The sequence below is a fragment of the Alloscardovia sp. HMSC034E08 genome, from assembly GCF_001813415.1.
Lineage (GTDB): Bacteria > Actinomycetota > Actinomycetes > Actinomycetales > Bifidobacteriaceae > Alloscardovia > Alloscardovia omnicolens.
The window spans coordinates 301,012-354,161 of record NZ_KV812468.1 but is presented as its reverse complement, the minus strand read 5'-3'; the positions used below and the strand labels follow the sequence as shown (position 1 = coordinate 354,161).

Genomic DNA, 53,150 nt, shown 5'->3' with positions numbered 1-53,150 from the left:
CCCCCCCCCCCCAGATAGTGTTTTGGAGTAATTAGGGTCAAAGAAGCCGTGTAAGAATAAGATGGGGTTGATCAAAGACGACTTCTTCTTTTCGCGGTTATTTTGGCGCTAGTCAATATCTCACATGAGAAAAGAGAAGAAAAATGAGTGACACTTTACAAGAGGCACCTGTAGCGCCAGCTCCAGATCAGACACCAAAATCTACCAGTGCATTGGCTATTACTAGTTTGATTTTAGGCGTTATCGCGCTTGTCCTTTCCTTTATCCCTATCATTAACAATTTCGCATTTGTTCTTGCCATCATTGGTGTTATTTTTGGCGTTATTGGCTTAGTAGCAACTGGCAAGAAAGGTAAGAAGAAGGGTCGCGGCCTCGCCATCGCTGGCGTTGTAACCACGGTTCTTGCTATGGTGATTACTTTTGCTATGCAGAGCGCTTTCTCAAAAGCAATTGATGACGCAACGAAGGAAGTAACTTCTTCAACTAGCACTAGTTCGAAGGCTGACAAGTCCGAAAAATCAGAAGCAAGCGCTGATGGATCCGTAAAAATTGATAACGGTAACTATACAGTCAAGATTCTCTCCGCTGCAAAATCTGGCGCCGATTATGAAGGAAAGCCAACTGTTCTCGTCACGTACGAAGTTACAAACAACAAGGACGAAAACTCTAACTTCATGGACATTAACGCAGCCGCTTTCCAGAACGGAAAATCTTTGGGGGCAGCCATCTATACGGAAAATCCAGAAGGTTATGATCCTAACAGCCTTATGGCAACTCTGCAGCCGGGCGCAACAAACACCGTTACTCAGGGATACGTTCTTAATGATGAAACAAGCGAAGTAACTGTTGAGATTAAGGGAACCTTGGATGTGGCTTCTGACGCAGCGGTTGCGAAGCAGAAATTCCCTCTTCAGTAAGACTGTCATAACACACTATTAATTAGAATAATTAGTCTCCTCACATTTTGGTGAGGAGACTAACACTTTTCCAACATCTGACTTGCCCGATTCTTGTTATCCCTCCTCAATTCTCTTTTGATGTTAGCGGGGGATCTTAAACGTCAGCTATTCTAATGTGGAAAAAATCATCGTTTTCCTCAGAATCTAAGGCCGTCCGGATTTTCGTTGTAACAAACACACGACCATTTACTCTACTCTTTAGATACTCGTAAACGTCTCCTTGATCAGGGAACCGATAAGCAACATCTCCGTCGTATAACAATGAAATCTTTTCTCTACCCAAAACCTCAGTCGCTTGCACTTCGCATACGCGAAAAACTCAAAATCATGTTTTTTAAAAAACGACCGCGTGCCGAATTCTTAAAAATGTTAACGATTATTCCTCCTGGCTTACATAACCTTTCTTGCGCAAAATCGTATCGCACAAATTTGCCATCTAAATAATCCTGCACATCGTTCTCAATTTCATTTTGAATTTCAGCTGCAGTTAGTCTAAATCAAAATAATGGATTACCCCAAAAAGGTTGGCCGCAAAAACGAACAGCATGCGAAGTATCATGCATATTCCAGATTGTTCCGGTTAGTTGTGAAACCATTTGCTTCGTTTCATAATCACTCTGTCCTAAGAACCTATCTCCAAATTCGAGTAACCGGAGAGGCTCGATATCGTATGTGTAAACAGGCTTGCGATAACGTCCAACGAGTATATAATCACGGCCATTAGAATGAGGCTTAAGAACATCAGAAATCTCGCGGTAAAATTTAATACTTCGTCTTCGGTATTCTTCTCCGCCGCGCCTCATTGCCATCAAAATTCGCCATCCATACAAGAAAAATTTGGTAGGGCCACAGGGACTTGAACCCTGGACACAACGATTATGAGTCGCTTGCTCTAACCGACTGAGCTATGGCCCCATCCTTGCAACTGTTTATCGCGAGCAGAGGGTCAAAGCCATGCGCGCGCAGTCACGTGTTTTAGTGTAGCGAGAGCGCTCGAAAAATCAAAACGTTTCGCCACGCGCCACAAAACAGCACCACAAAACAGCACCACGCGCATACACCAGCAACTTCCGAACCGCGCACCCCCCCCCGCACGAACTAAAGCAAGCGACTCAACTTCTACTGCACTACGGCTTCTACGCCCTACTCCGCCTTCTCCAGCTCATAATAAGAAGGCAATCCCATGTAGTTGAATTTCACGGTCTTCATCTTTTGAGCTGCTCCAGCCGACACATTGTCATACCATAGCGGAATCACAGGCAGATCCTTCAAAAGCAGCCCCTCAGACTTCTGATACGTTGCAATTGCATCGTCCAAATTCGTTTGAGCAGCGGCAGTATCCATAAACTGATCAAATTCAGCAGACTTGTAATCACCATTATTCAAGCCCTTACCATCAGCCGAAGCCGAATCATAAGCCTGGAAAAGGTACCCTTCCGGGTGAGGATAATCAGATTGCAATCCTGAGCGGAAAGCACCATGCGCCTCACGCTTATTCACCGCCGTAGCAAAATCCTTACTCGTGGCATAGGAGTCACCGCGCGCTTCAATACCCAAAGCATTGGAAATCGAGTTTGCCACAGCGTCAACCCATTCCTTGTAAGGACCGTCAGCATTGTATCCGATAGTAAAAGTGCCTTCCCAAGGCGAAATCTCATCAGCCTTCGCCCACAGTTCTTTCGCTTTCTTCGCGTTATACTTCAAAATCTCAGAGCCAGTCAAATCCTTAGAATATCCAGCGATAACAGGCGCCAAGAAATCGGTTGCAGGAGTTGCTGCGCCACTTAAAATTTTCTTCGTAACACTTGAACGGTCAATCGCATAAGAAATAGCCGCGCGACGCAAAGCGCCCTCTTCGCCACTAAAATGAGCTAAGTTCTGAGGAATGGTAATCGACTTAAAAGCAGACGAGCGATCAGAGAAAGTCTGAATACTGCGATCATTCTTATACTCACCCAGAGCAGATGTTGGAATGGAATCAAGAACGTCTAAATTACCGCCTTGCAAATCTGCGTAAGCGCTGTCGAGAGAATCGTAGACCACGAAATCAATACCCGCATTTTTAGGCTCGCGCACACCGGAATACTTCTTATTCACACGCAACTTAATATTCTCATTGATGTTCCATGCGTCCAATACATATGGACCGTTCGAAACAGTTGGGTTCTTACCGAAAGCGTGAATATCCTTATATGCCACAGATGGAATAGGCAAAAATGCCACGTCTCCTACTTTGTAAGAGAAAGAAGAGTCTGGAGCGTTCAGCGTAACTTGGAGAGTGCGATCATCAACTACCGACAAACCCGACAGCTGAGCATTTGGATCTACACCCTCAACCTGCAGCTCATCGTAACCCTTAATAGTTGCGAAAATAGAAGCACCCACCTGCGCGTTTGCAGCATTGGCAGCATAAGACCAAGCTCGCGCATAGGTTTGAGCAGTAATAGCTTCACCATTGGAGAACTGCAAGCCCTTCTTCAGCTTGATGGTATAGACAGACGCATCCTCGTTGGGAGTAATAGATTCCGCTTCGTCCAGAACTAGCTCACCTTTATTTGTGAAGGTTACCAGACCGTCGAAAAGCTGTGTAGCAATTTTCCAGCTGGCAGTATCAGATACATTTCCGGGGAGTAATTCACCAGTTGGTTCCACACTGTTAACAGTGATAATTGCGGAACTATCGACGCCTTTACTCTCGGTTTTTGTGTTACCTGTTGACGCGCATGCCGTTAAAGCAAAACTGACGAGAGCAGCAATACCAGCGATAGCAAGTTTTTTGAGTGCACTTTTGCGTGCGCTTACTTCCATTTTCTCTCCTGAAGATATATGAGATGATTATATTTTCTACCCTTAATCCTAAGGAATACACGCGTCCTACACCATGATTATGTCGGAAAATTGCCATCGGCATAATTTATAGCGCGCGTATGGGCGGGAAGTATTGAAATGATGAGAAATACGAGACGTGCAAGATGTAGAGGAACTCATTCCCCTCCACTTTTTAGACAATCTATTTGATTGTATATGATTGCATTTGTTTAACTCAGCTACAGATACCTTTAATAACTTTGTAATTTCGCTTGCTGATGCTTCCCTCCTGTCGCCCTTTTCTGAGAAAATATAAGAGATTATGTGCTTTTTTAGCTCTTACTTTCCTTGATTTTTCAAGGGGAATAAGGAGAGCACAGAGAAAGTACGCACTGTGATGGCATAACATAAACGATCAATGAATAGGACATAATGGCTGAGTTTATTTATCAGATGATTAACGCTCGCAAGGCTTACGGCGATCGCGTGATTCTGGATAACGTCACCTTGAACTTCTTGCCTGGCGCAAAGATTGGTGTGGTAGGACCTAACGGTATGGGTAAGTCCACACTGCTCAAGATTATGGCAGGCACCGAGAATCTTTCCAATGGTGAAGGCGGCATTACCCCTGGCTATACTGTGGGTATTTTGCAGCAGGAGCCACCTCTGGATGAAGATAAAACCGTTATTGAAAACGTACGTTTGGCATATGGCGATTTGTATGCAAAACTGAAGCGTTTTAACGATATTGGTATTGAAATGGCTGATCCAGACGCTGATTTCGACGCTTTGATGGCTGAGATGGGCGCTCTGCAGGAAGAGATTGACGCTAAGAACGCTTGGGATTTAGACAATCAGATTGAGCAGGCGATGGACGCTTTGCAGTGCCCTGACCCTGATTCGCCTGTAACTGTTCTGTCCGGTGGTGAGCGTCGCCGCGTTGCTTTGTGTAAGTTACTGCTCGAAGCTCCAGATTTGCTTCTGCTCGATGAGCCTACTAACCACTTGGACGCTGAGTCTATTTTGTGGCTGGAGCAGTTCCTCCACAACTATCAGGGTGCTGTTTTGGCTGTTACCCATGACCGCTACTTCCTCGATAATGTAGCTGAATGGATTTGCGAAGTTGATCGTGGTCAGCTCTTCCCTTACAAGGGAAATTACACCACGTACTTGGAAACTAAAGCTAAGCGTTTGGAAGTTCAGGGTCAGAAAGATGCTAAGCTTGCTAAGCGTTTGAAGAGCGAGTTGGAGTGGGTACGCACCTCTCCAAAGGGTCGTCAGGCGAAGAACAAGGCTCGTCTCGAACGTTACGACCAGATGGAGCAGGAAGCACGTAACTCTAAGAAGCTTGACTTCTCGGAGATTCAGATTCCACCAGGGCCTCGTTTAGGTTCTACTGTTTTGGAAGCAAACCACTTGCATAAGGCGTTTGGCGATCGTGTGCTTATTGATGATTTGAGCTTCACATTGCCTCGCAACGGCATTGTTGGCATTATTGGTCCTAACGGTGTGGGTAAGACCACACTGTTTAAGACGATTGTCGGCTTGGAAGAACTGACCAGCGGTGAGCTGAAGGTTGGCGAAACTGTGTCGATTTCTTATGTTGACCAGAACCGCGCCGGTTTGGATCCAAACAAGAACCTGTGGGAGGCTGTTTCTGATGGCCTCGACTATATCGAGGTGGGTGGCGTAGAGGTGCCAACGCGTGCATACGTGGCCAGCTTCGGTTTTAAGGGTTCTGACCAGCAAAAGCTCACCGGTGTTCTGTCTGGTGGTGAACGTAACCGTTTGAATTTGGCTTTGACTTTGAAGCAGGGCGGCAACTTGTTGCTTCTCGATGAGCCTACAAACGATTTGGATGTGGAAACTCTGGAAAGCTTGGAGAATGCTTTGGAATCATTCCCAGGTTGTGCAGTAGTTATTTCTCACGATCGTTGGTTCCTCGATCGCGTTGCTACCCACATTTTGGCATGGGAAGGCGATGATGATAATCCTGCCAAGTGGTTCTGGTTCGAAGGTAACTTCCAAGCTTATCAGGAGAATAAGGTGGCTCGTTTGGGTGAAGAAGCATCCAAGCCTCATCGCATTCATCGTAAACTGACGCGCGATTAATTTCGCGGTTTATGCATAAAAGAACGGCGTCTGGTGTTCATACATCAGGCGCCGTTGTTTTACTCTTGCGGCAACAAAATTGCCAGACTAAAAATATTGTCTTTCGTTGAGACGGTCATGCGCCCTTTGTATTCATTCACCACATAGCGAATCGATTTAAGACCGAAACCATGCTCGAATTTACCCCGCTTAGACGTTACTAATTCTCCAGATCCTACGAATTGGTTGGTTTGCCGGATTATCACCATACTGCCCTGGCGTTCAATATTCAGAGATATCGTCGTACTCAATCCTACTGAATTAATCTTTTCTACTGCTTCGATGGCATTGTCCATAATATTGCCCACGAGCGAGTAGATATCGGCATCTTCCATAAAATTCAAGGCGGAACCATCCACCAAACAATTCAGCGTTATATCTCGTTGAGCGCAATACAAGCTCTTATCGTTCAAGATGGCATCTACTGCAGTACTTCCCGTGTTAAAAAGCGCATCGTAGCTGTGCAGCGTTTCTTGAAGATTGGCCATCATGCGTGGAGAAGCGTGCATAAGAGCAGAATCATCTCCAGCCAGAAACTTCTTCATATCGTGCATTTTCATATTAATAACATCACGATATTCTTGACTCATCTCGTAGTGACGTTGCTGCCGGCGGTTCATTTCCTTCATAATTTCGACTTCATGAATAATCTGATTACGCGATGAAACAAGCAGTAAAACACTCAGCACCATCAGACTACAGATGAGATTGTATCCGTGCAGCAGAGCTACCAAAGATGATGTAAAAGCATTTCCGGAATGCAATGCTTTAGTATTGAAGACAACAAGATAGCCAATATTATTCGTAAAAATCACGAAGACGAAAACGCAGAAAATCGCCCCCAACCACCATTTACGATCTTTCAAAACATCATTATTAATCTCAACTTTGCGTGCGACGCTCCACCATGCAATCGCAGCACCAACACAGTACACACCAAAGATCCGCACCTGATGCCAAGGAATTCCACCATATCCGTAGGGGTAATCAAAATATATGAGACGCGGTATAAGCAGAACAACATCTGCCAGAATGTGTTCAAAGCTATAGCCTATAGCCACTGTTGCCAGAACCGTTAAAAACGGCGAATACGTAACCAGGTGAATAGAAAGAATAAGCAACACAAGTTGCACAATGAGTGGTGTACTCGTATACGCTAAACGGTCGTCTACGTACTCGAAAATAATAGGACCATTCAGAAAAAGACTCGATACTAAAACAACAGCAAAAAAGAGCCACCTCCACATGGAATCTCGAAAAGAACGCCACTGTAACGATCTTGAGAAAATGAGTATGCACCCCAACAGATACAACAGAAAAGTTGATGGTAGGGTCGGACTCACTAAAGGCCCCGGCCACAAAAAATCTAGAACAGTCCTCATCACAGCCCCGACTTCATAGCTAACAAAGCATCCAACACAGCAGCTTTCTTGCCACGGCTCATACTCACACGATTGACCTTATCCCCGCTTCCAATCAGCAGTTCTTTATCGGTAAAACCCGAAACATGCTGCAAATTCACGAGGCAGTAACGATGGCACTGCATAAAATGCACATCCTCCAACTGAGCGGCAAACTCCTTCAAGCTGCCCCACACAGTAAAAATACGCCCATCCTCTGTATGCACGTATACCAGGTGATCGCGCACTTCAATATAGGTAATCACGCGTGAGGAAATCCAAAACGTGCCCTCAGCAGAGGGAATCTTCACGTCCACAGCGTCCGCATTCAGTTCTACCTGAGCCAGCGCGCGCTTCATGGTCAGCGCAAAAGTCGCGTAATCAAAAGGCTTAATCAGGTATCCCACCGCGCTCACTTCGTAGCCTTTGGCATCCAGTTGCGCAACTTTCGTGGTAAAAATAATTGGTTTCGTGCCGTGTATCTCTATCCGAGAGCGGTACTGCTGCGCGGCAGTCATGCCATCCATACCCAAACCGTCTGCTCCTGGCATCTCGATGTCAAGAAAAATCATGTCGATCAAGCGAGCGCGGGCGTCAGTCAAGAAATCTTCTGCCGAGGTGTAGCGCGTAATCTCAAAGTGAAGACCTTCGTCGCCTGCGAGGTGAGCAGCGCGTCTGCGTCCGTATCTTCTACTAGCGCAATCTTTACCATGACTGGCCTCCCTTGCGAGGAATGGGCATAACAACGCGAATCTCGAAAACTTTCGCACGGTTATCCGCGCACACGTCCACGTTTCCCTCGTAATCGTTGGCTACGGCAGCGATCGACTTCATGCCGAAACCGTGAAAGCGCTTGTCTGTTTTGTTCGAGACGGGCAGATCCGTATCCTCAGAAATCTGCACATGCTCGGCAAAGAAATTCGAGGACTCGATAATCGCGTAACCGCCGCTAGCGCGCGCGGTCAGCTCGATCGCTCGGTTCGCAGGGTCAATCGCAGGGTTCTCTACCGCTTCTATAGCGTTATCGAGGATGTTTCCAAAAAGCGCCGAAATTTCTGATGGTTCGAGAAAGTCGAAAGCCGTGCCGTCTACCATGGCAGATAGCGCGATACCGTGCGCGGAACAATGTAGACTTTTTTCGGTAAGGACTGCGTCGATAAGATCGTTTCCGGTTTGATAAATCGAGTCGTACACGCGGATCGCGTTTTCGAGCTGATGCATGGATTCGGTTGACACGCCTTGCAATCCTTCGTGAGATCCGTCGAGGTTTTGGATTTGAGCGCGCACGCTGGCCAGACCTTTGCGCACGTCATGGAATTTCGCGTTGACCAGCTCCATATTTTCTCGGCTCATATTGTAATGCTTCATTTTTGACTCATTGAGCTGGCGCAGCAGATCGATGTCGTTAATGAGGCGATCTCGCGTTGACACCAAGAGTAAAACAGCCATACCGAGCAGAGTGCACAAAAAGTCGAGGATGCGGAAGGCAATATCGATTTGCCATGGCAGCACCACATACGACGGCTGCATAATCAGAACCATGTTAAATACAATTGCACAGACGAGCACGAAAACGCTGAGTGCTACCCAGCGCAGGGATTGTTTTACCGCTTCGATCTGCACATGGAAACGCTGTGCCAACCATTTGCCCGCGAAGGTGTACAGCACTGCGAGCACACACAAACGGAACGCCACATCCCACGGCGTTGGCATGGGAATAAACACCTGCACAGCAGAGGCAGCAGCAAAACCCAAATGCTGCAAACCGTAGCCCATAACGGTGTAGAGGAAAGCCTCAATAGCAGACACTTCGTAGAGTTCGCGCACAATCCCCGCGAGCAAACAGGCGTAGACCACGTAGAGCACGCAGCGCATAGGGAAAACAAGCGCATGCAGCGGCTGGTAGGCTAAAACCAAAGCGCCACCTAACAATGCCACAGCGAAATACGAGCCAACAATCGAAATAAATAACCCTGCCGCCAGCACTTTCGGACGCCACCCTATTTTAAGCAGTGAGCGCGAAGAGACGACTAAGACTGCCAGCAGTGTTTCTATGGGAAAGCTTAAGAACGAGTAGTCGATGGCAACGTTCATGCGGTCCTCGCATGGAATTCGAGAAGTTTATTCGAAATCTCTCGACGAGCAGAGCGCGACACGTGCAGTAAGGTATCGTGCACCATAATGTCGCCCGACACGGGATCGTACTTGTTCACATGTGCTAAATTCACCACATTGTAGCGGCTAATCAGCGCAAAATTCGAGTTCTCCACTTGCGCGAAAGCTGCTTTAAGGCTGTTCCATGAGGCAAGCACGCCGTGCGCCGTGTAGTGGTAGAGTTTATGCGATCGCACTTCCATATAGTAAATATCGGAGGTTTTTACATAGAGATTACCATCCGTGGTTTCGATAGCGATTTGCTCCACCACACGCGTAGAAACAATTCGCTCAATTTTTCGCCAAGCGAGCGCGAAACTTTCTGCAGAAATAGGCTTAACCAGGTAGCTGACCGCGTCCACTTCGTAGCCTGCTACCGCATACTGTGCCATGCGTGTGGTAAAGACGATAACCACGTCGAAATCGTAGGCACGGATAGCGCGAGCAGTTTCGAGACCATCGAGGCCAGGCATTTCGATGTCGAGGAAGATAACATCGAAGGTACCGCCGACGTCATCTGCCCCGTGTACGCTCACGAACTCCGTGCCCGAGTTAAAAGTAGTTATGCTCGCAGTGGCATCATGAGCTAACACCAGTGCCTTGGTGTCTTCTGCTTCTTGCATCACATCGTCGATGATGGCTATGCGCATATCCTCTCACCTCTATTCTCCACTTACTTTACACGAGGGGCTAGGTGAACCAAAGATAGAAACAGCCCATTCTTGCAATTCGCGAAATCCACAGAGCAAATCAAGGAAATCGCCTCTCCTCTGCCCGATCATCACGCGTACGATAAAGCTATCTCACTTCAGTGAAGATGTGAAGACACAAATACCAAGGAGAGATTATGACTAAGAAGGCGAAGAAACAGCGTTTACCAATGCGCAACGGCTTCTTCCTGACTATTTGGATTCCTATTACTCTTATTTGCGCATTATTTGCCACTATTTTGTATGCTGGTTTGAATTTTGCCAGCGGCGCAATAGATGTTGCTGTGGGTGGAGGAACGTATACACCGAAGAACGGAAAGAACACGAAAGGCGCAGACCTCAACTTTTACCCGAAAAAGTATAAGAATATTAACGAAGCGATGGAAGCTTCAGGAAAAGTTACTCAAAAAATTGCTGATGAGGGCATGGTTCTGCTAAAGAACGATGGCAGCTTGCCTATGACCTCGCTAGGAAAAATCACTTTGATGGGACGTGGTGCAGCAGACCCTCTCTACGGTGGTACTGGATCAGGTCATACGAATACCGATACGGCTATTAATATTAAAGCCGGTCTTGAAAAAGCTGGATTTACAGTCAATCCTACGGTTTATAAGCAGCTCGACGCCTACGCAAAATCCCATGCCGCTAAAGATGGCGGACGCATTAATATTAGCTTTACTTTTAGTGGTTCCACATATCGCATTGGCGAAATGCCAGTGTCTAAATATTCCGCTGCATCTACAAAGTCTTTTGCTCAATATAATGATGCCGCAGTTGTCGTTATTGGTCGTACAGGTGGCGAGGGCGAAGATTTAACCACCGATATGAGCAAATGGGATGATAACTACACTCCTGGTCAGCATTCTTTGGAACTGAACAAGGATGAAAAAGACCAGATTGCATTAGCAAAACAGAACTTTAAGAAGGTTATTGTTGTTGTAAATTCTTCTCAGCCAATTGAGATGGGCGAGCTGCAGGATGATCCTCAGATTAATGCAATTATTAACTCAGGAACTCCGGGCGCTACTGGTTTCTTATCTCTTGGAGAGATTATTGCGGGTGCGTTGAACCCATCTGGTCACACGGTTGACACGTGGGCGCGCGATTTCACGAAGGACCCTACTTTCGTCAATATCGGTTCGAATGAGTACACAAACGCAGGTAAAATACGTTCCTTCTTTGTGAACTATGAAGAAGGTATTTATTCTGGCTACCGCTATTACGAAACTGCGGCTGCTGAAAACTTTATTAAGTATGATGAGGCAGTTGTATATCCATTTGGTTATGGATTGTCTTATACCACTTTTGATTGGTCTAATCCTCGTTACACGGTAGATAGCAAGAAAGGTACTATTACTGCTGAGGTTACCGTTACTAATACCGGTTCTGTGGCTGGTAAAGACGTGGTTGAACTCTTCTATTCCGCTCCTTATACCCACGGAGGTATTGAAAAGTCTGCAGTAAATTTGGGCGAGTTCGCTAAGACAAAGATGCTCAAGCCAGGCGAAAGCGACACTGTGAAAGCTACGGTAAAGATTGAAGATATGGCTTCGTACGACTATAAGAACGCTAAAGCCTATGTTCTCGAAGCTGGTGACTACACCCTAAGCTTGCGCACAAACTCGCACACTATTAAAAACGGTGTAGATACCTTCACCTATAACGTTCCAGAAACGATTACGTACTCTGGCAACAATCATCGTTCTAGTGATAAGAAAGCTGTAACCAATCAGTTTGATGAACTAAGCGCAGCTTTTGAGTCTGGACAGAAAACTCTCTTGTCTCGCGCCGATTTCGCAGGTACCTTCCCGCAAGTTCCTGATGATGCAGATAAAACTGCATCTGAGGAATTACTCAAGAAATTAAATAATTTTGAAACGGATATTACGAATTCCGTAATGGCAAAGGCAGAGAAAGCAGACGGTAAAACAATCAGCATGCCAACAACGGGAGCAAAGAATAATATTCAGCTTTCCGAGCTGCGCGGTCTGCCATACGACGACCCAAAGTGGCAGAAGTTCCTTGACCAGCTCAAGGTGAGCGAGATGGTTGACATGATTGATGACGGAGCATATGCCACTGATGCCGTAACTCGCCTCGGCAAGCCTCGCGCTGTTGATTTTGATGGTCCTGCAGGTTTCAGCTCCTTTATTACCAGTATTCATGGTTCTGCTTTCCCAACCGAAACTTTGATTGCTTCTACCTGGAATCGCGATTTGGCAGCTCAGATGGGTGATGCCATTGGAGAAGAAGGTCTGCAGCTGGGTATTAATGGTTGGTATGCTCCAGCAGTAAATACTCACCGCAACCCATTTGCTGGCCGAAACTTCGAATACTATTCGGAAGATCCAGTTCTCTCCGGTAAACTCGCCTCTGCCGTAGCAAGTGCTGCTATGAACCGTGGTATTGTAGTCTTCCTTAAGCACTTTGCTTTGAATGATCAAGAACAAAACCGTCAGGCTAATGGTTTGGATACATGGGCAGATGAACAAACTATTCGCGAAATCTACCTCAAGCCTTTCGAAATTGCTGTGAAAGAATCTTCTGCTCAAGTCAAGTATCAAGCTGAAGATGGTTCTATTCAAACCAGCGCTATCGGCTTAAACGGTATTATGAGCTCCTACAACCGTATTGGCGGAGTATGGGCTGGCGGCGATTGGCGTGTTCAAACAGCAGTGTTGCGCAACGAGTGGGGCTTCCAAGGCGCTGTTATTACCGATTTCGCTACGATTGCTTCCCCATACATGGTTCCTATGCAGGGTGTGGCTGCTGGATCAGACATCCAACTAACATGGCGCATTTTCGAACAGTTTAAGAATACAGATAATCCAACGGCTGTATATTTCTTACGCAAAGCTGCTCACAATGTCATGTTTGCAACAGCCAACTCCAGCTCGCTTAATGGCTATGCATATGGAGCAGGCACAACATGGCATGCTCCTTGGTGGCGCTGGGTTCAGTGGATTGGTACTGCAGTATTTGTTGCACTCACCTTGTTCCTCATCTACTGGATGGTTAAACGAGTTCGTCGAGTAAGCCCTATTCGTAGAGCATGGCGCGAACAGCGCAAAGCACTCAAGGCTGCTCGCAAGAATCAATAGAAGAATGAACTAATGGTGTGGCTTTTACCCGTGCTGGCAAGAGCCACACCTCATTCTCAGGAATTTCTCAGCTTTCTTTGGGGGTGTTATTCAGGTTTATGCGGTTATATATGAACATCAAGCAAGGTTGAACAACACCAGCACTGAAGTTCTTCCCCAAGAAAATTGAACCCCTTCTTCTTTTCTCTCTTTCTCTTATGAGTTCCTGTTGACTCCCCATGGAAGTCAACAGGAATTTTCATATAGCGAAACTACTGCAGGAGCTCCTACAATGACGCGTATGACTGATTCTTCTCTTGATCACATTCTTTCTGTTCTATCTCTCGATACTGTTGAACGCGATGAGACGCATACCGTTTTACGCGGCGAATCGCTCTATTTTCCAACCGGTCGCGTTTATGGAGGTCAAGTTATTGCTCAGTCTGTAATGGCTGCCAGCGCAACTGTAGATAATCGTTTACCTCATTCTGTGCACGGCTACTTTATGAGTGCGGGAGATATTAAGCAAGACGTACGCTTTGATGTAGAAAATCTGCGTGATGGTCGCTCGTTTTCTAGCCGCCGCGTAAACGTTACTCAAGAACAAGGCGCGATTTTAACGGCTATTGCCAGCTTCCAAACTCCCGGTCAGGAGGGCGTGGATTTCGCTGACCCCATGCCGGCGGTCGTGCCAGATCCAGAAACTTTACCGAGCGCCAAACAGCTTATGGCTCCGTTTGCTGAACACTCTCCTTTTGCGCATTACTATGCCACGCAATCGCCTTTCGATATTCGTCATGTTACGCCAAGTGTTCTTTTAGGACGACCGAGTACCTCCTCCTCTGAACCGCATAATCGCTCAGGCTTTCAGATGGTATGGATGAAGATTGACGGTGAAGTTCAGGTGGATCAAACCACTCATCGTGCTTTACTTGCCCTTGGTTGCGATCAGCTTATGCTTGAACCGATTTTCCGTCGAGCAGATTTAAGCTTAACCACTCCTGGTATGCATTTTGCAAGCTTAGATCATTCCATGTGGTGGTATCGCAATGTAGATATGAACGAATGGCATTTATATGTGCAAGATACACCAACAGCAGCTCATGGACGTGGCTTAAGCCAAGCAAAAGTATACGATACACACGGCAATCTCGTAGCAGCAATGGTTCAAGAAGCTATGGTGCGCGTGCCAGAAAATAAATAACCTTATAGAAAAGGAGGTGAGTTTTTTCACCTCCTTATTTCTTAAGCTCGTTTATCTAAAACATTCGCTAAATGCAAAGCAGTTCCCGTGCTATGCGCTGGAATATAGCCTTCATCATCTTCGTCGAGATTATCTTGAGGAGTAATAAACGCTTCGACCAGTGTTTCACGTGCGACCTCGTCGGTTGTGCCCGCTACTTGACGAATCCACTGCACAAAATGCTCATCGTCTGGGAAAACAAGCATATTAGAATCGCCCATAAGAGCAGCAATATCGCCATAGCTTGGATAATCGCAGTTCGCCGTAGCAGCATTCTCCTGCTGCTCTACGAGGGCAATAATCGCTTCATCATCTGCATGAGTTTCACGCATAAAATCCCATAATGCTCGCACACCGTGAATAGCCGTAAACGGATCTTTGCGAGGGTTCGAGCGTGAGTATACGTTAAAAACGAACCAAGCCTGAGGATGAACCGTCACGTTTTTATATGCTTGGTTTTTCTTCCAATTATGACTTTTACGCACGTTGGTAATAGAGTCAGTTAGGGACTGCTCTAATAATTTTTCTGTACGTTCAGATAGAACTGACCATAAAGCTCGAGCATCCTTGAAACGTCGCGCATTACCCGAACCGTCTGCAGCTACGCGCGCGGCACGTTGAGCAAGATTTTTTACGCTCGTTACGGAATAATCAGCGTTCTCTTCAGACGTAGTATCGGTAACGCCCACTTCCTTGTGTGCGTTATCTGCGCTTGCATTTTCTTCTACAAGCGTCATTACATCAATAAAGAGGTTACGACGATTATTAACTAATCGGTCGGCTCCCAGAGGGTATTGCTCTTGCTGGGTGTAGCTGTGGAAAAGCTGCCACGTCGGATTGCGTTTACCGGCGGGCACTGTGCTTAACCACAGTTCAATATTCTTCGTGCCTGCTGGCACGCGCAACTCAAAATGCATTATTTACTATCCTTTTCCTCACCTGTTGGTGGCATAAGGCACCAGATTTCGCTTATTACTCCTAATCCTACGTCAATCAAGCATGCGATGGCAGCCATAGCAGTTTCCCAGGAAACGCTTGCGAAATACGATACATCAGCATGTTGAATAACCACAACAAAAATACCTACATACCAGCCAAGCAACGTGGCTGCTGTACATCCCACAGCTTGAGCCATAACGAGCGTATTAACGCTACGCTCAGGAGGCATTTTGGAAATCTTACCTTGAGCGAACTGATGAACTTGCCATGCTGACCACGCCACCACAGCTCCCACACCCATAATAGAAGCACTCACATACCACGGAGCACTCACCATAGAGGAGGCATGATGCGTCATAAGCGTGGCGACAATCAAGCCAAGGAGAAAGCCAATCAAGGCAAGAAGTGGATAATACCACCACGGAGTACGCCGTGCTTTCATGCGATGCCTCCTAAAATCCAATCCGTTGATTCTAACTCTAAACCATCAGCATCAGGTGTTGATTCAACCAGTTCAGCCACTACTCCACCGTGATTACCAGGAAGCACAGCGTTTGGATTCACATCCAGCCACGGACGTAATACGAAAGCGCGCTGCCATGCACGAGGGTGAGGCAAAGTTAAGCCTGGATTATCGCTTGTAAAACCATCAAAATCAATAATATCAAGGTCGAGTGGACGCGAATCCCAATGCACGTCGCGAGTTCGCCCATGGGCTGCTTCAATCATGTGCAAAGATTCGAGAAGCTGCTGAGCATCCAATGTTGTGCTTAGTTCCACTACTGCATTAAAAAAGTCGGGCACATCTCCAGGAACTCCCCACGGTTTTGTGCGATACAGTGCAGAAATCCCCGTTATTTGATTTCCAGCCACAGCATCCATTGCCACGATCGCGGTGCGGAAGGTTTGAGGAACATCCCCGAGATTACCACCCAAAGCAATAACCGCGGTATGCACACGTGGTTGCTGATCATCGTCAGCAGTGTGTGATCCCTGCTCACGCTGTTGCGCAGTATATAACGAGGCTGCTGTAGGAGTGCTCTGCTCCTCATAGTCACTTTGTGCGCGTTCAATCGTAACCGAAACATCGCCAAAATCTTGCTCAATAGGAGCCTGAGGCTTATGCACAGTTACTATCGTTTTCTTTACTCGCCACGAGAGCAAAATACTATCGGCAATACGCTGTGCTAAACGCTCAATCAAATCACAATGCTCACCGCGAATCACAGATACAATACGATCTGCAATCTGAGCGTAACTAACAGTATCAGCTAAATCATCACTACAAGAAGCATCAGATAAATCCATATACAACACAGCATCCACCACAAAAGGTTGTGGTTGAGCGTGTTCGAAGTTGAGAACACCGTGTGTTCCTTCTGCTCGCACGCCAGTAAGTGTTATATAGTCCATTGCTCCTCGCTTTTCTGCCTTGAGTCTGAGTACTTTTACTCGGCGTGCGCGCTCTCACGCACCACTTGCACTGCTAAACGGTTGCGCGGCACATCATGCACACGAACAGCCCATGCTCCCTGCTGAGCGGCAACAACAGTCAGGCTTGCTGTTACGCCATCGCGAGCGGCTTCGCTATCGCTCAATCCTGCCCGTTGCACAAGCTGAGCTACAAAACGCTTGCGTGAGGCTCCAATCAGCACTGGATACCCCATAGATGCAAAGACATGTGTCTGGTTAACAAGTGGCATATTATGCGCAATAGTTGGTTTAGAAAAGCCTAAGCCTGGATCAATAATAATGCGTTCAGAAGGCACACCTGATGCTTCTACAGCGCGAACTTGCTCAAGGAGTTCGTCATAAGTATCGCGCACAACGCCATGCTCATAATCTGTTGTTTTTGTCTCGCCCTCGCCATCGAGCCATGCGCGCCAATGTTGCACAATATACAAGCAATCGGAGTTAGCCACAACGCGCGCAATATCTGGGTCGAGCTGACCGCCGGATACATCGTTAATAATATGTGCACCCGCCTCTAAAGCTGCTTGAGCAACGCTTGCTCGGGTGGTATCTACACTGACTGCAATCTGAGGATAATGCTCAGTAACAGCGCGAACAGCCGTAACCACACGCTCTTTCTCTGTCTCTTCCGGCACGCGCACAGCTCCCGGACGAGTGGATTCAGCACCAATATCAATAATATCTGCGCCTTGCTCAATCATCAGCTGAGCATGAGCAAAAGCTTTATCTGCCTCAAGGTAACGCCCTCCATCAGAAAAGGAGTCCTCAGTAATATTCAAAACTCCCATAACCAAGGTTCGCTCAGCATGAAGTAGGTTATACAGTAATTCCTGACGATTCATAGTATCCCTTCTGTCATTTCCTTCTGCTTATCTTCTGCCGGCGTGCATACGGAGGCAATCTATGATTAAGGAGCCATAAGGCGTGTCTTTTACAATGCACTCTTAGCGCGTGAATATTTAACGCGCGTTTAAGATAAGACGCATAGCTTCAGCGCGTGTAGAGGAGTCACGCATAATACCGCGTACTGCTGAAGTAAGAGTATGTGCTTGACTTTTTTTGATACCGCGCATAGACATGCATAAATGCTCGCAATCCGTAACGACGATAACGCCTTGAGCATGTAACTCATTCACGAGAGCATCAGCCACCTGTTGGGTTAAACGCTCTTGCACTTGCGGACGACGCGCATACATGTCTACTAAGCGCGCAAGCTTAGACAAACCCACCACTTCCCCATTGCCTGGAATGTAGCCAATATGAGCTACACCATGGAAAGGAAGTAGATGATGTTCGCACACGGAGTAAATCTCAATATCGCGCACAAGAACCATTTCTTCTGTATCCACAGCAAAACGTTTGGCTAATACCTCGTCGGGATTAGAGTGCAGACCTGCAAAAAGCTCACGACCTGCACGGGCAATACGATCAGGAGTGTCAAGCAAGCCCTCACGTTCAGGATCTTCACCAATAGATTCGAGGAAAAGGCGTACGGCTTGACGTACGCCTTCCTCATTGTATTCGCCCTTACTCATCGAAGCCTTGCGCCTCATTCTGTTCAGCGTTCTGCTCAACAGTGTCCGAGGCAGTGTGCGCAGTTGCATCTGTATCCGCTGCAGTTTCTGACACGTGTGTTTCGCCAGTTTCTGCTGATGCGTCTCGTTCTGCTGATGAGTCTCGCGCGCCCGCCGTGGCATCCACCGCGACAGAACTGCGCAAATTCTCTGGAATAGCTACCGGCGCAATCTCAGAAACCACGCGGTTAGACGCCGACAGCCATTGTTCGCGCTGCGGTGCCTTCTTGAGTGGAGCGAAAATAGCCGCAAGCTCGTTCGCATCCAAGGTTTCTTTCTCCAAAAGCTGGCGTACCAGTTCGTCCAACACGTCGCGATTGTTCATAACAATCTCGTAGGCCTCGTCATGAGCAGTCTCAACGAGCTTTAATACCTCATCATCAATAATCTGTGCTGTATGCTCGGAGTACGTGCGTGGTTGCAACGAATCTAAACCACCTTGGTTCGACTCATCGCTCCACTTAATGGCACCCAACTTGTCGGAGAAACCGAATTCCACCACCATACGGCGAGCAATATTCGTGGCTTTCTCAATATCATTAGATGCACCCGTGGTTGGATCGTGGAAAACCACTTCCTCAGCCACGCGACCACCCATAGCATAAGCCATCTGATCGAGAAGCTGATTACGAGACTGGCTGAATCGGTCTTCTGTTGGCATCACAGCTGTGTATCCCAAAGCGCGGCCACGAGGCAGAATCGTAACCTTCGTTACAGGATCGGTGTGATGCAAAGCAGCAGCCACCATAGCATGACCACCCTCATGGTAGGCGGTATTGCGCAGTTCTTCCAAAGCCATACCATTGCTGCGACGACGAGGACCACTCATCACACGGTCAATAGCCTCATCAATAGCACGCGCATCAATCAAATCAGCGTTTTCGCGTGCTGTCAGCAAAGCAGCCTCATTGAGAACGTTTGCCAAGTCAGCACCGGTAAATCCAGGAGTCAGCACTGCCACACGATGCAAATCAACACCAGGAGCAAAAGGCTTGCCCTTAGCATGAACCTTCAAAATATCTTCGCGCCCCTTCAAATCAGGAGCTTCTACAGCCACCTGACGGTCAAAACGACCAGGACGAGTCAGGGCGGAATCCAACACATCTGGACGGTTCGTCGCGGCAATAATAATAATATTGTCTTCTTTATCGAAACCATCCATCTCAACTAACAGAGCGTTCAAGGTCTGCTCACCAGCGCCGCTACCATTAGCAGAAGCGGACGAACGGCGGCGACCCATCGCATCAATTTCATCAATAAAGATAATTGCTGGAGCGTTCTTCTTTGCCTCTTCAAAGAGTTCACGCACACGAGAAGCACCCAAACCAACGAAAACTTCTTCGAAGTCGGAACCCGCCATCGAGTAGAACGGCACGCCAGCTTCACCAGCAATAGCGCGAGCAATCAAGGTTTTACCCGTTCCTGGAGGACCGTAGAGCAGCAAACCGTGAGGAATGCGCGCGCCCAGCTTGCGATACTTGGTTGGATCCTTGAGGAAGTCTTTAATTTCTTCTACTTCAGTTACGGCAGCCTCTTCGCCCGCAACATCGGCAAACTTCGTCTTAGGAATATCTGCTTCCTGCAAACGCTTATTTTTATTGCCTCCCAGAGGGCCGAGCATACCGCCGCCCGCACCGTCTCCCAGGCGCGACATAATCCACCACATCATGCCGAAGAGCAGAAGGATTGGCAGCAAAGACGACAAAATGCCCATCCACGGATTACTAAACTGAATGTTTACATTGTATCCGTCTTTAATCTTGGACTTCTGAACGAGTTTGTTGAGCTCCTCGGCCTGTGCGGACGAGAAGTAGAACTGCACCTTCTTACCGTAGTTCTTTTCTGTTGGACCGAAAGCCTGCTGCTGAGACTTTGGCAATTTCTTCTTAAAGTCCTTCTTTAAGGTCAGCTTAACGGACTGATAGTTATCCGTAATTTCGACGCGCTCAGCTTGACCTTCTTTAATCAGAGAGAAACCGTCTTTTGTATCGATGCTTTGCACATCTGATTGATTGACAAAGAAAAAGACGCTGATTAAGAGAGCGCATACCAACGCCATCCACAGCCATGGACGCTGCCACCACTTTGAGTTATCGTCACCGTTACCGTTAGGTAAAGGAGGACCTAATGGCGAACCAGAATTATTATTCTTGTTATTCTTGTCGCCCGGGTTGCGTGGATCGCGTGGACCGCGTGGGGCAAACGGATTATTATTATCTGCCATATTCTGCCTTACTTCATGAGCACACTGTTCACTATACTCAACACTTTATGGTTTATACACTGGGCGTTCTAGTTGTTGCGCTGTATGTTGCGCAGGGCTTTTTGATGCTTCGCTCCACCTGCTAATCGACGATTTCGTAGCACAAGCGCTAACGCAACCTCTCGCGCAGTTACGCTTCGTATACCTCTGGTTTGAGCACAGCAATAGAATCAAGATTGCGATATTTCTCATCGTAGTCAAGACCGAAGCCTACAACGAACTCATCAGGAATAGTAAATCCCTTATATTTCACATCAACCTGAGCAATATGACGAGCAGGCTTTTCCAAAAGCGCAAAAACTTCTACAGAAGCTGCACCTCGGCGCTTGAGTTCGTCAATCAGCCACTCCAAAGTTAGTCCGGAGTCAATAATATCTTCCACAATCAGCACGTCACGACCAGCTACATCACAGCCTAAATCTTGACGCACTGTTATTGTGCCGGAACTTTGCGTACCTGAACCATAAGAAGACAGCGACATAAAATCAATCTCTACAGGAATACTCACAGCTTGAGAGAAAACTGACATAGTATTTACTGCTCCCTTAAGCACGGCAACGAGCAGAGGATACTTTCCTGCATAATCAGCAGATACCTCAGCTGCTACTTCTTGAATTTTATCGCTAATCTCCTGGCTGGAGATGAGTTCTTCGGCTATATCGTCACGTACATCAGAAATTTGCATAGTCACTATCTTTCCATAACTGAATGACCTCATACAGCTTATTCGCTACAAGAGGTGTAGAAATCTTCACAGTTTTCTTCTTCTGTTCTATCTGAGATAGCTCAAGAAGAGAAAAAATGGCTGATTGAGTTGGCCGAATGTTCAGATTTTCGAGTGCTGTAGCTAACACGCGGCGCTGGATGGCTGCCGGGAACGCGCGCAAAGCTCGGATTTTTATTTCGAGCACACCATTTTTTTCGCGCATAACACGATTGTATGCATCGTTTACCGCTTCGTGAATGATTTGCGCATCTTCGCGCGAGGATTGCGCGCTGTTAGCTAGGAGCTGCACAACATTACGCTTGGTTATGCGTGACAGGAGCGGGAGCACATCGTGACGGATGCGAGAACGCACAGGATAACTACTGTCGAGTTCGCCTTCTACATCCTGTCCGTTCGTGGGGTCATCCCAATAGCTCAGATTATATTCTTGGCATAGTCGCGTTGTGTCTTCACGCGAGAATTCCAGCAGGGGACGAACAAAACGCATATGGTGAATATGGCGTTCACGCGCGATTCCTGTGAGAGCTTCTGGCGAGGGCGTGCGCAACAACTTCATAAGGATGGTCTCTGCCACGTCGTTGCTGGTGTGAGCTACTAACACGCACGTGGCATTGAGTTCTTTGGCGGTGCTTGCTAAAGCCGCATAACGCGCATCGCGCGCGTCGGATTCGAGACCAGCGCGTGTGGAGGGAACGTTGATGGATACGATGCGCACGGGGGAAAGCCCAATGTGCGTGCACGTGCGGGCTGTGCGCTCGGCAACGCTGTGCGATGCTTCTTGAAGCTGATGGTTCACCACAACAGCGCCAACGTGGTAGCCACGTGGCGTTAAAGCTTCATGAGCTACGGCTGCGAGCGCGAGAGAATCCCTGCCACCTGAGCACGCCACAAGAACAAGCGGATGCTCCTGAGAAGAGCTGGGGCTGGCGCTGGCGTTCTGCGATTTATGCGAATCCACCGACTCCACTGTTTCTCGCACAGCTGCATTCACAGCCGCGCACGCCCAAGCTTTTAAATCAACTGCCTCTGCCATCTACAATGTCACCAAACCATCTACAAAAGTATTCATGGCTGGAAGAGCTTGTATAGCGCTTTCCCCGTTGACTATTACCACGAAAATGAGTGCTCCCCCATTGGTGCGCACCACGTTTCCGACTAAGGAGCGTACCCCTTCTAAGCTTCCTGTTTTCGCACGTACCAGACCGTTTGTTTCGACATTAAAAGCGCGATTGAGGAGGGTACCATTGTAGTGAGAAATTGGCATGCCGACGGCTGCATTCCATGTCAGTCCTGCTGTGTTTAGGTACGCAGATTGAACTTGAGCCAATAATTGTGGTGTAATTGCTGAGCCATCTCCCAAACCGCTGGTATCTGCCATCACTAAACCATCAGTAGAAATACCATGCTGCTTAAGCACACTCACCACAGCATCGGAAGCACCAGCATGCGTATTGTCATGTCCTGTGCGCAAAGCAAGTAAACGTCCTAAGAGTTGAGCCAAAGAGTTATCGGAATTAGTTAGCATCAATTGAATAATTTGCCCTAATGGAGCAGATTCTACCTGAGCAATATCAAAAGCTGATTCAGGCGCAGAAACTTGCGGAATGTTCTCATTAGTAAGTTTTATGCCTCGATTGGTAAGAGCTTGAGCAAAAATTTCTGCCGTACTAGCTGCCGGATTTGCATAACGCTGCGGATACCATGGGCCTTCTCCATCAGGATTAGCTGGCGGCTGACCATACCAGTTGCGCGCTTCATCCACAGCCATTGAAGACGTTTCCATCAGATTCGTATAGCCCTGATTCACTGGACTAGAAGCATTTTCTATCTCAGGCAAAGAATCATGATTAAACAAACTATCGTCATATTGCAGCGACACCTGCGTAATACCGCGCGATTGTAAAGCCTGTACAGTCTGGTCAGCTAAAGTAGCTAGGCCTGCTCGACCATTCACATGCTGTGCATCGTTTGCACCAGACCCCAGCAAAATATCTCCGCCACCTACCAAAGTAAGTGCAGCAGACGTGCTATCGCTGGACGACTTCTCCATTTTCACCGTGGTTTTTAATGTCTCTTGTGAAGGGAAAGTCACGCTTGCAGCATAGCCTACCAAAGTTTTTAGCGTAGAAGCTGGAGTAAGAGCATCACTGGCGTTCGCTGAGGCTACTTCTTTACCCGCCGTTGTTGCAATAAGAACTCCTGCTTTTACTCCTTGAGGTAGAGACGACATGAAATTATCGATTAACTCTTGAGCCTGTGAAGCGTTAATATCTTTATGCGCCACGCTTGCAACTGTTTGTTTGCCCACCTTTCGCACGCTACGCTGGGGATTGAGAGCTGCAATACTGCCTTCGCGATAAATACGCGAAATTCCAGAGATACTGCCAGGAACAATACCCGCAGCATCTGCCATAACGTATCCGCCAGCCAAACATAGAGTTGTTAGCGCGCTTAAACCAATCGTGCATGCGCGTTTAAGATTAGTTTTCACTGCGAGAACCCTCCTCCATAATCTGTTCAGCTGCACTTCCGCCTGCATGAGCAATCGGCTTCCACTGGCTCTTAGAGAAAATAGCTACAAAAGCAATAGGCACGTAACTAGCCATATAAATCGGGAAGCTGAGACTGTATGCCATTAATTCTGGAAGAGTAATATTCAATTTATCGCGTTCTACATAACCCGAGAAAGCTGCTAACAGCATCATGCCCACAAAACTGGTAAGCACAGACGATATCCAGCCGGTTAAACCTGCACTAATCGAGAACCAAGAAATATATCCTAAAGCAGCGTAAATAATACCCAAAACAAAGCGAATCAAAGAAATAACCATAAACGGGCAAACCATTAAAGTCATATCTATAGCAGAAAAATCTCGCTCTTTAATAGCCCACTGCATCATAACTTTCCCGTAGTAACGGAAAACTTCCAAATAACCCTTCGACCAGCGCACACGTTGCGTCCAACTGGTTTTGAAGTCAACAGGCTGTTCATCGAAAAACATAGCAGATCCGCAAAAACCAATACGGTCTCCATGCAAAATGCAATCCATGCTAAATTCCATATCTTCGGTGAGCAAATGGAATTTCCATCCGTCGTTGCGCTCCATGATGCGTCGCGAAAACATGAAACCTGTGCCTCCCACATGGCAGGACGTTCCCAAAGCTACGCGCGTCACGTTCAAAAAACGCGATTCGCGCACGAACCATAAAGCCGCTCCCGAGGAAACCCAGTTATCCGCCAAATTCACAGAATTTCGGTAACTAGTCAAAGCTTCAAAACCTGCCTGACGCGCTTTATTCATTTCGGCAATATAGTTTTTATCGAGCAGATTATCAGCATCAAAAATGAAGAACGCATCATAATTCTTCGCATCCCCGGTAGCCATCATCGTGCGCAACAAATATTGCAAAGCGTAGCCTTTACCCACCTGCGTCTGGTTAAAGCGCTCAATAACATGACAGCCCAAACTGCGCGCAAGCTGTGCTGTATTATCTGTGCAATTATCCGCCACAATCCACGTATCTATAAGTTCTTGCGGATACGTTTGGTTGTGAATGGAACGGATAAGATTGCCAATAACCGCTTCCTCGTTTCGAGCAGAAATAAGAACCGCATATCGCCTATTTTGTGGCACGTCACGGAAGGTTTGCGGCTTGACGAGCATGCCCACAATCACAATTCCCACTTGGTATACGATAGTAATAACGCCCAAGATGGTAATAATCAGGTCAAGGAACGACAGCAATCCATTCATGTATAGCTCAGTCCTTTGGTTACGGATACGTTTTTTCTGTGCGATTATTCAGGATTATTTGCGATTGTTCTCCTGATTATTTTTCGCGTTAAACCTCGAACGAGAACGCGCCGGCTTAGCAGGTTGAATAGGTGCAGCAGAAGAGGCTTGGGTTTTGCTCTTTGATTTCTTCTCGCTCTTTTCTTCAGACGCAGCTGAAGACGACATAGATTTACGCAAAGACATGGACTGTGGGATTGCTCCCGTGCTTTCTACAGACTCACGGAAGCGAATCAAATCTTCAGCAGTAATATGCTGCTCATCCGCATTCTTCGGACGAATCTGAACCATCATCGTCTCAGAAATCTTTTCTCCTGCAGCCTGCACGCTTTGTGCAATCTTAGAAGCCTTCACAGGCTTTGGATCATCAAGAAGTTCAGAATCAATTAGCTCATAACGCTTCAAATATGTGCTGAGCAATGCCTGGATGCTCGCAATAATCGGTAAAGCAAGGAAGCCGCCGAGCGCTCCCCACACAGCAGTAAAGGCAAAAACGCCCAGCAAGGAAATAGCAGGATTGAGATCCATAGTCGAGCGCGTAATCATTGGGCTTACGAGGTTGTTCTCAATCTGCTGATAGATAACAATAAACACAATAATGTACAGCGCCGGACGAATACCGTTGGTTCCCCACGCGAAAATAGCTGGAAGCGCGCCACCAATATAGGTACCAATCATTGGCACGAACTGCGAAATAATACCGCAAGCCATGGCAAGAGGCAGCCAGTTTGGCACGTGCAGAATAATCATGAAGATAGACAAGCAGATGGCGTTAATCACGGCCAAAACAATGCGCGAGTAGAGGAAGCCGGAAATCTGTTCCTGCACAACCGTCCAAGTAATAAGGAAGCGCTTTTGGGAATCCTCCGGCAAATAGTGGCAAATAACCTTGCGCATATTCGTGCCGTACGCGCTCATATAGTAGGTAACCAAGATAACCGTGAGCAGGTCGAGCATAGCGCCGAAAGCCGAGCCTGCAGTGTTGAGCGCTTGGCTGGCGAAAGAGCCAATGCTGTCGGTTTTAATACTTCCTAAAATCGTCCAACTCAGGTTCGAGATTGGTGGAAGCTCGTAGTCGAACTGACCATGCAACCACTGCCCCACTTGTGCGTACAGTCTCGGCAAACCCGACACAATGGAGACGAGCTGATTGACCATGAGGTTACCGAAAACGCCGATGAACGTGCCGATAAGAATAAAGAGGAAGAGAAGCGTAAGACCGGCGGATACGTTGCGCTTCCAACCCTTGGCGATGAGCCAGCGCACTACCGGCTCAATTGCGAACGCCACGAACAGCGATATGACAATATTGAGTAGCACGCTTTGAAGAGCAATCGCCGCATGCCATGCGAAGTAGCCAAGTGCAGCGGCCAGCAGCGCGTAGAACAGCGCGTGTTTATACCATTCTGGCGGGCGACGGCTATCGCCTTTGCGCGGGAAAATGGCCGCCAAGTCTGCAGATTCTTCGCGCTTTTGCGTGTTTTTCGTCTCTTGCGTTTCTTGCGTCTTGTGTGCTTCTCGTGCTTGGGTCATAGTGCATATTATTCCACCTGCCCCAAACACGAGCGAAGGACGTTTATGAGCACTCTTATGAGCACGAGCTACGCCCGTTTTCGCGCCCGTTTTCGCGCAAATAGCCTCGTTCTACTACTATGGGCAGTATGCTTTCTGTTTCTATTGTTATTCCTACGTGGAACGAGTCGCGCCGCATTCTTTCGTGTCTGCGCAACGCAACTACCCAGACAATGCCCGCGCACGAGATTATTGTGGTCGATAACCGCTCCACAGATAATACGCGCGCGCTCGTTGAGCAATTTATTGCCGAACATCCGGGAACGAATGTGCGCTTAACCGAGCAGAACGAGGCGCAAGGACTCATTCCGACGCGCAACAAGGGTTTAGATATGGCTTCGGGCGATATTGTGGCGCGTATCGACGCGGACTGCATGCTCAAGCCGAACTGGGTAGAGATAGTGAGTGCCTTTTTCGAAGCGCATCCTGGCACTGCGGGCGTTACTGGTTCTGTGTGTTACTACGATATGCCGTTGCCTCCGATTGGCATGTTTTTTGACGGTTTAGTTCGCGAGAAACAGTACAGCGCCGACGGTATGCCGCTTCTTTTCGGCTCGAATATGGCGATGCGCAAAAGCGCGTGGGAAACGATTCGTCCGCTCGTGTGTGAGGATCGCGAAGACGTTTTCCATGAAGATATTGATTGCAGTCTGCACCTTTTTGATGCCGGCTTAACCACTCAGTTTTGCGCTAACCTCGTTGTGGCTGCCAGTGCGCGCCGCATGGGAACAAAACATGACTCTTTTAAGGCGTATATGCGCCGCTTCCAGACCACTTTTGATGCGCATCCAACGCATGGGCGCGACGGCTTCCCTGAGCGCACGCTGTTAAAGCTGTATCCTTTGCTCAATACTATGCATCACGTGTATGGCGCATGGTGCTCCATTTTTAAGATCGACACCCCTGAACTCGTATGGAAGAGTTTTAGGCGCAAAGTCGGTCTGAATTGAGAGAAAGAAAGAACCATAACAGATCCAGTGAATCAGCCACAGCAGCCTGTGCAGCCAGCTCCTGCTCAGCCGGCGCCAAGCAATCCTGGAGAGATTCCTAACCCGCTGAACACACAGTTTAACCAGGAAAGCGCGGAAGCGTTTACCAACTTTGTGAACTGTGCTGCTCCGTTTTTGTTGGACTGTATCGTGAGTAATCGTAACAGGTTGATAATAGATTGTTCCGTCCGTATCTGCATTCACACGAGCATGCATGTCTTCTGAAATAAGCGACACGTGAGATGGCTCAGTAGAAACTGGAATAATTTCACGTCCAGCGGCGTTACGACTCCATAAGTACACACCTACTAAGCTTGGAGAAGCATCTTGCTGAAGCATGGATGCAACATCGTTAGCAAGTTGCTGATACTGCACGAGATCAGTAGAGTCTGCTGAATTAATTACTTTTTTCGCTTCAACTAGCCGATCAGAAAAATCTCGTTGAGATTCCTGCGATACCTGATTGAGTACAGAAGAACGCACGAGAAGCATGGATCCAACAGATAGAAGAACTGCAATAGCAAAAAACGCAATTACAACCACACTGACCATGCGCGCCTGTAGAGAGGTGCGCATGGGTAAGAAAAAACCTTTGAATGCGGTGTTCACTTGATATTCTCACTTGATGTGCAGAATTTGTAGCCAATACCTCGCACTGTGTGAATGAAGTCGGGATGTTCCGGGTCTTTTTCCACCTTTGCACGAAGTCGTTGAATATGTACACTAACCAAGCGCGTATCACCAGCATCCGCATATCCCCACACCTCTTTGAGTAAGGTAGTTCGAGAGATAACTTCGTTCTCATTAGAAGCCAGCAGGAAGAGTAAATCGAATTCGAGTGGGGTTAAGTTCGCATTATGCCCATAAACGCTCACTGTATGTTGCGAACGATCCATAACTAAACCGTCTCGCTCTATATGAGCTAGATTATAAGCTTCTTGATTACCTGATTGATGTGTAATACGACGCAATCTAGTGCGAATACGGGCTAAAAGTTCTGCCACTTTAAATGGCTTAGACACATAGTCATCTGCACCAGCCTCCAAACCTTCAACCACAGCCATTGTGTCTGATTTTGCAGTCAACATAATAATGGGAACAACCGAGACTATGCGTATCTTCTGCGCAACCTCCACTCCTGTAAGACCCGGTAACATCACGTCTAAGAGCACAAGATCGGGCTGAATAAGTGGGAAAAGTTCAACGGCGCGTAAACCATCATGGCACACAACTGCACGAAAACCTTCGCCCTCCAGCACTATTGACAGCATCTCAGCCAAGGCTTGGTCGTCATCAACAATCATGATGGTGTACTGGCATTCATTGTCTCGATGCTTCACTGCACTTCTCCTCGTAGTCACGCTCTCATAACGCACTATATGTTAGCGTTCACAATTTTTCAGTATAACATTGTATTTTTACTGTTTAAGAAGATGAAGTAGACTTGTGCTATGAAATTACTCTCATGTCCAACGAAGGACTCGCTCATAAAAATAGCCGCGCTCGTCGCGTTTTTCTGGCTACTGCCGGCACTTACAATGCTTATTCCCGACTCCACTTCGCTGATTATCGCACTTCTACTTCTCCTCTTTCCCCTACTTACGCTTGCACTCGCCCTGCACGATGGCGCCACCCACGGTCTAAGCATATGGTGGCTGCTCGCACCGGCCGTCGGCTTCCTAACCACTGTTTTCGTCTTCTACAACGAAAGCGCTCTCGTATACGCTATTGCCTACGCAGTTATAGGCTGTATAGGCAATAGTATCGGCTCGCTTATCCGTTTATTTATGCGTTAAAAACATGATTACTCAGCCTCTTGAGCGCTTCGTTAAGGAGCTGTTCAGGTAAGGCTACATTCATACGAATATGGCAATCGCCGTGGAATGGTCGTCCATCTTGCCAACCAACTCCCATACGCCATCCGGCTTCCAATAACTCATCAATGCTTTTGCCGTACTTCTTACACCATGCTGTAGCATCAAGCCAGAGCATATATGTGCCCGCTGAGTTCGCGATACGGATTTCTGGAGCTACACGCGCAAAGAATTCGCGAGTGCGCTTAACATTTGCAGCCATAACTTCGTTCAGCTCAGTTACCCACTGTGCACCTTCAGAACTGTACGCGCCAATAAGAGCATGAATTGAAAGCACGTTCGCATCATTGTAATGAGGTCTTTTACCTGATTCTTCCACTTTCGCGCGCAACTGATCGTTGTAAATAATGTGGTAAGCGCCAACAATTCCCGCAATATTAAAGGTTTTACTTGGAGCGTAAAGAGCTACCGTACGGTTGCGTGCATCCTCGCTGACTGATTGCGCAGGAATATGCGTGCGTCCTGGATGAATAATATCTGACCAGATTTCATCGGATACAACGATGCAATCATGCTTGGCATAAATAGCCATAGCTTTTTCGATTTCCTCGCGATGCCATACGCGGCCTGTTGGGTTGTGTGGAGAGCAGAAAATCGCTACTTTTGCGCCACTTTCTGTCAGCACGCGATCCATATCGTCATAATCCATGTGATATACATTGTTTTCATCAGCAGTTAAAGTAGAATGCACAATCTTGTAGCCGGCAGCAGTTAAACAGCTCGTAAAACCGATGTATGTTGGCGAATGAACTAGAACAGCGTCCCCTGGCTTACAGTACGCAGAAACAGTGGAAATCAATCCTCCAAGCACGCCGTTTTCGTAACCTATATGTTTATCGTCAAGATTACTCACGCCATTATGCGAGCGCTGCCAATCTTTAATAACATCAAAGTATTTCTGTGGTGGCAGAAAATAACCAAAAATCGGATGCTCTAAACGTTCCTGAATAGCACTGACTACAGCCGGTGCAGTAGCAAAATTCATATCTGCTACCCACATTGGAATAGTGCTAAAACCTTCCTGTGGCGCTTTTGGAACACCTTCTATCTGACCAATTGCATCTACTGCAAGAGCATCCTTGCCATGACGGTCGTAAATAGTCGTAAAATCGAATGCCATTGCGTTCTCCTTTTTTGATTTTTCTTACTTGTCTTAAGCGTACTCGCACGGGTGCAGGAGATAATACGTAACACAAAGGTTTCATTTTGTATACAAAACGTATACAACAGATATTATCTACAAGGAGGTTATTATGGCAAAGACATCAAATATCAACGTTCGCATGGAACCAGCAATAAAAAACAAGCTGAGGAGCTCTTCGGAAGTTTTGGAATATCAGTAACAGATGCGATTAACATATTTATTCACACATCATTGCTTGAAGGAGGATTTCCATTCGCAATTAAACAACCCAGATATAACAAAGAAACAGAAGCCGCAATGGTAGAAGCGCGGCGGATTATGTCTGGAGAAATCCCAGCCAAAAGATACACAAGCATTGAAGATCTTCTTTCTGATATTGAGAATGAAGATGATTAGTAATGCTAGATATTATTGCTTCACCACAATTCCGCCGAGGCATCAAAAAGATGACAAAAAGGGGTGCGGATATGCATTTACTGGACACAATCCTTAGAAAACTCAGTAAAGGAATACCTCTAGACCCCCACCATAAGGGCTACGCTTTAACAGGAAACTACAAAGGTTTTCGCGAATGTCACATCTAACCCGACTGATTACGTATATACGCCATCGATGATGAGAATCTTATTCTTGTAGCATCGAGAACAGGGACGCATTCCGACTTATTCTAAAAGTGCTACAGTTAAGTTATGAGTAACCCAACGAAGCGTACATGGATATTTTTTGTAGCTCTTGTAATCTCATACGGACTATTAGAACTGCTCAACGATTTTCTTCAAAAGCGAAGCACCCCCGGAACTTTGATGTTTCTGCCGTTCCTCACTTTGTTTTTACCGATTGATAGCTTCCTTATTCCTTTTATTGATGGCTTTATGAACGGATTATGCTTCTGGTGGATCGTGGTAGCAATAATAAGCGCTCTCACCGTTCTGTGGATTTATTATGGATCCAACATGGTGCTCTTCGCATGGCTTTATGGCGGTTTTGCACTTTTGGGAGCAGCAGCAGGAACAGCACTTAGGCATTTTATTCGCGCACGGAAACAGAAAAAATGAGAAAATGGAAAAAGGCTTCAGAATCATCTGAAGCCTTTTATTCGTACCCCCGGAGAGAATCGAACTCTCGTTGTCAGAGTGAAAGTCTGATGTCCTAACCATTAGACGACGGGGGCCAACTTGATTCATATTAACGACTACTCTTCAACTACGCAACTTTTTCATGCGCTCGGCGTGTCGTTATGCTTTATCAAGCTTTATCACACGCGCCGGTACGTAAAATCATGAATAACACGACCAGCGTCTAAACCTTTTTTCTCAAAATTAGTCAGAACTCGTCCCTCAAAACGTTCGGACTCACTAAAATCAGCGTGTGGTAACTGCGCAGCTAAATCAGCAGTACCCTTACTCACATGCTCAGTCGCCAAACTAACCGTTTTCTCGCCATCGTTCGCAAAATCCGCGCGAGCATCCATCACTTCATGCACATGCAAAGCGTAATCATCAATATCTGTAGCAATTCGCCAGACGCCATCATCCTTCAAAGCAGCATGCACAGCCTGAGCCAAACTATCTTGCACAATACGACGCTTATGATGCTTTGTTTTCGGCCAAGGATCTGGGAAGAAAGTCCACACTTCACTCACAACGCCCGGTTCAAAAGCGCTAAGCAATTCAGGAGCATTCACCTGGACCATGCGCAAGTTTCGCAACTCATTTTTACCCGCCATTAAAACCGTATGCGCCACGCCAGGGGCATACACCTCAACACCAATAAAGTTGTCTTGCGGATGAGCAGCGGCTGCGGCCACAATATTTTCACCCTGCCCAGTTCCAATCTCTACGATTACCCGACCATCAACCTGAAATCCTTCACCCCAGGCCTGAGCCAAGAAATCACAGGAAATACGCACAGTATCGGCAACTCCCAAAACATATTCGCCTTTATCTAAGCGAAGAACATAGTCATCGGCATACGTATTCCATGCGCGCTCTAAACGCGCATCCAAAGTGGACGAACGACGCACGAACGAAACTACCGAACGACGACGAGCATTATTGCGCTCGCCTTTTTCCATCTCAGTCATGTAGCACTCCATATAAATCAGAAAAATCTCAAGAAAAACACAACTTAGTCAAGCATAATATAGAATCCGCGCTATAATAAAAGTGTCATAAATGAACATGTACGCACATAAGTGCACATGTCTCTATACAACTCAATATTCAATGCAATTTAAGGAGCAATATGACTGTTCTTGTTACAGGCGGTTGTGGTTATATTGGCGCTCATGTGGTTCATGCTTTACACGAAGACGGCGAAAACATCGTCGTTGTGGACGATTTAAGCTACGGAAAGTCTTCTCGCATTGGCAATTCTCGTTTGTACGGCATGGATGTATCTGCAGCAGGTGCAGACGCACGATTGGCTGAGATTTTACGCGATGAAAACGTGGATGCTGTGATTCATTTTGCTGCCCGCAAGCAGGTTGGCGAATCCGTTGAGAAGCCATTATGGTACTACCAGCAGAATATTAACGGTTTGCTGAACGTTCTGCAGGCTATGAAAGATGCCGAGGTTCAAAAGCTTGTCTTCTCCAGCTCAGCAGCAACTTACGGCGTTCCGCCAGTAGACGTTGTTCCAGAAGACGTGCAACCAATGGTTCCGATTAACCCTTACGGTCAGACCAAACTATTCGGTGAATGGATGGGTCGCGCAGCAGCTCAGGCTTGCGGCATTCGTTTCTGCGCTTTGCGTTACTTTAACGTAGCAGGTTGCGGGCCAGTTGAATTAGAAGATCCAGCGATTTTGAACCTCGTTCCTATGGTTCTCGACCGTTTACAACGCGGTTTAGCTCCAGCTATTTTCGGCGATGACTACCCTACTGAAGACGGCACCTGCGTTCGCGACTACATTCACGTTTCTGATTTAGCTGATGCACATATTGCCGCTATGCACTACTTAGACCGCGATGAACGCAAGTATGACGCTTTCAACGTAGGTACAGGTAAGGGCACTTCAGTTCGCGAAATTGTTGACGAAATTAAGAAGGTTTCCGGACTTCCATTCGTTGAAACTATTAAACCTCGTCGCGCTGGCGATCCTCCTCATTTGATTGGTTCCCCTGAACGCATTAATACCGAGATGGATTGGCATGCTCAACATGACGTGAAGGATATTGTTCAGTCTGCATGGGACGCTTGGCAGGCAAATCCAGCACATCATATTGATGTAGAAAACTGGACGCAGAAGAACTAGAAGAGTATGAATATTTCCTGATAATCTGCTTTAAAGACACGCCGAAAAACCCTAGGAATTACAAGGTTTCTAGGGTTTATTCTTATTCTAGGTTGCGCATATGCGAAAAGCTCTGTATATTTATCTCTTGGTTGCTAAAGCAATCGTGGCTCCGTAGCTCAGTTGGTTAGAGCGCCGCCCTGTCACGGCGGAGGTCGCCGGTTCAAGTCCGGTCGGAGTCGCTGGAATATTCAACCCGGTACGCCGGGTTTTATTTTTCCATGGCTCTGTAGCTCAGTTGGTAGAGCGTGCGACTGAAAATCGTAAGGTCACCGGATCGACGCCGGTCGGAGCCACCACGATAGCCCTCGTTTTCGAGGGCTTTTGTTTTTGATTTTTCTTGAGCACTGGACTATAGGGTTATACGACAAATATTGTTGGTGGGTTGTTATTCGTTGAGTGCGTTGAGTTGACTTTTTGGTTGGATCATGTTAGGTCTGCCCAGGTGATTGCTTGACCGTAGTGTTGGCGTTGAGCATGTTCGTGTTCGCTGTGGTGTATGGCCAGTTGTGTATAGATATTTTTGATGTGTTAATCGGCGGGCATGATATGGATGAGCTCGGATACGAGCAACGGGTTCTGTGTATGCATGTAACACCACCACATGCATGCTTTGATACGGTGCAGTAACAACCAGTCACGATGCGTGCGTAGCATAGCGCGTAGTCGAGCATTACAGCTTTCTATCTGGTTATTAAAAGCAGGAACAATTGCCTGCTTAGTCACCTCGGGGTTGAGGTAGGTGAACAGGTCGCCTGCACGTAGTCTGGTGTTGAGCATGTTACATGCTCTTACGAGACGCTCGTGAGTGTTGACGATACACCCGTTAGTGAGAACGGTTTTCTCGGCGAGCATGTGTTTATACTGCGCGCACCAAGTGGTATAACGGCTGATCCACGCGGCTTGTTGTTCATCATTGGTAATACGGGTAAGTTGTTGTGATAAAGCGTAGAGTTCTTGACCAGCCTTATGGCGTGGATTCCTAGTAGTACGCGATCGTATATTCGCACTGATATGGAAAAGACAGCGTTGGATTCTGGTGTCGAGCCATTGCGCGTGGCATACTTTAGCAAATCCTGCACCACCATCAGTGACAACCACGTCGTGGGCTGCGATACGTGAGAGTAATGCTTGCCACGCGCCAGCATGCTCACTACGGACTAGACGCCATCCTAATATATGTCGGACTCATCGCGATCAGTAAGACACAATCCCGGTGTAAATATAAATCATCGACATGGATGACATGATGGACTTAATCAACAACGGGTGATAAGGGCCAGTATGGCCAGATATCATCGAAACAGCGTTGCAGGCTACGTCCCTTGCCCGGGCACGAGGATAAGGGACGATCAGACGTGATGAAGTGTAAGAGCGTGGTCAAATTCTTGGCATGTTTATCAATGCGTACACTCGTCGTGACCTGACAAAACGAGCATCTGTATCGTGGGCATGGCCCTTTCTTTGTAGGATAAGTTCCCCAGGAAATCATGGGATGGCCGCATGTTTGACATAATCGCGTGGTCGTCATTTATCAACTCTAACCCGACTATAAACCTCGAAAACACAAGACTGAACACGGGTTAAAACCAACACGATTTGTCCAACCTCGCAGTTGAGTCAAACCAACTCCAACCACCAACAAGCCCAACAAACACAAGCCCACACACAACAAAAACCAACACAATCTGTCGTATAACCCATAAAGGGTGGGCACTCTCTGTAGTGAGACAATGCCCACCCTCATCTTGTATAAAACAGGACGTTCTCGAAGTCCCAAGAAACGTCCTGTTTATTAATATTTACCGCGCTTTAATGCGTCTGATCCAAACCTCCATACAGGGGGAAGTCATCCGCAAGCTTAGCAATGCGAGCGCGCAAGCTTTCGATATCTGCAGATTTTCCATCACGCAAAGCGGTGGCAATAACGTCGGCAACCTCGGTAAACTCTGTTACTCCAAAACCACGGGTAGCGAGTGCTGGTGTACCGATACGCAAGCCGGACGTTACTTTTGGTGGTCGTGGATCCCATGGAACTGCGTTGCGGTTCACGGTTATTCCTACGGCGTCAAGCAAATCTTCTGCTTCTTGACCGTTGAGTTCGCTGTTACGCAAATCGACCAGAACGAGATGAACATCTGTTCCGCCGGTTACTACGGATACTCCGCTTTGCTCAACATCAGCTGCGTTCAAACGCCCAGCAAGGATTTTAGCGCCTTCGAGGGTACGCTGCTGACGGTTCTTAAACTCCTCGCTGGCAGCAATCTTAAATGCAACTGCTTTGCCAGCAATAATATGCATAAGAGGGCCGCCTTGCTGACCTGGGAATACTGCAGAGTTAAGTTTTTTGCTGAACTGTTCTGCATCGCGAGACAGCAACATACCTGAGCGAGGGCCACCCAAAGTCTTGTGAATCGTTGTGGATACTACATCAGAATATGGAACTGGGTTTGGATGCAATCCTGCTGCAACGAGACCTGCAAAATGAGCCATATCCGTCCACAAGTATGCACCTACTTCGTCTGCAATCTCACGGAATGCTTGGAAATCAATATGGCGAGGATACGCTGACCATCCGGCGATAATCATCTGTGGGCGCGTTTCGAGTGCCTTTTGACGCACCTGCTCCATGTTAATGCGGTATGTTTCTGGATCGAGCTGATAGGATACAGCGTTGTAGTTTTTTCCGGAGAAGTTAATCTTCATACCGTGCGTTAAATGACCACCGTGAGACAAATCCAACCCCATAACCGTATCGCCAGCGTTAAGCAGCGCGTGATACACAGCCGCGTTAGCCTGCGCACCCGAGTGAGGCTGAACATTCGCATACTGCGCGCCAAACAAAGCCTTCGCACGCTCAATAGCGAGGGTTTCCACCTTATCTACTTCTTGGCAACCGCCATAATAGCGACGCCCTGGATAGCCTTCTGCATACTTATTCGTAAGCACGGAACCCATCGCCTGAAGCACTGCACGAGGAACAAAGTTCTCTGAAGCAATCATCTCGAGGTAAGTTTGTTGACGTTCCAGCTCAGAATCAAGCACTGCGGTAACATCTGGGTCTACGCTTGCTATTGGATCGTTAAATACTGTCATGCAGTTCTCCTCGTATGTGCGATGACTGGATGATGTGCGGCGGTTATGCCCACGTTTCTAAGCATACGCGAAACCCTCGTTCGTCGCTTGTTTGATTCTCATGGCTCGAGAAGACTGTGGGTAGGGTCACAGAAGGTTTGAAAAAACGGGACGCATGCACAGATATCGCTTACATCCCGTTTATGATTGAGGTCGAGCAGATCTTAGGAACGCTTACGCCGTTGCGAGAGCGTTAGTATCGCTAAGCTCGCACCCATAAGGACTACCACCGCGAACGCGATGGATGAAATGCTCACACCAGTCTTTGACAGTTCCTTACGAGGCTTTTTTGGCTCGTTCGGCTTCTTCGGCTCTGTTGGCGGAACGTAAATGTTCGTAACAGTTAAGCCATTCTCAGTTTTCGTATAGTACTGCGGAGTGAAGTTTTCGCCCTCGGCGTTTACCTCGCGGACACTGAAAGTGTATTGATGGCCCTGAGCATCGTATTTATCTAAGCCTGCCCAAGATACTTCAGTAACTCCTGGCTTAAGCTCTTGATTTTGAACATTTGGAACAGCTTCTGGCTGACCACTTTCCACAGATCGGAACAGCTTAAAGAAGATTGTTGGACGTGAAGATGATACTTCATAATCACCAGACCATACCTTCGTGGCTTTCACATCTGTAGTCGGCATTACTTCGTTTCTCAAAGTCATTGCAGTTGGATCTTTAGGGTCCGCTGTTGCTACGACAGTTGGATTGCCATTTTCATCCGCTTCATAAACGGTATAGACGATAGCATTACCATGAGCATCTGTTTTTGGTAGATTTTCGAAGGAATACTTCCACTGATTATCCGGCTTCAATGTAACGGTCTGGATAGGCGTAATCTTTTCACCGTTCTTTGTACCTAAAATTACGTCAATTTGAGGTACAGGAATCTTATCGGCAGGAACCTTCTTAACTTTCGATCTCTGATTGAACTTATATACCCATTTCTTAGTTAAATCTATACGCGTAGAATCAGGTTCACCGAAAATAATAGTACCGTTAGTTCCAAGACCACCGCCAAGATAACCGCTATTTCCTGTAATACGAAGACGCGCTGCCGAGCGAGCGGCATTAATGCCGTCCTCAGATAAGACACTATGCAAACCCTGATCCATAATAGTGTCATTTTCTTCCCCTCGAAGAATTACTTGTTCTCCAGGATTGTTAGCATCGAAGCGAGCCTCCTTGTTATCGTAGTAGTAAGAAATCGGAGCACCACCCAAAGCTCTATCGGCAAGAGTCACTACTTGAGCACCCACTGCACCGTAGTTACTGTGTGCAATATCATCGCCATATCCAGAGGCAGTATTGTTATTAATTGCTGCTCCACGCGTAATGTGTAATTCAAGAAGTCCGGTAGGGCAGGTCCAAATACCTCCACCCAATCCCGTAGCCTTGTTATTTTCGACTAGAGCATTATATAAATGTGCTGCATAGCTCCTTGTGGCAACATACACGCCTCCACCTTGAGTTGATCTATTATTAGCAATTTCTCCCGCTTCAAGAACAACGCCATTGGAAACAACATTCACACCGCCACCTGTGTATTGTCCGTAATTGCCGGTTATTTTTCCACCTCGCATACGGAAGCCACCAGGAATATATTTCGAATATTCATCACGAGTCAGACCACTAGATCCACCTTCGCCATCTGTCTCATTGTGATAACTATCACCCCAAGTCCACAAATTCATGGCATTCACGCCACCACCCCTAGGAGCTGAGTTACCTGAAATCTCTCCACCATTCATTTCAACTGCCGCATTGCCAAAAACTAAAATTCCGCCGCCGCCAAAGCCTGCTGTGTTTCCGCTAATAGTTCCACCATTAATCACGGCGGTAGAACGAGTATTTTCGGCTTGTTGCTCGAGAGTTCCAGCTTTTTTCCAACTATTAATTGTTGAACCGTAGACCCAATTCCATACATTCAACCCACCGGCAAAGCCCTTGTTATTCTTAATTTTTCCACCGTTCATCTCGAAAGAAGCACCATGAGCTACCAAAACGCCGCCAGTATCTCCGTAGGCATTCGTAGTCACTCCGCCGCTACCGGTTCCGTTCTTTATAGATCCGCCGTTCATAACAAAGCGAGCACGGTTATCAACTATCACGTTTGCAGCACCGTACATATTGCTTTGAGTATCTGAGTGACGCTTATTGTCAGTTATCACACCCTCATTCATGGTGAGAGAAGCATTCACGCCATCGACCTTTACAGCACCGTTGAATGTACCTTCGATACCGTTGGCATCTTTAATCGTAGCGTGATTAATTGTTACAGAACCTTGAATAAGTAAGATTGCACTCTCCGATTTAGCAGACTCGCCGCCGCCATTGAGCTCTAACGCCTCATTGGTGTTGCCAGATAAAGTGAGCTTTGCGCCTTCTTCGACTTGGATCATAACGCCTTTAAAATCGTTATGGCGCACGAAGCTCGGCGCAGAATCAGAATCATCGCCTTGATAATTTTTAAACTCAATATCTGCACCAGCAGGAATCTTCAATGTCTTATCGACGTTATAACTACCGCGATCAAGAATAATAGTTGCTGGAGTTGTTCCTATTTGGCTGAGTACCGATTCGAGAGCACTTAACTGACCAGCCTGCCCAGGAGCATCCTGAGACATGTCAAATGTTAATCGATCTTCTTGCGCATGCGCAATACTTGGAATAGCCAGCACTGCAATCATACCAATGAGCAAAATACTCGCTATATGAGGTGCCCACATGAATAATGAGAAAGGTGTACCCTTTCCCAGAAACTTTTTTGCATATCTTTGTGTCTTAGAGCCAGGCATTTTATGCCCCTTCTTTCTTTAGTTCTTACCCCAGCCTTATCAAAATCGTCTCAGGAAAACACGCATAAATTCTAATGTAAACACTAAACAAGATAAAGTGCACACGCTTCGACAGCGTATGCACTTTAATTATTTGGTAAAAATATGCGGAAGGAAGTTACACAGCGCGAGATTCCAATTTCCTGCCGAATGGTACCGCATCGGGAAAATGTCGAATCTTGAGTTCTTCCCCTCCCTAATGCGAGGTTCTATGGATCGCAGCGAAGCATAATCTTTTAATTGTTGTGGTAAAGCAAAATCAAAAGTTCCCGAAGACACATAGTAATAACGTATTGGCAAATCCTTAAAGGCGTTCGATTGTAAAGCCTCTTCAAATTGTTCACGGCTTGTTCGGCTACCACTGAATGTGCCGAGCTAGGAGAAGTAATCAAGGCTACCCAAGAAAACCGAATGCAAAGTCGTTACAGCTCCACGCGATAACCCCGCAAAAGCTCGATGATCTCGACTTTTTGTAAAATCTTGTGCACTTGTCCCCTTCGAATACGTGGCAAAATGCGACTCAACGTATGGCATCAAATCATTGCGTAGCTCATTTTTAAATGAATAGGTTAAATCATCCAAATGATTCAGTTTGTCTTTGTCTACGTAAAAGGTTGGGGTCACGATAATCATTGGAGGGATAACTCCTGTCTCGATTAATCAATCGACCAGCACTTTATTTTCTGGATGCGTAACGAACCAGTAGGCTTCGTTATCTCCAATTCCGTGCATGAGATACAGAATATTATAGGATTTCGAAGCATCATATTTATACGGTAAATACACATACGCAGATTTCGTAACCGCACGCTTATCTGTTGCGTAAGCACGGGTACTGTAGGAAATTTTTTTGATTGTTCCTGACTGCTTGCTCGTTTGTTCGAAAGTCGATGACACGGACCATATCGTCGGCGTAGCTAACTGCTGAGAGTGATTGACAGCAATACCTCCTTGCCATACGCACGTCCACACGCAGCATAAAGAAACAAGAGCTACTGCAATGTGTACTCCTGCACGCCGTGCTGGCGTGTGCGTTACGCCTTGCGCAACGCACACAAGTACACAGCCAAGAAGCGCGATAGCAGATTGAATATATATGTCGGCATTGAACCATGTTGTTTCGGGATTGGTCATAATGTAGCCACATGTTGTGCCAATCGCTACATTCGCCACGAGAACGAATGGGATGCGAGTACGCTCAGATAAAACAGCTACAATTACCATAACTCCATGGACTAGGAGCATCGTGATAACCGGTCACCAACGCCCAAACAAGGAATAACGAACAACATCGAATATGCCTACAGCAGTCGTTGCACCGATAACACTCAGATAGAGAGCAGCTACGGGCGGACTCAGTATATTCTTTATCTGCATACCGCTCATCTTTTACTCCTCAGCCTGATTGCTCTTCTTCACGAAGATTGTTGAGGCAGCGGTAATAAGAACACTTACTCCCAGCAAAACTGCCGATGCAATCCACAGTTTGCTTAGCCCCATCATATTTACTTTAGACATAATGGCATATGCTTCGTCTGTGCCTAGCTTCACAAATAATCCTGTAGCAGCCAGAACAATGACAAATGGGACATACTCTAACCATGCGATTCGTGTAGCACACGCATGAATGAGCTGAGTAAGAACCGCTAATGCCAGGAGAATAACCACAGTCCATGAATGTGATCTATCTGTGGTGAGCGCATAGCATACAGCAGTTGCACCCGTTACCAGCATTGCTACGAGGGAGAGAACATCAATTTTTGTACGCATTACCTATCTCCTTTCTTTGCAGTACGCCCAGAGCGCTTTACCAGTAGAACAATGCAAGCAATATCAATGACTGCGAGCGCTGCAATAACACCGAGAGCAATGTTCATCCAATATGGGTTCACGCGCTTCACCACTGTGGTGGTCGTAAGACCATTAATGCCAATAGTGCTCGAAATATTGAACAGAATAATATGCGCAGACTTCTGCATATCTACGATAAGTTTATTATCGTTCTTTACCAGTTCTTTGCCCGAGTTGTAGATAGTGTCCGCAGAGGTAGCCCACATAGTGTTGCCATTTTCCAAACCCGCAGCCAAAGACTGCACAACCGGACTAATAGCCATATCGGTATCGATAATCGCGGTAGAAGCCCATTCACCACGCACAACATTCTTCATGAGTGGAGCATAAGCACCAGCCCATACACAACCAATGCGGTTAAAAGCACCCATCGTAGCCTTTGTTTTACCTTCAGTAAAAGCTTGCTCGAATGCACGCAAATAAATCTCGCGAATAGACTGTTCGTTAGCAAAGGTGCTAATACCAATGCGTTTATTTTCCTGATCATTGAGAGCGAAATGCTTAATGAAAGTGAAGATTCCTCGCTTTTGCATAGCTTCAATTTGGTTCGTAGCCAATTCGCCACTGAGTACACCATCTTCGGAATAGTATTCGAAGTTTCGACCTGCATACGGGGTGCGATGCATATTGACTGCTGGAGCATAAGCGCCTGCTGTCTTCGTGCGAATCCAATCTTCAGCCATGGAATCACCGAGTTTCTGGGCAAGTTGCTTATTGAAGGTTGCCGCGGTTACAGTCTCGGTGGCGTAACCGGTAGCCGACGTGCCATCTTCAACGTATTTACGAATATTATTACCTGCAGGACCATCCTTCATAAAGATCTGAGGATAGGCAATGGTGGGAATAGCGATTTGTCCGGACTGCGTAACGATACGCAGCAGATCATCTACTGTGAGCTGTTCAATGAACGTATCCCACTTCGGATCGTCGGATGGTACTCCCACCATCTGTGCAATATTAATATTGGCTTTCTTACCGGTTATTGCTTTCTTGCCAGAATTATCTGCCTTATAGGAACCCTACTGATCCAAATCATGAATCATATCGTCGCTAGCTTCGAGATTCTTATAGGCCTGTGGGAAAGTAGTCCAATCGCTACGTGTGAGATAACCAGTTTTCTTACCATAGTGTTCCAAAGCTACCGAATCGAATTGATCGCAATCTTCTTACCCGAAGCGGCTTTGTTAAGAAGCACAGAAGAACCATTGTCCCATGTGAAGACCTTGGAACTATCTCCAGTGCTATCCATTCCTTGTGCAGGGGAATAGCCCTGAGCTGCAAGCATATTGTTGAGTGCATCGTGAGCACCATTATCTACAGCAAAGTAGTACGTACCCGGATCGAGAACATAGGTTTTCTTGCCTGTGAAATCGTAGGTGCTATAGTCGCGTGATTTCACATCGATGGTCACATCTTGTGATTGACCAGGCTCGAGAGTATCCGTTTTAGCGAAACCGACGAGCTGCACAGCTGATTTTTCTGTGCCAGACGCCGAGTACGGTTGCTGAGCATACAGCTGAACAGTACTCTTACCCGCGCCGCTACCTTGATTCTTTACGGAAATGGTCACATGCGCACCTTGAGCATCAGATTGAGACTTCGTAATGGTTTGCGAGAAAGGCATGCCATTGTCGCTACCGTAGCTCAGACCATAACCGAATGGGTAGGTTACTTCCTTGGTGTAATCCCGCGAATCACCTTGTGTTGCACCTGCAGCGCTTGATGCTCCAGATCCTGGATTCGTTACAGCATCGGCATAGCGTGTTTCGTAATAGCGGTATCCCACATAAATACCTTCGCGATACACAACATACTTGGTCGCCATGTTTGCTGTACCGATTTTTGCTTCGATGACTTTGGCATTCTTATATGCATAATCACCAAAGTTCGCCATTGCAGGGGACGAGAAAGAATCTGTCGCGTAGGTGTCTACGATATGTCCCGATGGATTAATTTCTCCATCCAGCACCTTCGCTAAAGCGCGAGCGCCGCTTTGTCCAACGCCACCAACCCACAAGCAGGAGTCGACACCATATTCTTGACTATCCACCCAACTAAGTTCCATAGCATTCGAAGAATTAATAACGGCAATAGTCTTATGGAATTGACCACTATCACGAATTTCCTTAAGCACTGCTTTTTCTTGTGGTTGCAATGCTAAGTATTTCGTGCCATCACCGAATTTGCCCGTTGGCATATCCGAGCCTTCTCCACCCACGCGCGAGAATACAACGATTGCCGCGTCGGAATACTGTGCATACGAATCACGCACGGCCTGAGTGTAATCAGATATCGGCGGTTCTGCAATAAAGATATCTTTCGGCAGAGCTCCCATATAGGAACCATTAGAACGAATATATCCCTCCTTACCAGCGTACTTTGAATAGAAATCCCAGAGGGTTGTGTTTACGTGGAAGCGATGTCCTTCTTCCATAGCTGTCTTCAAATTGACAGTGTTCTTTGGATCAACCGTTTCTGAGCCAGTACCACCCAACACCAAATCTGTTGAGGATCGACCGAACAGCGTAACTTTCGATCCTTGTGCTAACGGCAAAACATTATTGGCATTCTTCAATAATATAATACCTTCACCTGCAACTTCTTGAACTACCGAATCAGCAGTTTTCTTCCACTCAGCCAAAGACATGCCATTGTCTTGGCCATTATTAATCGCCTTTCTATTACCTTTATCGATAGTTTTCGTGGTGCTTCCACCAATTACTGTAGAAATGAATGACGCATATGATGATGCACCTGTTGTTGCACCAACCGCTAACGCTAATACAGTGCTAATCACTGCAATAGAAAAGCGTAACGCGCCATTACCTTTATGCGATGTTGCCATCTCTTGTCTCCTCCTAACAACTCTGTTGGCGAGTTACTTTTAGATTAGGCTGTCACATTTTATTGCGAACGAGTATGGCAGATTTAGTGGAACATCAGGCACAAATTGTTATTATGCACTGCCCGGAAAGACGATGCTTACTACAAAAGCATCCCCGTCCATGCCCATGTGAAGCGACCCGTTATATCTCTCCACAATATAGCAATAGAACGCATACCAAATCCATGATCAAAAGAATCCGATTTTGTTGTTACCGGCAGTCCTCGCTCCATACGAGGAGGCGTAACGCAGTAATTTTCGACGCGCACAGCAATCATATCCGCTTTTCTATGAATGTGAACTGTCACATAGCGCAATGCAACAGATTCAACTGTTTGCTCATGCTCAATGGCATTATCGAGGAAATTGCCAAACAGCGAAAGGATATCGGACGGGCGCATAAAATTCAGGCACTCACCATCGACCATAATCGTGTGGTCAATCTGGTATTTCTTGCACAAGAACACTTTTTGATTTAAAACGGTATCCAGCTCTGCGTTACCTGTCTCATAAATAGCATCATATTGTTCAATCGACTGCTCAATATCATCTAATTCAGACAGATCCATCTGACCAGACGAGCGCAACTTCATCACTTGATGCTTTAAATCATGAGCCTTCATATTTACGCGATCAATAGTTTGGGTTGCTATCGCATACTGTTGTGCTTCCTGACGCATCACATGCTCTAAACTTGCACGCTCAATCTCACCATTGCGTAAAGCAAGAAAACCAAATTGAATAGATAGCCCCGCAATGCAGCACAAAATCAGCGGCAAACGAGCTACCCAAATCTGGTCTATCTCATAGACCTGGAAGAGATATTGCATAACGTACACGAACAAAGCCGACATAATAGCAAAAGCAATCACATACCCGCTTTTAATAGAAATACGGCCGATGGAGAGCCATGCTGTGCGGAAAATATTGGCACTCACGCCATACACAATAATTGTGCAGGTTAAAGATAGAGCCAACCAGCCGAACGGGGTAATAACGTTCTTAAACGGAATATAGATAAGCCCTTCGAGATTGTATGCCAAATTTTGAGTGAGCTGTGCTGCAACGCAGCAGAATAATATATCTCTCAGCGACCCTCTCAAACAAACGAACCACATACACAGCAAAATGCAGAAAATAGTCAGCGAGAAGAAACCAGAAGCGTACCAACTAATAATATTGGGTACAACAATCATCGCCGCAACGCATACGCTCACAACGAGAGCAGAAGATAAGAGAGCTACACGCGAGCGCGGAAGTCGAAGCCCCACGATATGTAGGAACATAAACTCCGCAACGAGAATCTGTACGATGTATCCGTGCCGCATACTAATAGCAAAAAGATTCGTGAGTAGCTCGAGTGTTGAGGACATTTTCCACCTACTAGCTAATTACTTTTTGCAATAAAATTGGGTGAGTCTATCGCGCAAAGAGGTTCGGTATGCACGCGCTATAGGTAAGGCTTCACTGTGACGAGGATCGGTAGCAGTCGGCTGAGCAACCCATACTGTATCCGCTGTAGCGCGAACAACATAATTGAGATTAACGAGTAACGATGTTCTTGCAAGAGCAAAGCCGCGAGATTCTAGTTGAGTAGCCAGGGACCGTATCGTATGACGCGTGCGCATGCCGCCCGAAACTCCATGCCAGAGAGCATAGTGTTTGTCGGATTCTATATAGGTAATATCGGCCAAATCGACGTAGATAATTTTTCCAGCACTTTCTAAAGCGAAACGCGAATCGACGCGCACATTGCTCAGAATTCGTTTGAATTTATTTCTAAATAGTTCGTATTCAAGTGGCTTGAGAATGTAGTCGACAGCTCCCACCTCGTAACCGCGAATAGCATACTGCACCATACTCGTAATAAATACGATGCTAACTGTCGACTTGTTTTCGCGAATAGTGTGTGCCACATCAAAACCCGTCATACCAGGCATAACTACATCGAGGAGAACTAAGTCGTATTGATTATGGAAGCTGTCGAGAAATTCAGGACCGTTAGAAAAAATGTGTATGTTAAGCGGTAGCTGAAATTCGTGAGCGTATTGCTCAATGTATCGCGAGAGCATGTCTTGGAATGGCTTTTCATCTTCAACGAGGGCGATAGAGATACTGCGCGAGAGACTATTCGTTTCGTCCGTCATCGATCTACACCTCCCTGTACTGCGAAAATCATACGATACACTATAGAATAATAAAACCCTTCTCAGCGCGCAGCTGAGAAGGGTTTTATGTGGTGTATTAAACAGTTGCTACTTACTTCTTCTCATAAGCAATCTGATTATCGAAATCATCATCCTTGGTTTCCTTAGACAGAACCAGGGAAATGAGCGTGAGCACAGAAGCAATGGCGAGGTATACACCTACCATCCAGGTGCTGCCGCCTGCAGCCTTCCACAGTGCTACTGCAATAATTGGAGCCAGTGCAGCACCGAGGATGGAGCCTACGTTATAGGCGATTGCCGAGCCAGTGTAGCGCACGTTGGTTGGGAACATTTCTGGCAGGAACGCACCCATCGGACCGAAGGTAATACCCATGAGGATAAAGCCAACAATCAGGAAGGCTTCTACAGCGTATGCGCTCAAAATATTACCGTGGTTAAAGTCGAGGAAGAGCGGGAAGAGCAGACCGAAAATAATAATCGCAACGGTCACCCAAATCAGCAGCTTGCGGCGGCCAATATTATCTGCCCATGGACCCGAAACGAGGGTAAAGACTGCGAAGAACACAACGCCAATAATCTGCATAAATACGAACTCAGTGTAAGAAATACCGAGACCGCCCTTTTCTGTAGCGGTAGTACCCATGCTCAAAATCCAGGTAGTGGTCAGATAGAAGAGCACATACGTTGCGAGCATAGCGAAGGTGCCGAGCACAACTTCCTTAAAGTGGAAGCGGAAAGTATCGATGAGCGGAGCCTTAACAACCTTATCCTGCTCAACAGCCTTCTTAAAGGTTTCGGATTCGTTCAGCTTTACGCGCACCCACATACCGACTACAACCATGAGAGCGGAGAAGATAAACGGAATACGACAACCCCAGGAAAGGAACGCTTCTGACCGCAGCACAGAGCTTGTTGGGTGAGGCAGAGCGAAGTTGATGATGAGGAACCGACCGTTCGCGATAATGAAGCCGATAGGAGCGCCCAGCTGTGGGAAGGTGCCGTAGAGAGCGCGCTTATCTGCTGGAGCGTTTTCTGTTGCGACGAGCGCCGCGCCAGACCATTCGCCGCCGAGCGTGAAACCTTGAGTAAGGCGCAGGATAAGCAGGAAGAACGGCGCCCACAGACCGATTTGTGCATAAGTTGGCAGGAAGCCGATGAGGAAGGTCGCAATACCCATGGTGAGCAGGGAGATAACCAGGGTGGTTTTGCGACCGAGGCGGTCACCCAAGTGACCATAGAAAATTGCGCCCAGAGGACGGGCAATCATTGCTGCACCAAACATTGCGAAGGAGCTAATAAGGCTTACAGTGTCGTTACCCTTTGGGAAGAACAAGTGTGGGAATACGAGTGCTGCTGCGGTTGCGTACACATAGAAATCGTAGAACTCAATGGTGGTGCCCACTAAGGATGCGACAATAACTTCAGCCGGCGAATTCAGGCTGTACTTTTTGGCGACTGCTGGCTTAGCTGCCGCGTCTGTCGTGTTCTGAGAAAGTGTTGCTGATGACGCATAGACCCTCTATCTTTCTCTTACGTCTTCTTCAACATTCTTGTGTTGTTCTCTAATGTGCTCTAATGTTCTCGCAGCCGCTCTTGCCTTGTACGCTCTGCTAAGCTGAAAGAACTTTTACTCTTTACTTGTATAAAAAATAAAAGAGCAGCACTGATGTTTTGCATCATTGCTGCTCTATGTGTTGTTTAGAATTATTGCATCGTGAGGCTCAGGCAGGTGGAAGCGTCCACTTTGTGAGAAATTATTTTTGGGGAATGATTTTGAAATCTGCTGGAAATATGGGAGATGGTGAGCGATGGCGGGGGCTGTTGAGCGACGATGTGGCGAAGATAAGAGGCAACGGTGGGAAGACTGTGGCGGGATACGGTTGCCGATAATAAGAGGCGGTAAGCGGCAAATAAAAGACGCACGTACTTAAACAGATCTTCTGTAATCTTACACCGCTAATCTCACCATGTATCGCGCAATCTAATATCAAGCAGTAATCTCATACTGAAATCACACGGTCTAATCTAAGGCAGTAATCTCACGCAGCGAAATTTTCAACACGCTTACTTGACATCTTCTATCTCATATGTATTATAGATAGAGTTGTTTTAAACAAGCCGACGCGGGGTGGAGCAGCTCGGTAGCTCGCTGGGCTCATAACCCAGAGGTCCATGGTTCAAATCCATGCCCCGCTACTAACGCCGCAGGTTCTACGTTAAAGAACCTAGCGGCTTTACTTATATCCTCAAGGTTCCAGCGATTTCGACCTGTGAACTTTTGCGACAAACTAGATGTAGCAATTCCTAAGACGTTCGCTAAGTCTTTTTGATTTAATCCGCGCAAAGCGAGCGCTACTTTAATGTTTCGCGTTACGATTTCTTGCAAATCGTATTCTGACGCAGTTTCTACGTTTTTCATACTTAATACTTTTGCCATATTAAATATATTAGCGTAAAACGAATTTATTTCATTAACGACACGCCGATAGAATTATGATTTTTACTTCTGCAATTTTACGGCATCGACTGCTGCGCGTAATCTTTCTTGTGGCATGGCCACATACATTTGTGTTGTCTCGACGCTCTCGTGTCCTAACAGGGTTGAGACCAGTAATAAATCGTGTGTGGCTGCCCATATTGTCGTAGCGTAGCGGTGGCGCAGACTGTGCGCACTCCACCCTTTAGGCAGCAATCCGGATACATGCTTGCCTACGTAACTGGCTTCCACATGCCCCGTCCATCTGCCGGGAAATAGATATCCGTTCGTACACACAATCACCCTCGCCAAGTTTTCAGGGAGCGGCACGATACGTTCTTTGTCCCCTTTACCGTGAACGATAAGGCTCTTGCCTTCTGGGAAATCGATAACGTCGCGAGAATGTATGCACGCGATTTCACTACGACGTAAACCACACTCCGCACCTAGTCGAATCATTATGCATTCCTTTTCATTAGCCTTAGCTAACGCAGCGATGATGTATTTATCGGGACACGGGTGGGGATGCGCGTGCGAACGACGCATCTTCGGTAAGTCAAGCGTGGGATTATCTTCACGTACCCCGCTGCGCTGCAAGTAGGTAAAGAAGCTAACAGCAGTATTTTTGTAGGCTTTGCGCGTCTCAGGCTTGTAACCTGGCTGGCTCAAGAACTTCACTAAATCTTTCGTAGACACATCTAACGGATCTAACTCAAGCCATTTAGCCATATGTATAGCTTTGTAGCGACGGCTCTGAATACTTTGTTCGGAATAGTTCGCAGAACGCAAGTATTCAAGCCAATTATCAATATGTTTCTGCCAGGCCGTGGGCGGCTGTTTCAGAGTCTTTTGCATACCCTAACAGCCTAGACCATCACAACATAATCTCCACCACAAAATGCTGATAAAATGGTAGTCATACAGTAAATCATTCTTGCTGTGAATGAGCTTTTTATTCTGCTTGTGACCGCGATGACTACAAGAGACTCTATAGTTGTTGATATCAAAGCATAGTAACAAGCTGGGGCATGACTAAATGACAGCAGTTGCACTGTTTGGGAGGTGCTATGAGAGGAAAGTGATACTTTCATACGTCAAGCAGATATCCATCATGATTTAGTAATAAGGTTGTCAACCATAGACAGCAAAGGGTTTCATAACGCACAGGGCATTTGATTTTTAGGTGATATAGTGGTGTAATTGTAAGTAACACTACACTGTTTTTTCCACCAGATAAGTAATATACGGTTATTTTATTTTTAATCGTAGTTGATTTTTATAATAATGATAAATGTTAGTAAAACTAGGGTGATGGAACAATGGCGCAGGTAAAAGATGTTGCTCGCTATATACTCGAAAAGCGGGAAGATACAGGGCATACAACAACTGCATACGCATTACAAAAGCTATTGTATTATTGCCAAGCTTGGATGCTTGTATCACGCAATACCGTTCTCTTTGATTCACCAATTCAAGCGTGGACACATGGCCCCGTTGCTGTTGAAACATGGGATTTCTGTCGCGGTCGTTACCGCATGCAAAAACGCGATATTGTTAATGGGGATACTGATGCTCTTGACTGGGATGAAGAGGCACTCGTCAAGCGTGTACTAGATTTATATGCACCCTATGATGACGCGACATTAGGTGACGAGTTAGAACGTATGAGTCATTTAGAAGCGCCATGGAAAGATGCTATCGATAAGGATAATAAAGTTATTACGCCTGAAAGTCTGGTGGACTACTTTTCAGGTTTGCAGACGCAGGAATTTGAAAGTGATACACCAGTGCCTTATCTAGCAGATATCTCTACACACATGTTTGTCAGTGATGAGGAATTTGATTGGTTAGAGTCAATGATGAATAGCCCTAAGGAATCTGAAAACTAAATGGCTATTGAACATTTCTCATCGTCTTTAGATATTAGCTTTTTTGACTGTGGCAACAATGACTTAAATGCATGGTTTCATGCTAACGCAGCACGTGATTACGAGACGAGTACTAGTCATATTTATGTATACATAGAATCAGGAAGAGTTGTAGCATTCTACACTCTGACTGCCCACACTATACAGCGTAGAGTGATGCATCCTAATCGAGAAGGCTATCCGTCAGGTAGTAACATCCCCGCGACTTTGTTGGGAAGACTTGCCGTTGATAAATCATCACAAAATAAGGGTATTGGCAAACTCCTCATCCGCGATGCTATCAGGAACGCGCGCATATCTAATCAATACGTAGCCACACGATTTTTAGTGGTACAAGCAAAAACACCACAGCTTGCTCAATGGTACGAACGTCATGGTTTTATAGCAAGTCCTAAGAATCCGTTGCATCTCTACTATGATATTCAGAAGAATCGGTAAAATATTTTTCAGCTTGTGGTCACCGTGACCACAAGAGAGCAATCATCACATCTAGCCAAGTCGGCAAGAATAATAAGTGAGAATTAATTAAGGTTTCGCGTCCACGCAGACATACCAGGAGGAAGGATGAGACGTCCTTCTTTAGAGATACGTTCAGCAGGTATCGTAACGCTTAACTGTGGAAACAAAAAGTGATACTCTCGATACCCCTGATCAGTAATAGCTGGCAAATCTAACCAGTGCACAGGCTGAGAAGGATACTGAGGGTGGATAAAATTACCGCCTTGGCCATTGAAATCATTAAAAATAAAATTATCGCCTTGTAGCACTCCGCATCGATTACATGTTAATGCTAAATAGCGCTGATTCATTGCTTTTGAATTACGATAATCAATGCAATACCAGCGCTTTAAGAATGCCTTAAACTGCGGTGTTAATAATCCTGCCCGGTCGAAATGAGCAACAGGTAAAAGAACCCATAGATCCTCGTAATGGTTTTGTTCCGGAAGAACATGCACACCGATAGCGAATTCACGAATTGGCTGCTTGCACTTCCAACATGGTCTATATTCACCAGCCACAAAACCTATACTCTCTAATCGATATAGTGAACGCTGTGGGTAGGTAATATCAATTTCACACTCATCTATATAATCCTGATTGCCAAAATCAGAATCCATAAAATCTATGTCTTCAGATGGTATGTGGTTAGAATTGAAATACGATGCTTTGATGAGTTCGTCGCTGATACCAGCAAGCTCCCACACGTGCTTGTTCGGGTTACTCATGCTTGGCCGTTTCTCCCATTTAACTCCCCAGGTTTTTACTAAGTTGGCGCGTAGGCGTTGGGAGTGCAGAATGTTGATACGTTCGGATACGGCGAGCAGGGTGCGCCCGTCGAGCGCGACGATGCGTCCATCTTCTCGTTGGGCGAGGTTACTGATCACAGCGTGGGTGTGATAGTGAGGTTCGCCGGCTCGATTGGTGTAATGATCGTAGGCGGCGATAGCAAAACCTTTGAGTTTGACGCGACCGGTGCCGCCGTGACCGATACGGCCGACGGCTGCTTCTTTCTCAAATTCTGCTATGGCTTCTTTGAGGGATTGTTGCCATACTTGGTCAAGTTGGTTTCGTTCTTCTTCTTTGGCGAGGATCCATAGGATACTGAAACTTTTGGGCGCGGCAAAGGTTGCGTCAAACCCGGTGACGGTAGAGCGACTGTTGGGTTTGCGTGGGTCTCCTAAGCTCATGGTGATGTGGGGCGCGAGTTTTTCATGGGTGACGGGGTCTTCCA

General features: G+C 46.6%; 45 protein-coding genes and 5 tRNA genes. 15 read left to right on the top strand and 35 right to left on the bottom strand.

Going from position 1 to position 53,150, the window contains the following annotated elements; genetic code table 11:
* Positions 1 to 143: 143 nt before the first annotated feature.
* Positions 144 to 917, top strand: a complete 774-nt coding sequence (locus HMPREF2909_RS03055) for a DUF5067 domain-containing protein (RefSeq protein WP_071415180.1) — start codon at positions 144 to 146, stop codon at positions 915 to 917.
* An 880-nt stretch (positions 918 to 1,797) separates the two neighbouring features.
* Here the strand turns inward: HMPREF2909_RS03055 and HMPREF2909_RS03050 are convergent.
* Both HMPREF2909_RS03050 and HMPREF2909_RS03045 read right to left on the bottom strand, forming a co-directional pair.
* A tRNA-Ile gene (locus tag HMPREF2909_RS03050) sits at positions 1,798 to 1,874 on the bottom strand.
* A 228-nt stretch (positions 1,875 to 2,102) separates the two neighbouring features.
* Positions 2,103 to 3,767, bottom strand: a complete 1,665-nt coding sequence (locus HMPREF2909_RS03045) for a peptide ABC transporter substrate-binding protein (RefSeq protein WP_071415179.1) — start codon at positions 3,765 to 3,767, stop codon at positions 2,103 to 2,105.
* Between the two features lie 432 nt (positions 3,768 to 4,199).
* Here HMPREF2909_RS03045 and ettA point away from each other — a divergent pair, with 432 nt between their 5' ends.
* On the top strand, positions 4,200 to 5,879 hold the full coding sequence (gene ettA, locus HMPREF2909_RS03040; protein ID WP_049215604.1) for an energy-dependent translational throttle protein EttA: 1,680 nt from the start codon (positions 4,200 to 4,202) through the stop codon (positions 5,877 to 5,879).
* Between the two features lie 59 nt (positions 5,880 to 5,938).
* Here ettA and HMPREF2909_RS03035 read toward each other — a convergent pair whose 3' ends face one another.
* The 4 genes from HMPREF2909_RS03035 to HMPREF2909_RS03020 all read right to left on the bottom strand — a co-directional run bounded on the left by HMPREF2909_RS03035 (position 5,939) and on the right by HMPREF2909_RS03020 (position 10,122).
* Positions 5,939 to 7,165: an ATP-binding protein gene (locus HMPREF2909_RS03035; RefSeq protein ID WP_071415178.1), complete on the bottom strand. Its 1,227-nt coding sequence runs from the start codon at positions 7,163 to 7,165 to the stop codon at positions 5,939 to 5,941.
* 134 nt (positions 7,166 to 7,299) lie between these two features.
* Positions 7,300 to 7,920: a LytR/AlgR family response regulator transcription factor gene (locus HMPREF2909_RS03030; protein WP_071415177.1), complete on the bottom strand. Its 621-nt coding sequence runs from the start codon at positions 7,918 to 7,920 to the stop codon at positions 7,300 to 7,302.
* A 103-nt stretch (positions 7,921 to 8,023) separates the two neighbouring features.
* Complete coding sequence (locus HMPREF2909_RS03025) at positions 8,024 to 9,412, bottom strand: sensor histidine kinase (RefSeq protein WP_071415176.1); 1,389 nt, start codon at positions 9,410 to 9,412, stop codon at positions 8,024 to 8,026.
* The gene (locus tag HMPREF2909_RS03020) at positions 9,409 to 10,122 is read right to left on the bottom strand and encodes a LytR/AlgR family response regulator transcription factor (RefSeq protein WP_071415175.1); all 714 of its coding nucleotides are present in this window, start codon (positions 10,120 to 10,122) and stop codon (positions 9,409 to 9,411) included. Before HMPREF2909_RS03020 ends, HMPREF2909_RS03025 begins: the two co-directional genes overlap by 4 nt.
* 197 nt (positions 10,123 to 10,319) lie before the next feature.
* Here HMPREF2909_RS03020 and HMPREF2909_RS03015 point away from each other — a divergent pair, with 197 nt between their 5' ends.
* Both HMPREF2909_RS03015 and HMPREF2909_RS03010 read left to right on the top strand, forming a co-directional pair.
* Positions 10,320 to 13,283, top strand: coding sequence for a beta-glucosidase (locus tag HMPREF2909_RS03015; protein ID WP_071415174.1), 2,964 nt, complete (start codon positions 10,320 to 10,322; stop codon positions 13,281 to 13,283).
* A 280-nt stretch (positions 13,284 to 13,563) separates the two neighbouring features.
* Positions 13,564 to 14,466, top strand: a complete 903-nt coding sequence (locus HMPREF2909_RS03010) for an acyl-CoA thioesterase (RefSeq protein WP_373604528.1) — start codon at positions 13,564 to 13,566, stop codon at positions 14,464 to 14,466.
* A gap of 41 nt (positions 14,467 to 14,507) precedes the next feature.
* Here the strand turns inward: HMPREF2909_RS03010 and HMPREF2909_RS03005 are convergent, their stop codons facing one another.
* The 11 genes from HMPREF2909_RS03005 to HMPREF2909_RS02955 all read right to left on the bottom strand — a co-directional run bounded on the left by HMPREF2909_RS03005 (position 14,508) and on the right by HMPREF2909_RS02955 (position 26,808).
* A complete protein-coding gene (locus HMPREF2909_RS03005; RefSeq protein WP_084797225.1) occupies positions 14,508 to 15,422 on the bottom strand; it encodes a hypothetical protein in 915 nt (304 codons plus the stop codon).
* On the bottom strand, positions 15,422 to 15,886 hold the full coding sequence (locus HMPREF2909_RS03000) for a DUF3180 domain-containing protein (RefSeq protein ID WP_071415171.1): 465 nt from the start codon (positions 15,884 to 15,886) through the stop codon (positions 15,422 to 15,424). Before HMPREF2909_RS03000 ends, HMPREF2909_RS03005 begins: the two co-directional genes overlap by 1 nt.
* Entirely contained in the window at positions 15,883 to 16,857 is a 975-nt protein-coding gene (gene folK / locus HMPREF2909_RS02995; protein ID WP_071415170.1) for a 2-amino-4-hydroxy-6-hydroxymethyldihydropteridine diphosphokinase, read from the bottom strand. Before folK ends, HMPREF2909_RS03000 begins: the two co-directional genes overlap by 4 nt.
* A 35-nt stretch (positions 16,858 to 16,892) precedes the next feature.
* Entirely contained in the window at positions 16,893 to 17,759 is an 867-nt protein-coding gene (folP, locus tag HMPREF2909_RS02990; protein ID WP_071415169.1) for a dihydropteroate synthase, read from the bottom strand.
* Positions 17,760 to 17,876: 117 nt separating this feature from the next.
* Complete coding sequence (folE, locus tag HMPREF2909_RS02985) at positions 17,877 to 18,452, bottom strand: GTP cyclohydrolase I FolE (protein ID WP_021617811.1); 576 nt, start codon at positions 18,450 to 18,452, stop codon at positions 17,877 to 17,879.
* Positions 18,445 to 20,715, bottom strand: coding sequence for an ATP-dependent zinc metalloprotease FtsH (gene ftsH, locus HMPREF2909_RS02980; protein ID WP_084797223.1), 2,271 nt, complete (start codon positions 20,713 to 20,715; stop codon positions 18,445 to 18,447). The genes folE and ftsH overlap by 8 nt, the downstream gene beginning before the upstream one ends.
* 169 nt (positions 20,716 to 20,884) lie before the next feature.
* Positions 20,885 to 21,439 carry a hypoxanthine phosphoribosyltransferase gene (gene hpt, locus HMPREF2909_RS02975; protein WP_021617809.1) on the bottom strand — a complete coding sequence of 185 codons (555 nt, stop codon included), beginning with the start codon at positions 21,437 to 21,439 and terminating at the stop codon, positions 20,885 to 20,887.
* Positions 21,426 to 22,514 carry a tRNA lysidine(34) synthetase TilS gene (gene tilS, locus HMPREF2909_RS02970; RefSeq protein ID WP_071415168.1) on the bottom strand — a complete coding sequence of 363 codons (1,089 nt, stop codon included), beginning with the start codon at positions 22,512 to 22,514 and terminating at the stop codon, positions 21,426 to 21,428. The genes hpt and tilS overlap by 14 nt, the downstream gene beginning before the upstream one ends.
* Positions 22,515 to 23,972 (bottom strand): D-alanyl-D-alanine carboxypeptidase/D-alanyl-D-alanine endopeptidase, encoded by a 1,458-nt coding sequence (gene dacB / locus HMPREF2909_RS02965; protein WP_071415167.1) that lies wholly within the window; start codon positions 23,970 to 23,972, stop codon positions 22,515 to 22,517.
* Entirely contained in the window at positions 23,962 to 25,236 is a 1,275-nt protein-coding gene (locus HMPREF2909_RS02960) for a glycosyltransferase family 2 protein (RefSeq protein ID WP_071415166.1), read from the bottom strand. The genes dacB and HMPREF2909_RS02960 overlap by 11 nt, the downstream gene beginning before the upstream one ends.
* Positions 25,237 to 25,290: 54 nt before the next feature.
* Positions 25,291 to 26,808, bottom strand: a complete 1,518-nt coding sequence (locus HMPREF2909_RS02955; RefSeq protein ID WP_071415165.1) for an AI-2E family transporter — start codon at positions 26,806 to 26,808, stop codon at positions 25,291 to 25,293.
* A gap of 128 nt (positions 26,809 to 26,936) precedes the next feature.
* Here HMPREF2909_RS02955 and HMPREF2909_RS02950 point away from each other — a divergent pair, with 128 nt between their 5' ends.
* Positions 26,937 to 27,797: a glycosyltransferase family 2 protein gene (locus HMPREF2909_RS02950; protein WP_071415961.1), complete on the top strand. Its 861-nt coding sequence runs from the start codon at positions 26,937 to 26,939 to the stop codon at positions 27,795 to 27,797.
* Positions 27,798 to 28,441: 644 nt separating this feature from the next.
* On the opposite strand, the gene mtrA is transcribed toward HMPREF2909_RS02950, so the two are convergent.
* Positions 28,442 to 29,140 (bottom strand): MtrAB system response regulator MtrA, encoded by a 699-nt coding sequence (gene mtrA / locus HMPREF2909_RS02945; protein ID WP_071415960.1) that lies wholly within the window; start codon positions 29,138 to 29,140, stop codon positions 28,442 to 28,444.
* 147 nt (positions 29,141 to 29,287) lie between these two features.
* Here mtrA and HMPREF2909_RS02940 point away from each other — a divergent pair, with 147 nt between their 5' ends.
* Positions 29,288 to 29,632, top strand: a complete 345-nt coding sequence (locus HMPREF2909_RS02940) for a hypothetical protein (protein WP_071415164.1) — start codon at positions 29,288 to 29,290, stop codon at positions 29,630 to 29,632.
* Here HMPREF2909_RS02940 and HMPREF2909_RS02935 read toward each other — a convergent pair.
* Positions 29,622 to 30,830, bottom strand: a complete 1,209-nt coding sequence (locus HMPREF2909_RS02935) for a MalY/PatB family protein (protein ID WP_071415163.1) — start codon at positions 30,828 to 30,830, stop codon at positions 29,622 to 29,624. The genes HMPREF2909_RS02940 and HMPREF2909_RS02935 overlap by 11 nt on opposite strands.
* Positions 30,831 to 30,881: 51 nt before the next feature.
* Between HMPREF2909_RS02935 and HMPREF2909_RS02930 the strand changes: the two genes are divergently transcribed.
* The 3 genes from HMPREF2909_RS02930 to HMPREF2909_RS02920 all read left to right on the top strand — a co-directional run bounded on the left by HMPREF2909_RS02930 (position 30,882) and on the right by HMPREF2909_RS02920 (position 31,909).
* A complete protein-coding gene (locus tag HMPREF2909_RS02930; protein WP_246815505.1) occupies positions 30,882 to 31,250 on the top strand; it encodes a type II toxin-antitoxin system RelB/DinJ family antitoxin in 369 nt (122 codons plus the stop codon).
* Positions 31,251 to 31,252: 2 nt separating this feature from the next.
* The gene (locus HMPREF2909_RS09815; protein ID WP_210387856.1) at positions 31,253 to 31,438 is read left to right on the top strand and encodes a type II toxin-antitoxin system RelE/ParE family toxin; all 186 of its coding nucleotides are present in this window, start codon (positions 31,253 to 31,255) and stop codon (positions 31,436 to 31,438) included.
* 105 nt (positions 31,439 to 31,543) lie between these two features.
* A complete protein-coding gene (locus HMPREF2909_RS02920; RefSeq protein ID WP_071415162.1) occupies positions 31,544 to 31,909 on the top strand; it encodes a hypothetical protein in 366 nt (121 codons plus the stop codon).
* A 44-nt stretch (positions 31,910 to 31,953) separates the two neighbouring features.
* On the opposite strand, the gene HMPREF2909_RS02915 is transcribed toward HMPREF2909_RS02920, so the two are convergent.
* Positions 31,954 to 32,025 (bottom strand) — tRNA-Glu (locus tag HMPREF2909_RS02915).
* Between the two features lie 84 nt (positions 32,026 to 32,109).
* On the bottom strand, positions 32,110 to 32,949 hold the full coding sequence (gene trmB / locus HMPREF2909_RS02910) for a tRNA (guanosine(46)-N7)-methyltransferase TrmB (protein ID WP_148130790.1): 840 nt from the start codon (positions 32,947 to 32,949) through the stop codon (positions 32,110 to 32,112).
* 149 nt (positions 32,950 to 33,098) lie between these two features.
* Here trmB and galE point away from each other — a divergent pair, with 149 nt between their 5' ends.
* From galE to HMPREF2909_RS02895, 3 genes are all read left to right on the top strand, one after another.
* A complete protein-coding gene (gene galE / locus HMPREF2909_RS02905; protein ID WP_071415160.1) occupies positions 33,099 to 34,109 on the top strand; it encodes a UDP-glucose 4-epimerase GalE in 1,011 nt (336 codons plus the stop codon).
* Positions 34,110 to 34,256: 147 nt separating this feature from the next.
* Positions 34,257 to 34,330: transfer RNA gene (locus HMPREF2909_RS02900), tRNA-Asp, on the top strand.
* Positions 34,331 to 34,371: 41 nt separating this feature from the next.
* A tRNA-Phe gene (locus HMPREF2909_RS02895) sits at positions 34,372 to 34,447 on the top strand.
* 232 nt (positions 34,448 to 34,679) lie between these two features.
* On the opposite strand, the gene HMPREF2909_RS02890 is transcribed toward HMPREF2909_RS02895, so the two are convergent.
* From HMPREF2909_RS02890 to HMPREF2909_RS02840, 11 genes are all read right to left on the bottom strand, one after another.
* Positions 34,680 to 35,327 (bottom strand): transposase, encoded by a 648-nt coding sequence (locus HMPREF2909_RS02890; protein ID WP_148130789.1) that lies wholly within the window; start codon positions 35,325 to 35,327, stop codon positions 34,680 to 34,682.
* 633 nt (positions 35,328 to 35,960) lie between these two features.
* The gene (glyA, locus tag HMPREF2909_RS02885; protein WP_071415158.1) at positions 35,961 to 37,244 is read right to left on the bottom strand and encodes a serine hydroxymethyltransferase; all 1,284 of its coding nucleotides are present in this window, start codon (positions 37,242 to 37,244) and stop codon (positions 35,961 to 35,963) included.
* 203 nt (positions 37,245 to 37,447) lie between these two features.
* Positions 37,448 to 40,003: a Cna B-type domain-containing protein gene (locus HMPREF2909_RS02880; RefSeq protein WP_168165262.1), complete on the bottom strand. Its 2,556-nt coding sequence runs from the start codon at positions 40,001 to 40,003 to the stop codon at positions 37,448 to 37,450.
* 483 nt (positions 40,004 to 40,486) lie between these two features.
* Positions 40,487 to 40,735, bottom strand: a complete 249-nt coding sequence (locus HMPREF2909_RS02875) for a hypothetical protein (RefSeq protein ID WP_210387855.1) — start codon at positions 40,733 to 40,735, stop codon at positions 40,487 to 40,489.
* Positions 40,736 to 40,771: 36 nt separating this feature from the next.
* A complete protein-coding gene (locus HMPREF2909_RS02870) occupies positions 40,772 to 41,335 on the bottom strand; it encodes an alpha/beta hydrolase (RefSeq protein ID WP_071415155.1) in 564 nt (187 codons plus the stop codon).
* Between the two features lie 165 nt (positions 41,336 to 41,500).
* Complete coding sequence (locus HMPREF2909_RS02865) at positions 41,501 to 41,881, bottom strand: hypothetical protein (protein ID WP_071415154.1); 381 nt, start codon at positions 41,879 to 41,881, stop codon at positions 41,501 to 41,503.
* Positions 41,881 to 42,909, bottom strand: coding sequence for a glycoside hydrolase family 3 N-terminal domain-containing protein (locus HMPREF2909_RS02860; protein WP_071415153.1), 1,029 nt, complete (start codon positions 42,907 to 42,909; stop codon positions 41,881 to 41,883). The genes HMPREF2909_RS02865 and HMPREF2909_RS02860 overlap by 1 nt, the downstream gene beginning before the upstream one ends.
* Before the next feature lie 191 nt (positions 42,910 to 43,100).
* The gene (locus HMPREF2909_RS02855; RefSeq protein WP_071415152.1) at positions 43,101 to 44,807 is read right to left on the bottom strand and encodes a glycoside hydrolase family 3 C-terminal domain-containing protein; all 1,707 of its coding nucleotides are present in this window, start codon (positions 44,805 to 44,807) and stop codon (positions 43,101 to 43,103) included.
* 140 nt (positions 44,808 to 44,947) lie between these two features.
* Positions 44,948 to 46,219 (bottom strand): GHKL domain-containing protein, encoded by a 1,272-nt coding sequence (locus HMPREF2909_RS02850; RefSeq protein ID WP_084797221.1) that lies wholly within the window; start codon positions 46,217 to 46,219, stop codon positions 44,948 to 44,950.
* An 18-nt stretch (positions 46,220 to 46,237) separates the two neighbouring features.
* Positions 46,238 to 46,993, bottom strand: coding sequence for a LytR/AlgR family response regulator transcription factor (locus HMPREF2909_RS02845; protein WP_071415150.1), 756 nt, complete (start codon positions 46,991 to 46,993; stop codon positions 46,238 to 46,240).
* A 112-nt stretch (positions 46,994 to 47,105) separates the two neighbouring features.
* Entirely contained in the window at positions 47,106 to 48,452 is a 1,347-nt protein-coding gene (locus tag HMPREF2909_RS02840) for an MFS transporter (RefSeq protein WP_071415149.1), read from the bottom strand.
* Between the two features lie 684 nt (positions 48,453 to 49,136).
* Between HMPREF2909_RS02840 and HMPREF2909_RS02830 the strand changes: the two genes are divergently transcribed.
* Positions 49,137 to 49,210 (top strand) — tRNA-Met (locus tag HMPREF2909_RS02830).
* Here the strand turns inward: HMPREF2909_RS02830 and HMPREF2909_RS08780 are convergent.
* A complete protein-coding gene (locus tag HMPREF2909_RS08780; RefSeq protein ID WP_239659952.1) occupies positions 49,170 to 49,433 on the bottom strand; it encodes a helix-turn-helix domain-containing protein in 264 nt (87 codons plus the stop codon). The two genes, HMPREF2909_RS02830 and HMPREF2909_RS08780, sit on opposite strands and share 41 nt — an antisense overlap.
* 81 nt (positions 49,434 to 49,514) lie before the next feature.
* Positions 49,515 to 50,219 (bottom strand): tyrosine-type recombinase/integrase, encoded by a 705-nt coding sequence (locus HMPREF2909_RS02825; protein WP_306722506.1) that lies wholly within the window; start codon positions 50,217 to 50,219, stop codon positions 49,515 to 49,517.
* Positions 50,220 to 50,809: 590 nt separating this feature from the next.
* On the opposite strand from HMPREF2909_RS02825, the gene HMPREF2909_RS02820 reads away from it, so the two are divergent.
* Both HMPREF2909_RS02820 and HMPREF2909_RS02815 read left to right on the top strand, forming a co-directional pair.
* On the top strand, positions 50,810 to 51,379 hold the full coding sequence (locus HMPREF2909_RS02820) for a Panacea domain-containing protein (protein WP_071415147.1): 570 nt from the start codon (positions 50,810 to 50,812) through the stop codon (positions 51,377 to 51,379).
* Entirely contained in the window at positions 51,380 to 51,856 is a 477-nt protein-coding gene (locus HMPREF2909_RS02815; RefSeq protein WP_071415146.1) for a GNAT family N-acetyltransferase, read from the top strand. It begins immediately after the preceding gene.
* Positions 51,857 to 51,939: 83 nt separating this feature from the next.
* Here the strand turns inward: HMPREF2909_RS02815 and mobF are convergent.
* A partial coding sequence (gene mobF / locus HMPREF2909_RS02810; RefSeq protein WP_168165261.1) for a MobF family relaxase occupies positions 51,940 to 53,150 on the bottom strand: 1,211 nt, incomplete at its 5' end.

Coding starts and splice junctions, on each gene's coding strand:
- HMPREF2909_RS03055 (WP_071415180.1), top strand. CDS start 144: ATGAGTGACACTTTACAAGAGGCACCTGTAGCGCCAGCTCCAGATCAG.
- HMPREF2909_RS03045 (WP_071415179.1), bottom strand. CDS start 3,767: ATGGAAGTAAGCGCACGCAAAAGTGCACTCAAAAAACTTGCTATCGCT.
- ettA (WP_049215604.1), top strand. CDS start 4,200: ATGGCTGAGTTTATTTATCAGATGATTAACGCTCGCAAGGCTTACGGC.
- HMPREF2909_RS03035 (WP_071415178.1), bottom strand. CDS start 7,165: ATGTGGAGGTGGCTCTTTTTTGCTGTTGTTTTAGTATCGAGTCTTTTT.
- HMPREF2909_RS03025 (WP_071415176.1), bottom strand. CDS start 9,412: ATGAACGTTGCCATCGACTACTCGTTCTTAAGCTTTCCCATAGAAACA.
- HMPREF2909_RS03020 (WP_071415175.1), bottom strand. CDS start 10,122: ATGCGCATAGCCATCATCGACGATGTGATGCAAGAAGCAGAAGACACC.
- HMPREF2909_RS03015 (WP_071415174.1), top strand. CDS start 10,320: ATGACTAAGAAGGCGAAGAAACAGCGTTTACCAATGCGCAACGGCTTC.
- HMPREF2909_RS03010 (WP_373604528.1), top strand. CDS start 13,564: ATGACTGATTCTTCTCTTGATCACATTCTTTCTGTTCTATCTCTCGAT.
- HMPREF2909_RS03005 (WP_084797225.1), bottom strand. CDS start 15,422: ATGCATTTTGAGTTGCGCGTGCCAGCAGGCACGAAGAATATTGAACTG.
- HMPREF2909_RS03000 (WP_071415171.1), bottom strand. CDS start 15,886: ATGAAAGCACGGCGTACTCCGTGGTGGTATTATCCACTTCTTGCCTTG.
- folK (WP_071415170.1), bottom strand. CDS start 16,857: ATGGACTATATAACACTTACTGGCGTGCGAGCAGAAGGAACACACGGT.
- folP (WP_071415169.1), bottom strand. CDS start 17,759: ATGAATCGTCAGGAATTACTGTATAACCTACTTCATGCTGAGCGAACC.
- folE (WP_021617811.1), bottom strand. CDS start 18,452: ATGAGTAAGGGCGAATACAATGAGGAAGGCGTACGTCAAGCCGTACGC.
- ftsH (WP_084797223.1), bottom strand. CDS start 20,715: ATGGCAGATAATAATAATCCGTTTGCCCCACGCGGTCCACGCGATCCA.
- hpt (WP_021617809.1), bottom strand. CDS start 21,439: ATGCAAATTTCTGATGTACGTGACGATATAGCCGAAGAACTCATCTCC.
- tilS (WP_071415168.1), bottom strand. CDS start 22,514: ATGGCAGAGGCAGTTGATTTAAAAGCTTGGGCGTGCGCGGCTGTGAAT.
- HMPREF2909_RS02960 (WP_071415166.1), bottom strand. CDS start 25,236: ATGAATGGATTGCTGTCGTTCCTTGACCTGATTATTACCATCTTGGGC.
- HMPREF2909_RS02955 (WP_071415165.1), bottom strand. CDS start 26,808: ATGACCCAAGCACGAGAAGCACACAAGACGCAAGAAACGCAAGAGACG.
- HMPREF2909_RS02950 (WP_071415961.1), top strand. CDS start 26,937: ATGCTTTCTGTTTCTATTGTTATTCCTACGTGGAACGAGTCGCGCCGC.
- mtrA (WP_071415960.1), bottom strand. CDS start 29,140: ATGATTGTTGATGACGACCAAGCCTTGGCTGAGATGCTGTCAATAGTG.
- HMPREF2909_RS02940 (WP_071415164.1), top strand. CDS start 29,288: ATGAAATTACTCTCATGTCCAACGAAGGACTCGCTCATAAAAATAGCC.
- HMPREF2909_RS02935 (WP_071415163.1), bottom strand. CDS start 30,830: ATGGCATTCGATTTTACGACTATTTACGACCGTCATGGCAAGGATGCT.
- HMPREF2909_RS09815 (WP_210387856.1), top strand. CDS start 31,253: ATGCTAGATATTATTGCTTCACCACAATTCCGCCGAGGCATCAAAAAG.
- HMPREF2909_RS02920 (WP_071415162.1), top strand. CDS start 31,544: ATGAGTAACCCAACGAAGCGTACATGGATATTTTTTGTAGCTCTTGTA.
- trmB (WP_148130790.1), bottom strand. CDS start 32,949: ATGGAGTGCTACATGACTGAGATGGAAAAAGGCGAGCGCAATAATGCT.
- galE (WP_071415160.1), top strand. CDS start 33,099: ATGACTGTTCTTGTTACAGGCGGTTGTGGTTATATTGGCGCTCATGTG.
- glyA (WP_071415158.1), bottom strand. CDS start 37,244: ATGACAGTATTTAACGATCCAATAGCAAGCGTAGACCCAGATGTTACC.
- HMPREF2909_RS02880 (WP_168165262.1), bottom strand. CDS start 40,003: ATGTGGGCACCTCATATAGCGAGTATTTTGCTCATTGGTATGATTGCA.
- HMPREF2909_RS02870 (WP_071415155.1), bottom strand. CDS start 41,335: ATGGTAATTGTAGCTGTTTTATCTGAGCGTACTCGCATCCCATTCGTT.
- HMPREF2909_RS02865 (WP_071415154.1), bottom strand. CDS start 41,881: ATGCGTACAAAAATTGATGTTCTCTCCCTCGTAGCAATGCTGGTAACG.
- HMPREF2909_RS02860 (WP_071415153.1), bottom strand. CDS start 42,909: ATGGTGGGAGTACCATCCGACGATCCGAAGTGGGATACGTTCATTGAA.
- HMPREF2909_RS02855 (WP_071415152.1), bottom strand. CDS start 44,807: ATGGCAACATCGCATAAAGGTAATGGCGCGTTACGCTTTTCTATTGCA.
- HMPREF2909_RS02850 (WP_084797221.1), bottom strand. CDS start 46,219: ATGTCCTCAACACTCGAGCTACTCACGAATCTTTTTGCTATTAGTATG.
- HMPREF2909_RS02845 (WP_071415150.1), bottom strand. CDS start 46,993: ATGACGGACGAAACGAATAGTCTCTCGCGCAGTATCTCTATCGCCCTC.
- HMPREF2909_RS08780 (WP_239659952.1), bottom strand. CDS start 49,433: ATGAAAAACGTAGAAACTGCGTCAGAATACGATTTGCAAGAAATCGTA.
- HMPREF2909_RS02825 (WP_306722506.1), bottom strand. CDS start 50,219: ATGGCTAAATGGCTTGAGTTAGATCCGTTAGATGTGTCTACGAAAGAT.
- HMPREF2909_RS02820 (WP_071415147.1), top strand. CDS start 50,810: ATGGCGCAGGTAAAAGATGTTGCTCGCTATATACTCGAAAAGCGGGAA.
- HMPREF2909_RS02815 (WP_071415146.1), top strand. CDS start 51,380: ATGGCTATTGAACATTTCTCATCGTCTTTAGATATTAGCTTTTTTGAC.